Genomic DNA, 54,824 nt, shown 5'->3' with positions numbered 1-54,824 from the left:
GCAGCCCGGGGCGGCTGTCCTCCAGCGTGCACCAGAAGTCGTCGGCGCCCTTGTCGACGGCTGCCTCCCACGCGGCGGTGAGGTTCACGCGCCCACCTCGCCGGCGAAGGCGCGCCGCACGCGGGCGACCCGGTCGTCCGGCAGGCCGAGCGCCCACAGGACGCCCGCCAGGTAGTCGACGATCCGCCGGTGCTGCGCCTCCGACAGGCCGAGCCCGCGCCACGGGTCCGGGGCCGGCTGGCCGTCGAGGGCCGCGGCGAGGCTCGCCGCCAGGTGCGCGCCGAGCCGGTCCAGGTCGACCCCGATGAGATACGGCGACAGCTCAACGTCCGCCACCACCAGCCGCAGCCACTGCCCGACCGCCTCCTGCCCGGTCATGCCCAGCCACCCTGCTCGGCCTGGGCTTCGGTGAGGCCGGCGGCTTCCAAGGTGGCCCGGCCCCAACGGGCGAGGCGGCAGGGGTACGGGACGCGCTCGCTGCGGCACAGCTCGCCCTCCGGCCAGCTCTCGGGCGCGTAGGTGCGCACCGCTCGTACGGCGATGGCGAGATCCTCGTCGGTGACGGGGGTGAGGACCGGGAAGTCGTCGAGCAGGGTGGGCATGCCGGCTCCGAACGTGTAAGGAGGGTGCCCTTGTTAACGGATCCGGTAGAGGAAGGGCCCCCTATTAACGGGTGGAGTGGCGCCGGGGCGGGCGGGAGCGGAGCTGTGTCGTTCGGGTCGACGCAGTTCCGGAGCCAGCACCCGCCCCGGGCCATGCGTCGACCTTCACCGTCGGCCGCGGCACTCGGTATGCGGCGATGATCGTGGTGGCGATACACGGTGCGCATACGGCTGCTCACTCATCGGCCCACGCCTGGCACTCCAGGTGCCGGGCGGGTCTCATGCGTGCGAACCGGCTGACCCAATGCAGGACGTAGAGCGCCCTGTGCCGTTGCGGTCATCGGCCTGGCCGGCGCGTTTGCAGCGCCTGCCCTCTACGCTGCCGACGCTGTCGGGCTGCCCCGTCCATGCGGGCATGACCGGTGGGCGGCCCAGCGGCGGGCGGCGTCGAGAAGCGGACCGTGGTGGGGTGCCGGAGCCGCCTGCTGCTTGCGCTGCCAGAGCACGACCAGGGCGTCGGCGAAGGCCGTCACCGCAGGCTCGGGAGCCTCGGCGAAGGCCGGCACCTGCCGGCCCCACTCCTCGGCGGCGGCCGGGTCGTGGCCGGCGCGGATCAGACGCAGTAGCAGGAGTGCGGTGTCGATCCAGGCGGCACCGCAAGCGGGCCCGGACCAGTCGACGAGCCGGACGGTCCGTATCTCCCTCACATCACCATCTGATCCGGTCTCGATCAGGAAGTTCCGGGGCGTCATGTCGGTGTGCAGGAGGGTGTCGCCGTCGACCAGCTCGGGGGCTATGAGAGTGCGCCAGCGGTCGGCGAAGGGTGGCACGGCGACGGGAGGGCACGGCGTGAGCTGCCGTCCCAGGCCACCGAGAAGGACCGCCAGCGGGGTCAGATCTGGTGAACCCGGGGCCAGGTCGGGATGACGGCCGGCGGCGTGTTCGAACCCCAGGAGCAGCCAGCCGTCGCGCTCGACGGTCCAGAGCAGACGGGGTGCCACCGTGGGCAGCCACGGATTGACTCGGGCCTCGTTGCGGTAGAGCCAGCCGAACCGTCCGTCGACCTCACCGCCTTTGCAGAAGACGGGACCAACGGCGGTGTCGAGGGTGACGGCAACGTCGCTGGCGGCGCCGGTCGGGATCGTGCTCACGGAGCGGATCGGGCCGGTGTGCTGCTCGACGTCACGCCGTACCCCGTCGGGAAGCTCCTCCCAGTGACGGCGTGGCATGTGGTGGGCCTTCCGGCGGCGTGCGGTCCCGGGCAGTCTATGCCCGGGACCGCTGGTCAACCGGCCTATCCTCGGGGGCTGTCGTGGCAGCCGGCGTGGCACTGGTTGCACTTCGAATTGCAGTCGGCAGCCTGCGCGGCCCAGAGCGGCGCGTCGAGAGCGAAGCCGGCGGCGGTGATCGCGGCGACCGTCCGGGAGATCGGGGTGCCGATCGGCTCAGGGGCGGACGGGCGGTTGTCGTCCGGAACGGGCTCGGGCTGGTGGTGGATGAAACGGCCGGCGACGCGGTCGCAGAACTCGGCGTAGTCGTGGGTGTGGAGGATGAACGTGTGCCAACCGATGTCCACCAGATCGGTCGGCCCGATCGGTTCGGCGGTGACGGCACACGCGCCGAGGAACGCCAGCGCCTGGTCCATGATCCTGGCCGGCAGGTCCGGGGCCAGCTCAGGGTGGTCGTGGGCGATGCGGGTGGTCAGCCGGTCGAACAGCTCGTCCGGTACGAGGCTTCGGCCAGTGCGGGTCTTGTCGACGGTGAGCAGCATGGCGCTCCTTCCGTAGCGGGTCTGCGCCCAGACTGCGGATCGGCTGCCCGGCGGCGGATGACGGCGCGAGCATCATCGATATACGTGCTGCGTATATCGGACCTCCACGGAGTGGCTTCAATGGATAGGCTCGACGAGGCGAGACGGACGGAGCCACCTGCGCATGGCGAGGTTGCCGGTGACACACGCGAACTGCCCCCGGTGTGGCGCGCGACTGGCCCGCGACAACGACAGCGGGCGCTGCGCACCGTGCCAGGCCGCCGAACGGGACAGGCTCAGCACGCCGCCGGTGGTGCCGGCGAGCTTCTGGGAACACGAGCCGGTGCGACGGGCGCTGGCGTCGCGGCATCTCGGGCGGGTCATCCGGGCGTACCGGTGCCATCCCTACCACGGGCGACAGCCGCTGCCGCAGACTGTGGTGGCGGGGTGGCTGGGCATCACGCAGGCACAGCTGAGCCGTGTGGAGAACGGACCACCGATCATGCACATGGATCGGCTGGCCCACTGGGCACAGGTGCTTCGGGTCCCGCCCCGCTTCCTGTGGTTCAGCCTTCCCGGTCGGCCGATCAAGATGGCACGGCACGATGCCGTATCGGTGGAACGGGCCGCACTTACGGCCCTGCCGGCGCTGACCGATGCTGCCGCTTCGGCACCGAACCAAGGAGGTGGCACCACGGACCGCCGACAGTTCCATGCCCTCGCCGCACTCGCGGGCATCGCCGCGACCGGTTCCCTCGGCATGCTCGCCGCGCCTGGCGAGGCGGCCCGGAACATCGGCATGGAACATGTGCGCGCGGTCAGCTCGCTGGTGGACGAGTTCCGTCGCGCCGACGCGGCAGTGGGCGCCAACCAGCTCTGCGACATCGCCATCCGGGTACACGCCCAGCTGTCGGAATGGGCTGCGAAGGCCACCTACAGTCGGGGCGTCGGCGAAGCCCTCCAGGCCACCCTTGCCGACCTGGCCATAGAAACCGCCTGGCTCACCGTCGACGCGAACCGCCGCGCGGAAGCCAGGGCCTACCTCAATGACGCCATCACCAGGGCCCGCTTCTGCGACGACCCACGGATGGAGGTACGCGCATTCGCGTACCTCGCGCTGCTGACCTGTCAGACCCGGCCGGGTGAGGCGCTGCACGCCGTCGAAGCGGCACTCCGGTCCTCCGCCGGGTGGGGCACCCCACGACTGGTCACACTGCTGCACCTGCGCGCTGCGAGCACGTACGCCACCCTGCGCGAAATGAGCGGTTTCCACCGGGCCATGAGCAGGGCTCAACGCGAGTTCGAACGTGGTACCCGTGAGGACGACATGCCGTTTCTTCACTTCGTCACCGCGCAGGAGGTCAAGGGCATCGAGGGCCTCGCCTACCTTGCACTGGGCAGGCCCCAGCACGCCGCCGACGCCTTCCGGGCCGTTACGGAGAACCCCTCATCCGTTCTGCGCCGCAATCAGATCTACTACTCGGTCCAGCTCGCCAGCGCCGCCTACAGGCAGGGCAACCTCGACGAGGCTGCGCACACGGCGATGAGCCTGCTGCCTGAACTTGGTCAGGTGAGTTCGGGGCGGGTGACTCTCCATCTCGCGCAAATCCGGTCCGACCTGGGGCAGCCCCAGCGGTCTACCGCTGCAACTCGGAAGTTCGTTGAGGCGTACGACCAGGCGGTGCGCGGATGACCGAAGGTTTGGAGCTGCGGCACCACACGGCTGAAGAGGCAGGCGGACTCATCGACCGGCTCGTTGGGCTCTACCTGACCGTGTACGCGGACGGCGGCGAGTTCCACAGCGAGGCCCGGTACCGCCACCAGCTTGCCGGCCACATGCAGCGCGACGGCTGGGACCTCGTCACGGCCACGGTCGACGGGGAGTTGGTCGGTTACATCTACGGCTTCCCGCTACCCGCCGAAACCCGCTGGTGGGATGGCATCCACAAGCCCGTCCCGGCCGGATTCACAGACGAGGACGGAAAGCGGACGTTCGCCATCAGCGAGCTGATGGTGGCCCCTGACTGGCGTCGCCGAGGGATCGCCAAGTCGCTGCACGACGAGCTACTCGCTGGGCGTGCCGAGGAACGGGCCACTCTCCTGGCTGACCCGGACAACACCCCAGCCCAAACCGCCTATCGGAGCTGGGGTTGGCGAAAAGTCACCAAGCTCCGGCCCGGCTGGGAGCACGCGCCCACGTTTGACGTTTTGGCGAAGGAGATCTCGCCGAGCCGCCGACGTCCCACCTACGCATGAGGAATTGCCGGTTACCCACACGAACTGTCTGCGGCCTGGCGGAAGGTTGGCCTGCGGCTTCGAGCACGTCAACCTCCAGCCAGTCCGTCCGATTCCGTACCAAGGCTCGCCCGAGTCAGCAATGCCGCGAGCCGGTGGCCGATGGTCTCGGCGACAGTCACGGCGACCGCGTTCCCGACGACTCGCATGGCGACACTGCGCTTCTCGGGAAGTTCGTAGGTGTCTGGGAAAGATTGGACGCGAGCCGCTTCTCGTACCGTAAGGTAGCGAACCTCGCCGTCGAGAAATCGGATCATGGCTTCTCCGCCGCAGACGCCATGAACTCCGGCTTTGATGGTCTTCGCCGGCCAGTCGATCCATCCTCCAGTGTGGCCCCGGTAAGTGCGGGCACCCGGAATTCCTACGTGGTTTAAAAAGCCCTTGGCGGGCTCGCGGTCAATCGGCTCAGGAAGGCCTGCGATGGCGTCGCGGGTAGTCCGCCATGGGGCTCCTGTGGGCACGTCGCCTTTACGGCGGAGCTCCTTGATCTGATTGGTCAGCCGCAGCGGCATATCCGGCTTGAGCAGGTTACGCTTTTCCCAGTAGCTGCCGGTTATCCATTGGGCATGAAGCAGCGCGGCCCGACTATGGGTGAATTCGAGTGGCTTCCATTCATCACTACCGGAAATGTCGGCCCGGATGCCAATAAGGAAGACCCGCTTGCGCGTCTGCGGAACACCCAGATCCGCAGCATCGATAATCTCTCGGTGGACATGATACTCGATGGGTCTCCGCGCACGCTTTATCCGCTCGTGATGATCGACCCATTCTTCGCCATCCTTCGGCCTAATAGACGGCCGCTTTAGTCGGTCCACGGTGTAGTTGTAGTACGGCAAAAAGCTTTCGCGCAGAAGCCCGGGCACGTTTTCGAAGACGAAGAGCTTCGGTTGCAGCAAGTCGATGGCGGAGGCTGCAGCGGGGAACATGTTACGGCTATCGGCATGATCGGCGCGTTCACCGGCCCCAATGGAGAAGGGCTGGCAGGGAGGGCCGCCCGCGACCAGGTCAACACCAGAAAATGCAAGTGTTTCCTTTTCCTTAAGCCAGTCGCGTACATCCATTTCGCGAACCCCTTCCCTCTTCCAAAGAGAAGGGGTTTTCTCCGCATTCATACGTAGAACTTCACAGGCGGGCCCGTAAAATTCCACGAGTTGATCGTGCTCGAAGCCTGCGTTAAGCATACCCAGGGCCATCCCGCCCCCGCCGGCGAAAAGTTCAACAGACCGTGGCATACGCTCCCCCGTTATTGTTTTCTTGGCCTTTTCCCACCGTCCGCTGTTGCGCCTCGGGTCGGACAAGTGACTCGATTTCCAGGACGACCATTTCGATTTCCTGGGCGAGTCTTGATTCGAAGACTCGATAGACGGTCCAACCGTCGGCGGCCAGGCGTTCGTTGACCTCCTCATCTCGGCGCATGTTCGCAAGAATCTTCGCACGCCAGAACTCCGAATTTCTCATTCGTTCAAATTGTGCGTCGAAGCTAGCCATTCCGCGGGCTCGCCACGCGTTTCCGTGCCAGAAGTCCCCGTCTACGAATATCGCGACGCGCTGGGCCGAGAAGACGATGTCTGGTTTGCCGAGGAGTTTGGTACGTAGTCGGTATCGCAGGCCCCTCCGCCAGAGCGCCGAACGCAAAACCAGTTCCGGCTTGGTGTCGCGGTTGGGTATAGCCGCCATGATGCGGCTCGTGACCTCTGGGGTTCGCGTCATGACCGCGCCGCACCATCGCCTGGCACCACACTGACAGACACATGATGAACGACGACACCCACGCGTTGGCCAAGGACTCGGTGACGCTCGATTTGGCCGGCGGTCAGCCGCTCGCCCTGCTTGGTGACGACAACAATGTTGGGGTCTGGCGCGTTGTCGATGAGGCCGTTCAGCCCAGCCCAAATGAGGGCTGGGAAGGTTCGCGGTGGACCCCAAATCATGTCGATTTCCGAGGCACCGCGTCGAAGCAGGCACCGGTTAGGCTTTTCCCTAAGTGTGCGGTCATCGGGGATCCATGCGGGACCAAACGCGAGCCGCGCCAGCGCTTCGGCGCCGGGCAATTTACTCGCTGCGAGGCTGGCGTATGGTCCGATACCGCTTCGCGCCCGGGTGTAGTGCTTCATGGGGGTGTCTTTAATCCAGATGCGGGCTCGGTCGCGGGTCATGTATGTATCAAGGATACCTCCGATCTCAGGGGCGCCGAGCCAGCGGGCGTACGCTGCGGACCGGTCGGCCGGACTGAGGCCATCCCAATCTAGCTCGTCAGCTTGTCGATAGAGTTCCGCGATCACCTGTCGGCGGAGTTCTTCGGGCATGCGAGCCAATGTCATCCCCCGACCAGGTCGGGATCAGGGAACTGCAGCCGAGCTTCGTCGAGTGCCGTCTCTAGACTGGCGGCGTCCTTAATCCACTCCTGCATAAGGCTCTCTACTCGCCGGTCGGTGAACTCGAAAGCTGTTCCTTGATGAGCCAGTCGTAATGTCTCGACTTCGTCAGCTCCGACGCGATCGCGGAGGTTCATGACAGCGGCGACACGCCTGATGTCGCTAATGAAATCGAGTGCCTCGACGTGGCTTTTTCCTTCTCGGAGCCGCAGGCCTCGGCCGAGCTGTTGAACGAAGATTCGTCGACTGTGGGTGACGCGCGCAAAACAGATGATGTTGACATCGGGAACGTCAACACCCTCGTTGAGGATGTCAACGGCGGTTATGATGGGCGTTTCGCCGGACCGGAACCGCATGAGCCGAAGTTGCCGGTCGCGGCGGTGCAGGGCGGCGTGCACAGCCTCCGCGCTTGTCCATTGCGGGACCTGGCTAAGCAGGCTGGCCATCCGCTCGGCGTGCTCGACAGTGCGGCAGAAAACGATGGCACGAGGTTGGCGCGTCTTCGCCCACACGGCGATCAATTCGTCACGAATCGCCTCGTCTCGTTCGGGCAGGAACAGCTTGGCGTTAAGGTCCTTGATCGAGTACTTGTAACGGCTAGCCTCCCGCACAAAGTCCCAATCGATGTTGTCGGTGAAAAGCCGGTAGCGAACCTCGGCTAGGTACCCGAGTCGCATGCCGTCCTCGATTCCCAGCGTGTAGCTTGGTTCGCCGAACCGGTTGCGAATGTCGAACCGGTCTCCGCGCCATGGCGTTGCCGTGACTCCGAAGTGCGGCACCTCGGCGAGAGCGTCAAGTAGCTCGGCGAAGTGGCCAGACTCAGCAACGTGGTGCGCCTCATCGACCATTACTAGGCCCGGCCGATATCCACCGCGAACGTAGTTCAGGGCACTGGCCACCGTGGCGCAGGTAATGCCGCGCAGGTCGTCTGGTCTATGCTCGCCGGTGAGCAATTGTGTGCGGATGTCCTTACCGATATGGAACCACAGCGCGCGTTCGAGTTGCTCGACCAGTTCCTTGGTGTGAGCGACGACGAGGACACGTTGCCCAGGTCGGTGGCTCAGAAAACGTGCGATGACCTCGCCACCGATAACCGTCTTTCCTAAGCCCGTGGCTAAGATCAGTAACGCTTTGCCGCGTTCCTCCAAGTCTTCGGCGACATGTTCGAATGCCGCCGACTGATAGGGACGAAGAATTCGTTCGGGCAAGCGGAGCCGCGTTACGCTGTCATCGGCGAACAACTCGACTAGTTCTTTGCCCGACCACAGGTCCACTCTAATACCAACGCGCGCCAATTCGTCACGCCGGCGCAGCACTGATGGCCCGAACCGGGAATTGGTCACAACCGCAGCCCGGTCTGTGGCGTAGAACGCCTTCGCCTGGATGACTTCGTCGATTGCGCTGGAGGACACCGCCGCGCTTGCCTTCCACTTAGACTGGAAAACCCACCGCTGTCCGCCTAGCGTCGCGAGGATGTCGCCGCCCTGATCGTATGGGCCGTCGATGTTCGTGACATCGGCGAAACCGATGTGCAGCAGTAGGCGCTCCACCTGGTGGGTAAAGGCGGCCGGCCCGATGTCGCGCAGGAACGCTGGATCGACGAAGGACGTGCCTGGCTCCACGAATGACGTGTTCATGTGGGGGTCTCCCAGCGGATGTCTTCGTCGAGCTTGTCGACGGTCAGCCGAGTGATCGCAAGGTCTAGTCGACTCTTCGGCTCTGTGGTAGCGACGAATTCGCCGAGTGTCTCCAGCCGGCGGGCCAAACGCTCAACCTGCCGGTCCCGCGCCTCTGGGCTTGACCAGCTCGACCATGTCGTGAGGAAGACGGTCCCGTCCAGGACGAGTTCCGGCCGAGTGCGCACGACTGCGGCGACGGCGTCGATGCCGAGGTAGTCGACAAATCCGCCATTGGTGGTCAGGTCTGGCCAGAGGGTACGGGGATCGGTGGCCAGTGCGTTACGCTCGGCGGCGCTTTTTGCCTCAATCGGCAAGCACGCCCACAACGCCCCTGGGTGGGCCGTCGCGACCGGCGCCAACGCCTCCCGTATCCGCTGGAGAAGCGCGTCAATCCGCTGCCGCAGCGCCGCGTCGGTGAACCGCTGATCCGGCATCCGGGCGGTAATGTCCGCCGCCACTCCAGCGATCTTTTCGTTGCCTCTGGCCTGCGTCCGGAGAACTTCGGCAAGCTCAATGATCGCGTAGTCGCGAGGATCTCGTCCGCAGTCGCGGAACACCTCGTGCTCGATGTTGACAAACAACTCAATGCGGTTGCCGCGTGGACTACGCGAGGCACACGGGACGTCGCGGCCCTCGCTGTCGATGAGCCGCTGGGCGGTGGCATACGCCACGACTTCACGACGGGGTAGGTTGGCGACGCTGACCCCACCGCACAGGTCATGCATCGGCCGCGCGTTCGACCGGTACCGCGCGAACCGCTCCTCCTCGGTCTCCGGGGGAGGCTGGGGAGTAGGTGGTTGAGGTGCATCCGGGCCACCGAATAGCCCGGCGAGCCCGGTTCGATCAAGCACATCACCACCGCCGGGCTGTGCCTCGCTTCCGTCCGTGCCAGGGCCGCCCGCAGGCCCTGGCGTAACACCACCCGGGCCAGGAGATGGCGACCCGCCGCGAGGTCTGGGCGGCGTCGGGCGGGGACGAGATTGGCCGGACCTGATTCGGTCGTGCTCGACGGCTTGTTCCCACCACTTGTCATCGGACAGATACTCTGCCTGCCCCTTGCGAAACTGCGTAGCCCACTCGCGTGCCCGCTCGTGCAGCGGCTTGGTCCCATCACCTGGGATCAGGCACTTGGTACCCGCGTCGTTGCGTCGAAAGCCGTGGAAGATCCTCCCGAGCGGGGACATGTTCTGGTCCGGGTAACCAACTTCCCGCGCCTTCTTGGGCTGAAGCGGGCCTTCCCCACGGATGTAGTTAATTGCGGTGACCCAGTCGATCGATCCACGCTCGAAGTCATTCTTCTGGTACACGACGGGCACGTGGTCCAAGTGGATTTCCCCGACGATACGGCCACCGGTAGTGGCGCCGAACTCAACCGGGTACTCTGTCCAAACCTGGCCGGTGTCGGGGTGTTCCCAGCCGAAAAGGCTCTTGTCGGAGATCAGGACCTTGCGTCCGTTACGGAGCAGGTCAATGCCGAAGTCGGTCACGTCCAGGTACCGCTGGACGCCGACCCAGCCCACTATTCGGCGCTCGCGTAGTTGCAGGTTCTCCCCGCCGCATTCCCGGCACCTGTCGGGCGCCGCTGGGTGCCAGCGTCCACAGTCCATGCATGCCCAGGCTGGCTCCAAGCGACGGTCGATCTCGACAACGGCGGGAATCTCCTGGCCTCGGTAGTCGACCTTCCGACTGGGCGACCACACGCACGGCAGGCGCGGGGAGACACGGATGTTGTTGACGTAAAGCGCGAAGCCTCGGCCGGCGAGCATCGGTCCCGGCAGTTCTGGTACTGCCGTGCTTGACCGCAGCATGTAGGAGTACACGTTGCCCAGACGTTCGCGAATCTGGGACGCTGTCGACTGCCGCTTGAACCGGTCGCGGGTCTCACGCCGAAGCCTGCTGACCGTCACCTCAGTCCCGTGCACGGAAGGATCCGGCTTTGGCTCCCGGCGCAGGGGCACCGCGAAGCTCTGCTCCTCCCGCATCCGCTTGAAGTCAATTTCAGCCACGAGCCAGGTCTCATCCCCGGCGCGGGTGGTCCGGACCTCCGTGACGCCGCCAAGCTTGGCCGTCGCGATATTGAACCCCATGCCGAACAAGCCCAGGCTGCCGTAGCGGAAGTTGCTGCTGTACCCGGCTCGGAGAGATCGTTCCAAGATCTCCCTCGTCATGCCGCGGCCGTTGTCCGCCACGCAGACGATCTCGTCACCCTCCGAAGTCCGAGGGCCCGGCAAGGTAACCCGAACCGTCGGAGCCTCGCCCGGGCTTCGATCGGTGTCGGCGATGAAGTCATCGAACGCGTTGTCGATCAACTCCGCGAGGCACTGCCACGGCTGGTACGGAATGTCTCCCAGGATCTCCAGCAATCGCGGAGACGGCGTGAGGTCAAGTTCCTCGATCGACCTCTCGGACGTCCCGTGCGTCATAGATCCTCCCAATCGCGAACGACGCTGGCGCGACTGCTCAGGGCCGTCGCCATTACACGCCGAAGGTCTGACAAGATTACGAAACGCAGCGGGGGCTCGTCGCCCCGTAGTCGGCGCAGCGTACACAAACCTCGCTGCTGGCCGCCACGGCAGAGGCCGACGACAGGCGGCGGTCGCCTCGACGCGAACGGCGGATGGCGGTAGCGGACGGCACAGACGAAGATCCGGGTACCCAAGGTACGGCGACTGGAGGCCAACAGGCTGGCTGGCAGAGGCAATGGTCTGCCGAGCTGGGCGCCGAAATCAAGGTGTCCTACGAGACCAGGACCACCCGCCTGCACGCCAAGGCCTGGCTGTTCCGCCGGGGCAACGGCATGACCACCACCGCGTACGTCGGATCGTCGAACCTGTCGAAGGCCGCGCTGGTCGACGGCGTGGAGTGGAACGTGCGGATCTCCAACGTCGAGCAGCCGCACGTCATCGATTCCGAGCTGGTGCGGCGGGTCGCCCGTGCCCTGGTGGAGCAGCACTTCCCGCCCACCATCGCGCCCGACGTGCTGACCGCGGCGGGCCTGGACCCCGACGACATCCTCCAGGCGCCGGGCGTCACGCCGATCCCCGCGCGGCGGCGTGACGCGGCCTGGCGGGTGGCGGTGCTCCAGGCATGGGACCGGCAGTGCGCGTTCTGCGGGTACGACGGCCAGCTCGGCCACGCCTCGGTCGGCGTGGAGGCGGTGCACGTGCGCTGGTGGGCCTTCGACGGCCCGGACAGCCCCGACAACGGGCTGGCGCTCTGCGTGCTGCACCACAAGCTGTTCGACTTCGGCGCGCTGGGGCTCGACGCCGACCTGCGCATCGAGGTGTCGGCCGCCTTCACGGCTCCGTACGCCGGCCGGCCGGTCGACCTATGACCTGCACGGCAGGATGCTGCGGCCGCGCCCCGGGACCCCGGTCCCCGCAGTCGAACACGTCGCCTGGCACCGCCGTGAGGTGTTCAAGGGCGAATCCCTCGCTGCCTAGTGATGTCCACTTACGGGCGCGTCGAGCGGTTACCGTGTACCGGATGATCACTCCCGCGCAGACGACGAGCCGGCTGAACAAGGACATCGGCGCCGTTGTGCGGCCGCTGGGCTTCCAGGGCACTCGCGGGACCTGGTCGGTCGTCACGACCGACGGCGTCGCACAGGTCAATGTCGGACGGAGTGTGATGCGCAGCGTCGGCGGCGGCACGATCTTCGTCAGCGTGGGCATCGGTGTGGTGCCGGTTGCCTGGTGGGAGTACGTGAACTGGCGCGCCGCCCGCTGGGGCCAGCCTCCGATCCCGTTGGACAAGGACGCCACGTCCTACCGGATCGGGTTCGTCGAGACCCGCCAATGCCCGGAGGGCAGCTACTACCACCTGCGCATGGACCCTGCCAGGTACCCGGCGACCGTGACGACGACCGAGGAGCTCGACCACGCCGCGGCGCTGCTGGTCGGTGCGGCCGACAAGCTCGCCCGCACCGCGCTCGACTTGCTCCGGCCGGGCCGCTACCTCGAGGCGCTGCGCGGCATACGCGATCTCGGCGGCGCGATGTGGGAGCCGCTGGTGGTGCTGCTCGCCGAGGGCGGCCCGTCGGCCGAACTCGATGCCGCGATCGAGGACATGCGTGCCGACTACGCCAACTACGGCTTCGGCCCACCCGACATGGAGGTCGAGTACGCCCGCATGCGGGCCGCGGCGGCGGTGTGAACGGCAAGGTGCCCCTGGCTCCGCCATCGACGGTCGCTTGAATCGCCCTGCAATGCTCTCCACGGCGGCCTGACGAGATCGAGGTATGGGCATGGAGCTGCGCAAGAGCCGGCGCTTGCTGGTGGCTGGCATTGTGTTCCTGGCGTTCGGCGTACTCGTGCTGCTGTGTGCAGCGGGCAGTTCGTCCCCTTCCGTCGGCGCATGGCTCTTCGGTGGAATCGTGGCGCTGATGGGTGGCGCGTTCGCCGTCAGCGAGCTCAAGCCGTTCAGGTTCCACATCGGGGCCGACGGCCTGACCCTGCGGCTGGCCGGGCTCGACCGGCTCGTGCCGTGGGCGGAGATCGACTCCATCATCCTCGACGAGCCGGTACCGACGCCCGGTGGCAAGAAGTCGACTTCCCCGTCGCTGATGCTGGTGCCGGCCACCGGATCGACCATCGATCGCCCGCGCACCGGCCGGAGCCCGGTCGATGGCCGAACTGCCCTCGTCCTCCTCGACCTCGATGACGTTCGGCAGTCGGCAGACGAGGTGGCAGCCGCCTTGGCCCGCTTCGGAGGTAGCCGTTTCACGGATGTCCGGAAACTACGCCGGGAGCGGTTCGACTCGCCCGACTTCACCATCAGCCTGCGCGGTTACGACCCGGCGCGGGTGGACGAGCTGATCCGGCGGGGGCAGGACGCGCTGATCTCGGGCGTGACGTCGCAGCGCTACGCGGCCAAGGCCGAGCTCGACAAGGCGCGCGCCGCCCTGCCTGTTGCCATGCGCGGCTATTACACCGGACAGGTCGACGCGTTTCTGGAGGAGCTGTCGGCCACGCTGGCCCAGTGGGATGACGAGGGCGCCAAGCCTGACTGAGTGGTCCCCAGGCGTCCGACCGGACAGGCGCGTCACGCCGGAGCGGCCGCGCCCCCGAGCGCCTGCTTCAGGCAGGCGTCGACGTCCGTCGCGTGGTACACCCGCTCGCTGGCCTCGATCCCGTCGAGGAACATCGCGTACACGGCGGCCATCCGCAGCGCCGCGACCGGACGCAGCAGCTCGGCGGCCCGCTCCGGCTCGCATCCCGGCACGTCGGCCCGCCACCGCGCGCACCACTCCTCGTAGACCGACCGCGCAGCGGCCGCGTCGAGCCCCTCGGCCAGCCGCAGCACGTCGAACGCGGGGTGCCCCACGAAAGCGTCGCCCCAGTCGATGACGACATGCTGTCCGGCACAGGCCCGGACGTTGCCGGGGTGCAGGTCCCCGTGCACCAGCGTGTCCGGCAGCCCGCACCGGGCCGCCTCGTCCAGCCGCGCCTCCAGCCCCGTTAGCAAGGACTCCACCGAGGAGGTGTCGTGACCGGAAAGCCGGTCACGGATCCAGCCAGCGAGATGAGGGGCACGCAGGTCCGGCACGCCCGCCGCCACCAGCTCCGCCACGTCCAGAATCGACCGTACCTGCACCGGGTGGAAGTCAGCGGCCATCGCCAGCCGCTCCTCGATGGGCGCCCCGTAGCGGTCCTCGCCCGGCACGTGGTCGAGCAGCATCCGGCCGTCGCCGTCGTCGGCGAGCAGCGTCGACGTCCTGCCCGGCACGGCCCGGCCGAGCCAACGCAGCACGGCGGCCTCGTGCCGGAAGAACACCGGCACCTGCTTCAGCCAGGCCGTCCCGCCCGGCCCGTCGAGCCGCCACACCGCCGACAGGTTCCAGGTGCGCTGCTGGGCGACGGTCTCCGCCGGCCGGCCGAGCCGCCGCAACTCCCCCGTCGCCCAGGCGACGCTGCGCGCCGGACCGCCCGGCTCGGCGTAGGGGGCGCGCAGCCGGTCCGCCGACAGGTCCACCTTGGCCGGGACGAGCGGCGTGGCGGGCGGGTCGCTGACCTGTCCGAGGTACGTCACCGCGCCGCCCACCGCTCGCGGCGCGTCGCCGGTCAGTAGCCGCAGGACGGCCACCTCGACGCCGTACCGCCGGCGGGCCTCGGCCACGACGGGGGCGACGTCCTGCCACCACGGCGACGGCACGTCGAACGGCGGTAGTGCGCCCAGCGGCGCGCCGGCGGCGTCGAGCAGGGCGAGGGTCACGGTGCGGGACACGTCGGCACGCTACCGCCGGCCGCCGAACCTCCGCGACCGGTTAAGCCGGCACCGTGGGGGGCGGCCGACAAGCCCAGACGCCCGGTCGGGAGCACGCCGTCTCAGCGCGACAGGATGGCGAGGATCTCGGCGTATCCGCGCTGGCGGGCGTGTTCCCGCGCGTCGACGCCGTCCCGGTCGGGGACGTCCACGCGCGCCCCGGCGCCCACCAGGATCTCCGCGATCTGCTGGTACGGCCGGCTGCCGTCGCCGAGGATCACGCACTCCAGCAGCGCGGTCCAGCCGAGGTTGTTGACGTGGTTGACGTCGATGCCGGTGCGGACCACGCGCCGGACGTAGTCGACGTGGCCGCGTTCGCTGGCCGGGATGACGGAGATGCCGCCGTAGCGGTTCACGATCGTCAGGTCGGGGTCGGCGGGCAGCAGCACCTCCAGCATCGCCACGCTGCCGGTCACCCCGGTCACCAGCCACGGGGTGTCGTGCTGGTCGTCGAGCGCGTCCGGGTCCGCTCCCGCCTCGACGAGGATCCGGGCGGCCTCGACGTGGTCGTTCGCGGCGGCCAGCAGCAGCGGCGTACGCCGTCGGGCGTCGCGGGTCTCGATGTCGGCGCCGGCGGCCAGCGCGGCGCGTACCACCGTGGGGTCCCCGGCGTCGGCGGCGGTGAGCAGGTCCTGGTCGGCGGGGCGGGACATGGGTTCCTCCGGGGGTGGTGTCGGGGCGGGCCGGGCGCAGCCGGCGGCCGTGGCGAGGGTGAGGGCGAGCAGGGCGCGGCGCTTCACCGGCGGATCAGCTTCCGCTCGACGGCGGCGTGCACGGCCGCGGTCCGCGAGTCGACGCCGAGCTTGGCGTAGATGCGGACCAGGTGGGTCTTGACGGTGGCCTCGCTGATGAAGAGTTGACGGCTGATCTCCTTGTTGGCGAGGCCCCGGGCGAGCAGCGTGAGGATCTCCACCTCGCGGGCGCTGAGCGTGGGCTGCGGGCCGCGCATCCGGCCCATCAACCGGGCGGCGACCGGCGGCGACAGCACGGTCTGCCCGGCTGCGGCGGCGTGCACGGCGCGGAACAGTTCGTCGGGCGGGCAGTCCTTGAGCAGGTAGCCGGTCGCGCCGGCCTCGACGGCGCGCATGATGTCCTCGTCGCTGTCGTACGTGGTCAGGATCAGCACGCGCGGCGGCTCCGGCAGGGCGAGCAGGTTGGCGGTGGCCGCCGCGCCGTCGACGCCGTCGCCGAGTTGCAGGTCCATCAGCACCACGTCGGGACGCAGCGCGGCGGCCTGCCGGAGCGCCTCCCCGGCGGTCGCCGCCTCGGCGACCACGGTCATGTCGGGCCGGCCGCCGAGCAGCGCCCGCAGTCCGGCGCGGACCACCGGGTGGTCGTCGACCAGGATCAGCCGCAGCGGCGTGCTCATCGGGCCTCCCGCAGCGGCAGGCTGACCGCGATCGCGGTGCCCTCGCCGGGTGCGCTCTCGACGGCGACGGTGCCGCCGAGCTGGGTGATCCGCTCCCGGATGCCGGTCAGCCCGAACCCGGTGACGGCTGCGGGGTCGAAGCCGGTCCCGTCGTCGTACACGTCGAGCGTCACCTCCTGGTCGCCGAAGGTCAGTGTCACGGCGGTCCGCCGCGCGCGGGCGTGCTGGCGCACGTTGGCCAGGGCGCCCTGGGCGACTCGCAGCAGGGCCACCTCGTCGTCGACGCCGAGCGGCGCGACGGTCCCCACGACGGCGAACCGGACCGGGATGCCGGTGTCGCGCTCGGTCGCCGCGCACAGCCGCCGCAGGGCGTCGGTCAGCGTGGCGCCGTCGAGCGCCGGGGAGGCCAGGCCACGGACGAAGCGGCGCGCCTCGGCCAGGTTCTCCCGCGCGGTCGCCGCGGCCTGCCGCACGTGCGCGCGGGCCTGCGCGGGCCCGGTGTCCCACTCCTGGTCGGCCGCCTGGAGCAGCAGGTTCATGCTGGACAGGCCCTGGGCGAGGGTGTCGTGGATCTCCCGGGACAGCCGGGCCCGTTCCGCCAGCGCCCCGGCCTCGCGCTGGCTGCGGTCCAGCTCGTCGCGCGCGGCCAGGAGGTCGTCGAGCGCGCGCTGCCGGGCCCGGTTCTGCCGGTCGAGTTCGAGGAAGACGACGGTGGTGATGGCGGCGACGCCCACCGGGCCGAGCACCAGGCTGGGGTCGAGCCGGTCGGCCAGCCGGATCTGCGCGACGACGACCGCGCCGGTCAGCAGCCCGACCAGCGGCCAGACCGCGCGGCGCGGGAGCTGGCGCAGGCCGACGAAGAACAGCGGGATCGCCACCAGGGCGAAGCTCGGCGCGGCGAGCACCAGCGCGAGGAAGGCGACGAGCACCGCCGCGAAGCGCGCGCCGGGCGCGCGCCGCCCCAGCTCGTTGATCGCGTACGCGGCCAGCAGCACCCCGGCCAGCGCCAGCACCGCGCCGGTGTCGGCGCCCCAGCCGTGGCGTACGCCGTAGCGGGAGGCGGCGGCGGCGAGCAGGAGCAGGAACCCCCACCGCATCGCCGGGCGCAGCCGGTCCTGCCGTCCCACCGCCCACCTCCGATCAATTGATCTTGACAACTGTCCAGCGTACGGCAGGAACGGGGTGGCCGGTTCAACCATTCGAGGTATCCCGGTTGCATCCGGCGTGCCATGACCGCGCCGCGCGCGGCGGCCAGGCTGGGGCTGTCACCTCGATCCGAAGACCTCAGGGAGCATCGTGATGATCCACAACTTCCGTCGCCGGATGGCGCTCGGCCTGGGCGCCGGCGCCGTGGCCGTGGCCGCCGTCACCGGCGTCGCCGTCACCGCCTCCGCCGCCGAGCCGGTGGCGAAGCCACAGGCCGCGACCGTCGCGAAGAGCAACGTCGTGGCGAACCCGTCGCTCGACCTCGACGCGGCGCTGCGCGCGGCCGAGGCGACCGTGAAGGCCGCCGAGAAGGGCGGCCACCGGGTCACCGTGGTCGTCCTCGACCGGTCGGGCACCGTGCAGGTGCAGCTCAAGGGCGACGGCGCCGGCCCGCAGACGGCCGAGTCCGCGCACCGCAAGGCGTTCACCGCCGTCTCCTTCGGCCAGCCCACCTCCGCGCTGGCCGGCCGGGTGACCGGGGCGGGCGCCACCCTGCGCGACATCCCGGGGACGCTGTTCCTCGGCGGCGGCGTGCCGGTGAGCGTCGACGGGCAGGTGGTCGGTGCCATCGGTGTCGGCGGCGCGCCCTCCGGCGACCTCGACGAGCAGTACGCCGACGCTGGCGCGGCCACCCTGCGCTGAGCACGGCAACCCTGCGCCGAGCGCGGCCACCCTGCGCTGAGCGCCATGACCCGCCAGGGGTGGGCCTCCGGGACTGTTGACCGGAGGCCCGCCCCTGCGGCGTCGGATCCACGGTGCCCGGTCGGACGCCGGCTGCGGCAGCATCATCCGTCCGCGTGCCGCCGCCCCGGCCTGTCGTGAGCCCGCGTTACGGTGGCCGCGATGCCGGTCGTCCCCTGGAGGTTCCCGCGATGATCGATGACGTCCACGACCCGGGCGACGACCCTCGGGGCCGGGCGATGGAGCAGCGGATCAGCCTGGTCACCCTCGGCGTCGCCGACGTGGCCCGCGCCCGCGCCTTCTACGAGCGGCTCGGCTGGCGCGGCCAGGAGGTCGAGGAGACCGTCTTCTTCCAGGCCGGCGGCCTGGCGCTGGTGCTGTGGAGCCGCGACAAGCTGGCCGCCGACGCCGGCGTGGCCGACGGGAGCGGGTTCGGCGGGATGACGCTGGCGCAGAACGTCCGGTCCCGGGGCGAGGTCGACGAGCTGCTGGCGGTGGCGGCCGACGCCGGGGCGGAGGTGACCCGGCCGGCGCGGGAAACCTTCTACGGCGGCTACGCCGGCTGCTTCGCCGACCCCGACGGCCACGTCTGGGAGATCGCCTGCAACCCGGGCTTCCCCCTCGCCGACGACGGCTCGCTGACCGTCCCCGACTTCGGCCGGGGCGCCGACGACGTAGAAGCCGGCAGCGGCCCGGAGTGACTCAGGTGCCACGGGCTGCTTCGTGGCCCCAGCCTCCCGGACCTTGACCGCCTTCGATCGGGGGCACCGGCCACATGTCGCACACCGAGAAGCTCAACGCGGAACTGAGGGAGTGACTGCGAGGATGGCTGTTGAGTTCCGGTTGACGCTGGCAGGCGAGATCCCTTCGACGAGGTGGCTGAACTCGCCGCACCGAACGCCGTCGAGACGCGCACCTTGTCCGGCAACCGCATGCTCACCTCCGCACTCAACGAGGAATGCGGCTTCGTCGTCGACATCACGGCGGGCAGCCACGGCTACTACGACGCCGAAGACGACGACGGCTCGCTGTGGGTGTGGGAGCCGGAAACGTACGTCGACATCGACTTCTACATGCGCAAGGACGTGCTGGCCGACAAGGGGATCCCCAACGTGCTGGCGACCACTGCGCGGGTCCTGAACGAACGCAGCGAGGACGCGGCCCTCGTGTTCAACCACAACCTGCTGTTGCTGACCCGCGTCGCGGGGAGGTTGAGCAAACACCGGCCGACGTGGTGGAGCCACCATGAGGCGGACGATGATCGTCCGGCCGTAGCCGCCGCAACCGGGCGGAGGGAGTGGGCCCACACCACCGCCGGCAGCACGGCGCACGGTCGCGGCCGGGTCGGCGGCAGTCAGCAGGCGACCCGGCGGGGGTACGCCTCGACTTCCCGCGCCCACTGCTCCGCCGCCACCGCGAGGGCCCCGGCGGAGACCGTGAGCGTCAGCGGGTAGACCGCGCTGAGCGGCCGCCGCGGCATCCACGGGGGCAGCGACTCGTACGAGAACTCGACCGTCAGCGCCAGCCGGCGACGGCGCAGCACCCGGGCGCGGAAGGCCAGGTTCGGCTCGATGAAGCGCACCACCGCCAAGGGTTCCGCCGGGTCCCCGGTCGTCTCGGCCTGCTGCCGCAGCCAGCCCGCCAGCGCGTACGCCTCGGACACCGTCAGGCAGGGCGTGTAGTGCGACCACGACTGCCCGTCGGCGGTGCGGGCGTCGGTCTCGACGAGCAGCCAGTCGTCCCAGTCCGCCGCCTCGTCCGGGTCGTCCGGCGGCTCGACCCCCGGCTGGTAGCCCACCGGCCGGATCCTGACCCGGGCGCCGTCGTCGGAGCGGATCTCCATGGCCCCATCATGGCCGAACCGGGAGCGCGGGCGGGCGGGATATTCCGCAGGTCAGGGGCATCCCCGGGTCAGCGCACCGGGTCGTGGGTGCCGCGCGGCACGTCGGGACGGCAGCGGCGCACCCGGTCGGCGGCCATCCGCCCGCCGACGGCCAGCCCGTACCGCTCCACGGCGGCCAGCCCGTACGCGCTGCACGTGGGGGTGTAGCGGCACTGCCCCGGCCAGCGGTGCGACAGCCAGCGCCGGTAGCCGAGGATCGCGGCCCGGCCGGCCCGATCCACCAGCGGCGCCCGCCTGGCCGGAACTGCCGTGGGTGCCGACGCCCGACCGGGCGCGACGAGCCGGGCGAGCAGCGCGCCGAGGGTGAGCAGCGTGGAGAAGAGCCCGAAGTTGCAGTTGGGCACGTCGCAGTTGGGCACGTCGCAACTGCACCCGCCGCAGTAGTCGCGCTTCTTCTTCTTGCGGTGCTGGTCGTGCTTGTCGTTGATCACGGGGAACATCATGCGAAGGGCGCGCCACCCTCGCATCCCCGGGCGGTGCTCGGGGTGGTCGGTCGGGGGCCGATGCGGGAAGTCCCGGATGGAGCGCGGCCGGTCGGGCGTCGACGCTGGGTGGATGACTGACACCGATGCGCGGACGTCGACGAGGCTCGTGCGGGCGGCCGCCGTCGGCGGCCCGGCGCTCCTGCTGCTCTACGGCCTGCTCCGCCTGGTCGACGGCCTCGACGGCGACCGGGGCGACGGCTTGGCCTGGGACGTCGGCCACACCTTCTTCCTCGTCGGGATCCTGCTGTTCGGCGCGCTGGTCGTCGGGCTGCGCCGGCTGTTGCTGGCCGTCGCGCCCCGGCGACGGGTCCTCACCGAGGCGGCGACCGTGCTGGGGCTGGTCGGGGTGGCCGCCTTCGTGTGGGTGATCCTCGGCGACCTGTTCCCCGGGCTGGCCGATGCCGCCGCGCTGCCCGATCCGGCCATGATGCTGGGGCCGCTGCTGTTCCAGGTCGGCATCCTCACCCTGCTGGTGCAGGCGGGGACCACGCGACCCCGGCTGCTGCCGGCGTGGGTGCCGGTGCCGGTACTGCTCGGGTTCGTGGGGATCGCCGCGGACCTGGACCTGCTGCCCCTCGCCGCCGCGGCGATCCTCGCCGGCCTGCTCCCCCTGCAACGGCTGCGCTGAGGCGGTCGTCGCGGACCCGCCCGACGCGGAGCGCGCTGAGCAGCGAGGCCGCACCGCGCGCCCGGGACACACCCGCCGAGGGTCAGCTCCAGACGGTGCGGCGCATCCCGTCGTGCTCGGCGCAGGCGTCGCGCCGCCCGCCGGTGAGGCTGACCGAGCCGTCGCGGCACTGCACCAGGTAGCCCCGCCCGGCCCAGAACTCGGGGACGCAGTCGAACCAGTCGCAGATCTCCGCCGCCGGCTTGCGGATGCGGTTGCCGCCGCAGAAGTCGTACCCCATCGGGTTGGCGGGGGCGCCGCACCGCCGCTCCCGGGCGGGCGTCGGCGAGGGCGACGTGGTGTCGCGGCGCGGCGCGGACGCGGTCGCCGCCTTCGGCGGGACGACGGGCGTCGCGGCCTTCGGGGCGGGGGTGCCGCTGGGCGCGGGGGTGCCGCTGGGCGCGGGGGTGGCGGCGACGGCGACCTCGGAGCCGGTCGGGTCGGAGGGGTCGGTGTCGAGCAGCGCGGCGGGCACCAGCAGGGCGATGCCGGCGGCGACGGCCACGGTGCGCCGGCCGCCGGGCACGAACGCGAAGGGCCGGGCCTGCCCGGGGGTCGCGATCTGTGGCCGGAACGGCTTGAGCTGTGCGTGCTCGGCGATCGCCTCGTCGAGCTGGTCGAGCACCGCGCCGCGCTGCTCGATGGCGTCGGCGAAGGCCAGCGCCAGCTTGAACCGGAAGTCGGCGGCGACGTCGGCGGGGAGCATCAGCCCGGAGGTGCGCCGCCGGTCCAGCACCTGTATCAGCGTGACCGGCGCGTGCGGGTCGTGGGACAGGCCGGTCATCTTCCCGTACGCCCAGTCGCGCCGGCCGCGCCCGCCGAGCAGCACGAGCCGGCGGTTGGTGATCACCGCCATCCCGGCGTCGGCGACGCGGACGCCGTCGGGCCTGCGGGCGCGCAGTGGGGCGGCCTCCGGGGCGATTGTCAGGTCCGGCGCGGGCAGCACGGCGGTGTGCCGGACCTCCACCAGTTGCGCGGCCGGCAGCACCCAGAAGACCACCTCGTCGGGGGCCAGTTCCAGGGGCAGCCCCGCGCCCGCGGCGGTCGAGCCGTGGAACGCCTCGGCGAGGGTACGCAGGCGGCGCAGTTCGTCGTCGCGTCGTCGCCATTCCTGCTCGGCGCCACGGAACTCGCGCCGCCGTCGTTCGTTCTGCCGGTGCGCCCACCGGTACCGCCACGTGGAACCCGTCGAATCAGTCTTTGCCACGCCGACTCCTTCGCCGCGCAGGCCACCAATCGGGGTGTCACCGGTGTCAACGGTGTCAACGGCCGGCAGGGACACGACGCATCCGGGCAAAATAGCCGAACGGCGGACCAAATCGGACGATAAGGGGGTTCTGCCGCCTCGACTCACATTGTGGCGACGCAAGGGTTGCCACGGGGACCAGCACGTCACACGCTGCCCGCCTACCGGGAGCCACCCTCCTGTCGTCTGGTCGGCGCCACGGCGCCACGGTACGTTCTGACATGCGAACATCCTCACCATCGTCGATCGGGGAGGGTCAGCCGTGTCGCACATCGAGAGGATTGTCGGCCAACTCCGTGTGCTGATGAACGGCGTCGACAGAGCTCAGGGGCTGGCAGCCGCCGCCGACGATCAGGCGCGGGAAGTAGCGCTGCGAGCTGCCGGCGCCGGTTTCGCCGCTGTGGCCGCCGGTACGGCCCGGGTGCGGCAAGAGATCACCGGAATCCGCGAAAGCCTGACCGGCCTCGCCACCTCGGTCGGCGAGGCGACGACGGCAGCCATGGCCGTCCCCCAGGAGGCCACTCCGCAACAGACGATCACCGTACTGACACCCGTGCGGAACACCGTCGACGGCGCCCGTGACGCGGCGGCCGGAGCCATCGCCCGGGCCGACGAGGCGCGGCGGCTCACCGCCGTGGTCCTGCAGGGTGGCCAGCCGGGCCCGCTCCTGTCAGCGCTAAGCAGCATCAAGCAGTTCCTGGTGCTGGTAGTCCAGCGCGCCGGGAGCGCCCGACAATTCGTCGAAGCGGCGATCGTCGACGCACGTCGCCTGGGGGCATCGGGAAATTGACCGGGGCTGGCGGTCCTGCACCGACCAGCCCCACCCCCACCACCGCCGGCGATCCGACCTCCACGGGCGATGCCGCCGCCGCTGGCGAAGACGCAGGGGTGTCCTGGAACCGGCGCGCCACCGGCAGGCCTGGAGGTACGCCGACCGGACCACGCACCAGGATCAGACCGAAGGAACAGACCCAACGCGTGGTGCTGAACCTCCAGGACTGGCGTGGTGATCTCTCGGCCCTGCGGAATCAGTTCGACACCTGGCCTGTCGACAAGCTGAGGGAACTGGTGGCGGTGACACGAGGAGGCGCGATCGTGCAAATCGTGTGGCGAGATTGACGAGAGGCTGGAGAGATGACTGTCGAGTTCCGATTGACGCTGGCGGGCAGTGCCCCGTTGGAGGAGGTGGCCGAACTGGCGGCCGCGGATGTCACCGAGATGCCGACTCCGACGGACAACCCCCGGCTGTTCAGCGCCCGGCTCTACGAGGAACGCGGGTACGCCTTGACCATCTACGCGGGCCGTCACGGTTACTACGACGCCGAGGACGACGACGGAACCCGCTGGGAGTGGGAGCCTGAAACGTACGTTGACCTCGACTTTTCCATGCACGCGGACGACCTGGTCGACAAGGGGATTCCGAACATGGCGGCGGCGGTCGCACGAGTGCTGGCCGGGCGGTCGGAGGACGCGGCACTGGTGCAGAACGGCAACTGGCTGCTGTTGACCCGCGTCGCAGGGCGCGTCCGCAAGCACCGACAGTCCTGGTGGGACCACTACGGTGTGGATCGCCTCGTCGCTCCGTGAGCTTTCGGGCCGACTGTCAGCGGGGTGGATGATCTGGCTGGGTCGGTCGCGGCGAGACATGGCGCGCCGGCCGGGCCGAGTGACCCGACCGGCGCGGCGAACGGAGCGGGTCAGTGGCGGTGGCCCTCCCCCACCCGGTAGGTGCGCAGGTTGGGGTCGGCCTTGATCTGCGCCTCCGTGTACTTGATGGTGTCCCAACCCTTGCCCGAGTAGAGCCGCGTCTGGTCGCCGTACCAGGGGGAGTTCGGGTTGCTCGACTGCGAGTAGGTGAGGATCTGCCGTCCCGACGGGCCGTTCCGGCCCAGCTCGACGGCCATCACGAACGACGAGCCGTGCACCACCTTCGGGTAGCCGACGCCGGGTGCCAGCGGGCTGATGATCATGTTGAAGACGCCGGCCTCGGCGCGCCCGCCGTGGATCGGGATGCGCCGGTCGCCGCGCGGCTCGGTCTGGACGTCGCCGAGGCGCGCGTCGAGCGGGATGCCGGCGAGCCTGCGGACCGCGTCGGCGAGCGCGGTGAGCACGCGCGGGTCGGCGGTGTTCAGCCGGCTCGGGGTGCGCACCGGGTCGGCGGCGTCGAACGCGTCGGCGAAGCGGATGCCGCCGGACAGGGCGAACTCGGTGAACAGGTGCGCACCCCGGCTGTCCAGGTCGACGCGCAGGTCCCAGCCCTTCAGCGCCGCGCAGGCGTCGCGCAGGTCGACCGTGCTCCCGTTCGAGGCGGTCGCGGTGGGGTGCGCGGTGCACAGCGCCACCAGGTCGTCGCGGACGAGTTCGCCGCCGTACGCGCGGTTGCCGAAGACGGTCTGCCAGAGCCGGGACGTGGTGTAGCCCCGCCCCGGCAGCCCGTCGGTGCCGGCGAGCCGCCCCCGCACCTGCTCCACGCCGAGCCGGGTACGCAGGCTGCGCTCGGTGCGCTCGTTGCCGATGATGCGCGGGTAGCCCTCCAGCGGCGCCTCCGGGTTGGCCAGCCAGTGGCTGTCGTTGGAGTTGGTCACGTAGTCGGCGCGGATGCGGACCGGCAGGTTGGCCGGGCCGAGGATGCCGGGCACGGCCGCGTCGGGGTCCCGGCCGAGCGCGCAGGCCGACCGGGAGCCGTCGAGGACGGCCTGGCCGCTGGCGGCGTAGAGCGGCTGGAACGGCGCGGGGATGCAGGCGGCGGCCAGCTCGTGGGTGACCCGGGGCACCACCGAGTGGTCGGCGTAGAGCGCCTCGCCGCGGGCGTCGGCGGCGATCACGTTCACCCAGGGCAGGAACTGGTGCCGGTCGAGCACCTGCTTCAGCTCCCGCACCGTCTTCGCCCGGCCCATCTGGAGCCAGCCGTCGAACGCGCGGTTGTTGGTCGCGTTGGCGTCGGTGATCGCGTACGCGCTGGTGGCGGTCCAGTCGAACGTGCCGGGGACCACGACCACCGGGCCGAGGTGGGTGTCGTGGAAGGTGCGGCTGACCGGCACCGTCCCGCCGCCCGGGCCGGGCACCTGCACGGTGACGGTGCGGGTGGTCATCTTCCGGGGCCGACCGTCCACGTAGTACGAGGTGGGGTCGCCGGGGACCAGCGCGAGCCGGTGCCAGACGAAGCGGCGGGCGGTGGAGACGGTGTGGCTCCAGGCGAGGGTGCGGTTGTGCCCTATCTCGACGATCGGGTCGCCGACCAGCGCCGCGCCCTCCACGTCGTAGCGGCCGGGGACCTTGAGGTGCATCCGGTAGAAGCGCTCGGCGCCTTCCCACGGGAAGTGCGGGTTGGCCAGCACCATCCCGCCGCCGTGCGTGGTGGCCTGCGCGCCCAGCCCGTACGCGTTGCTGCCCACCCCGGCGGGCGCGCCGTCGGCGGAGGCGACCACCGCCGCCGCGCCCGGTGCGTCCAGCGCGGCGGCCGGGCCGGTCGCCGTCGGCGGGGCGGCGGCGACGATCCCGTCGAGCACCGCCCGCGAGCTGGCCCGGACCATGCTGGCCCAACTCGCGCGCCAGACGTCCAGCTCGGTCAGCGGGCGCACCCACGGCTTCGCCCGGCACGCCGGGTCGGTGAGGTTCGCCGCGCCGGTGCGGCGCAGGTAGTGGTTGTAGCCGGCGACGAAGCCGCGGATCTGGTCGCGGACCTCGTCCGACGGGGAGTGCACGCCGTCGCGCGGCCCCTGGAGCAGCCGCTCGGCGGTGCGCTCGTCGATGGCCTTGCGGAAGAACAGGTCGCTGCGCACGTTCGCGTCCGTCGGGCCGGCCGCGCCGAAGAAGCGGGACCGTTCGGCGTTGACCGTGACCATCTTCTCGGCGATGACGCAGATGTTGTCCTCGGCCTGGGCGTGGCCGACGCCGAAGCCGAGGGAGGCGAAGTCGCGGGCGGTGATGTGCGGGACGCCGTACGACGCCCGGCGGATCTCCGCCGAGTATCCGCTGTCGCGGTGCTGCGCGGCGGCCGGCGGGACGCCGGTGACCACCGTGGTGAGGACCGTGGCGAGTGCGGTGAGCACCGCGCCGGCCGGCTTCAGCCTCATCCTGTTTCCTGCTTCCTACTCGTTGCTCATAGCCGAGCAGTTCGGATAGTTCGCTCTCCGCCCAGCGGTAGCCGCGGGCTGGAGTCCTGGACCGGCAGTCTGGTCCGGTGGCGATCGGTCCGGTCCTGCAGGATCTGCTTCACCCGCTGGTGTGGGGTGTGCAAGGCGATGTCGGGGTCGCCGGCTCGGTGCAGGATGTTGATCGCGGCGTTCACGTCGGCTTGCCACACCACCCCGCAGCGGGTGCAGTGAAACCGGTCGCCACTACGGCGGCCGAAGGCGCCGCATTGGTGACAGGTTTGTGAGGTGTAGGCGGCGTTGACGGGAACGAGCGCAGAACCTCTACGCTCCGACACGCTTTTCAGGGCCTCGGCGGTGACTCCTTTGGTCCACGCGGCGAGACGCCGGTTCATGTTCTTAGGAAGCTTTCTGCGGCTGGTGAAGCGTTTGGTGAGGTCTTCGGAGACCACCGTGGCGGCCTTGTCCACGACCTCGTGCACGGCGGTGAAAATCTCCGTGCGCACCCGCGCCCGATGCCGGGCGGCCTGCCGGTCCCGCTTCACGGTGCCGAGATTGTTGACCTTGACCCGGTGCGCTTTCGCGTGGTCCCCACGCCGGGCGGCGGTGTTCGCGATCGAGCGCAGCTTCGCCCGCCGCCGGTTCCGTTCCTTCAACCGGTCCGACTCACTGGACAGCAGCACACCAAGCTGTTCACCGTGGGGCTGGCCGTCGGAGTCGGTCAGGGCTTCGGTGTAGCCCTTGTCCACACCGACCGTCGCCTCGCCGCACGGCCGCTGCGACGACCGCATCTGCGCCGCGTCGATCTGGTAGTGCACCTCGACCCGGCCGCTGCGCAGGATCAGCCGCAAGGTACCCGTCGGCGTGACCGTCGTGGACAGCGGGATCCTGACCATCTTGCGGGGCTCCAGGCCCGGGACCGCCAGCCACAACCGGCCCCACCCATCGACGGCGGTGTGGTACTTGTCGGCGCGCACCACGATCTGATCATGCGTGCGGTTGCGGCCCCGCTTCCAATGCTTGCGCATCTGCCGGGCCAGGAACGGGTCACTGGCCCACTGGTCGGCCCGCAGCGCGGTGAACATCCGCTGACGCTCGCCCGGATCGTTGGTGCGTTGGCTGACCGCCCGCCGGACGTCGACCTTGGCCGCCTCCATGTTCGCTGCGATGTCGGCGACGGCGTCGCGGACCGTTTCCTTCCACGCGTTCGCCAACACACCAAACTGCACGTGGATGCCGTCGGCCAACCAGCGGTCCCGCACCTGCCGGTCTCTCAACCCGGACCCGACACCGTTGATCGCGCCGTAACGCTGCCACACCTCACTACGCACCCGACCCAACCGGCGGGCCTGCTCCACCAGAGCGGCGTACTTGCCAGGATTCAGACGGGCCGAGTAGGCGATCCGGGTGACCTTCACCGGTCACCCTCCACGGTCAAGTCCGCCCGTTTCAACTCCTCCTCAAAGCGGCGCAAACCGTACAGCCGACACGAGAAGGAGTTGATGATGGCCAGGAAATCCTCGACCAGCTCCTGCCGCGGGGACAGGGACTCCTGGTTGGCCACGACGATCTCGCAGCCGCCGCGCGCCGCCACATGCTCCAGCAAGTCGAACCCGAACCGGGCCAACCGGTCCTTGTGCGCCACCACCAGCGTGGCGACCTCACCCCGGTCGACGGCGTCCATCAACGCCAGGAATTCCTTACGGCGAAGGTCCATCCCACCGCCGACCTCACTGATCCACTCGTCCACGGCCAGACCGCGAGCGAGGCAGAACTGCTGCATCGCCGCCACCTGCGAAGCCAAATCGGACTTCTGACCCGGCGACGAGACCCGGCAATACACCACAACCCTCCGCCGGTCGACGGCGAAGCCCGGCTGCAAAACCCTGCGCACATCCGAATCGTCGAAATACCGCTGCCCCGACGGCAGACGACGAGCCGCGATCCGGCCCTCCGCCTCCCACCGGCGCACCGTGCTCACCGAACGGCCCACCCGCTTGGCAAACTCGCCGATCCGATAAACACTCCCCACAACAGTCAATTATGGACAGCTCTAGAAAGGAAAACAACCACTAGTAGCTGCTGCCCGTCTGGGTGAACATGCAGAACATTCACACTGATCGGCATTCTGGTGCCGCGAGGGCGGCCCGGGGAAGGGCTGATCGTGACTCCTTGTTCCCCCTGCGGGGCGTCGGGACGCTCGGTAACGTCAGCGGCGGCCGGTGTCACCGTGCGTACGGCGAGGGGGTGGAGTCGGTGAGCGAGCCGCTCCGCGCCGTCGTGGTCGGCGTCGACATCGGCACCACCAGCACCAAGGCGGTCGCGTACGGCGTCGACGGCACGCAACTCCTGCACCGCTCGGTCGGCTACCCGCTCGACGAGCCGCACCCCGGCTGGGCCGAGCAGGATCCGCGCCGCATCCACACGGCGGTCCTCGAGTCGATCCGCGCGGTCGTGGCGGAGCTGGGCCGGCCGATCGCCGGCTTGGCGTTCAGCACCGCGATGCACAGCCTGATCGGGCTGGACGCCGACGGCAACCCGCTCACCCCGTCGCTCACCTGGGCCGACTCGCGGGCCAGCCGGCAGGCCGAACGGCTGCGGGCGGTCCCGTCCGGGCTGGCGCTGCACCGCCGCACCGGCACCCCGGTCCACCCGATGGCGCCGCTGCCCAAGCTGCTCTGGTACGCCGAGCAGGATCCGCAGCTGTTCGGGCGGGTCGCCTACTGGGTGGGCATCAAGGACTGGGTCCTGCTGCGGCTGTGCGACGCGCTGGTGACCGACCACTCGGTCGCCTCCGCGACCGGCCTGATGGACATCCACCAGCTCTCGTGGGACTCCGAGGCGCTCGGCATCGCCGGGATCACCGAGGAGCAACTGCCCGAGCTGGTGCCCACCACCGCCGTGCTGCCGGGGCTCACCGCCGAGGCGGCCGCCGCGACCGGGCTGCCGCCCGACACGAAGGTGGTCGTCGGCGCGGGCGACGGCCCGCTGGCCAACCTCGGGCTCGGCGCGGTGGCCCCGGGCGTGATGGCCTGCTCGATCGGCACCAGCGGCGCGATGCGGGTGATGGTGGAACGCCCCGGCGTGGACCCGCTCGGCGGGGTGTTCTGCTACGCGCTGACCGAGCAGCGCTGGGTGGTCGGTGGCGCGATCAACAACGGCGGTCTCGTGCTCGACTGGGCCGGCGACGCGCTCGCCCCGGAGCTGGGCGAGCACGCCGAGCGGGAGCTGCTGGCGGTGGCCGCCGAGGCCCCGGTCGGCTCCGGCGGGTTGATCATGCTGCCGTACCTGCTGAGCGAGCGGGCGCCGCACTGGAGCGCGCTGCCGCGCGGCGCGTACGTGGGGCTGACCCACGGGCACCGCCGCGCGCACCTGGTGCGGGCCGGGCTGGAGGGGGTCTGCCAGCAGTTGGCGCTGGTGCTGGCCTCGGTACGGGCCGCCGGCAACGAGGTGCGGGAGATCCGGGCCAGCGGCGGGTTCGCCCGCAGCCCGCTGTGGCGGCAGATGCTCGCCGACGTGCTCGGCATGCCGGTGCGCTTCCCCGTCGAGCGCGAGGGCTCCAGCTTCGGGGCGGCGCTGCTCGGCATGGAGGCGCTGGGGCTGGTCGCCTCCGTCGACCTGGCCGCCGACCTGGTGCACCTCGAGGAGACCGTCCGCCCCGACCCGGCCGCCGCCGCCACGTACGCCGCCCTGCTGCCGCTGTTCTCCCAGCTGTACGACGCGCTGGTCCCCACGTTCGCCTCGCTGCGCCGGCTCGCCCCGGGCCTGCCGCCGGAGCGGTCGCCGCGATAGCCGCCGCCCGCGCCCCGGACGGGTGACACCGCTGGGGCGCGATGCCGGGCGACCCGCCGGCCTTCATATCGTACAAACGTGAGGAAAACGGACAAGAAGCGCTCATCTTCCTGGCGGGGCGCGGTGCGCGTACCGCTGGCGGTCGTCACCCTGCTGGCGCTGGCGGCAGGGCCGGCGGCGGCGGACGGCGGCGGGCCGGAGCCCGGGCCCGGGCGCCCGACGGCCAGCACGGCGGCCTGGCTGCCCTTCCCCGGCGGGGTGTTCTCGGTGGACACCGGCACGCGCACCGTGCGCTACCGGGCCTGCAACGGCGACACCGGCCGCGCCGCCGACCCGGGCATGCGGGTCGTCGGCCGGTCCGCGCGCGGCACGCTGACCCTCGACGGTACGACCTACGCCTACGACGTCCCGCTCGTCGGCCGCCGGTGGGGCACCCTGGAGGTGGCCCGCCCCGGCGCCCGGCCGCAGCGGCTGGCCGGCCCGGTGGTCACCGACCCCCCGCCGCCCACCGATCCGGCCGCCGGCCGCCGGCTGCTGCCGCTGACCGACCGGCTCCGGCAGGTGGTCGACGCCACGGCCGGCACCAACCCGGCCGGCGTCACGGTCCGCGACCTCTCAGGTCGGTACGGCGACCAGCAGGTCGCGGTGAACGGCACGTTCCGGCCGAAGGCGGCCAGCGTGATCAAGCTGTGGATCCTCGTGGAGCTGCTGCGCCGGGTCGACTGCGGCCAGGTGTCGCTGGACGAGGGCGTGCTGGTCACCCCGGCCGACGTGGTCGACGGCACGGGCGAGCTCCAGCACGAGACGTTCCCGCAGGTGGTGAGCCTGCGTCGGCTCGCCGAGTACACGATCGTCTACAGCGACAACACCGCCGCGAACGTGCTGATCGGCTACCTGCACGGGTTCGGGCCGGTCAACGCCCTGGCGGACTCGATGAACCAGTGGCAGACCATCCTGGCCCGCAAGTTCCTCGACGAGGACGCCGCCCGGCGGGGCGAGGAGAACTACACCAGCCCGGACGACGTCGTCTCGCTGCTCGGCGCGATCTGGGACGCGCAGATCCTCACGCCCGGCTCCCGCGACCTGCTGATCGACTTCATGCGGCGGCAGACCCTGAACACCAAGATCCCCGCCGCGCTGCCGCCCGGCGTCCCGGTCGCCCACAAGACCGGCGACCTGCCGGACGCCTCCCACGACGTGGGCTACTACCTCATCCCCGGCTCCGAGGTCGCGGTCGCGTTCCTCACCTCCGGCCCGATCGCCACCGGCGACGAGGTGGTCCGCCGCCTCGCCCGCACCGTCTACGACCACGTCGCCGATGGACGGTGAGCCCCGCTCCGGCCGGCCGGCCGCACGGCCAGCCGGGCTCGGCCGGCCGAGCCCGAGCGGATCCGGGGCCGGCCGGACGCGGCAGCGTCCGGCCGACCCCGGTCAGGGAGCCTCGACGCCGGAGATGAGGTACCTGTGCACCTCGGCGCCACGGATCGCCACCGCCTGCTCCTCGGCCGGCCCCGCACCCCGGAAGGCCAGCAGTTGCGCGTCGGACTCCCAGCGCTCGTAGACGTTGATCCGGCCCGGCTCGACCAGGTCGGCGCTGATCGCGAAGTCGACGCAGCCCGGCGCGGACCGCGCCTGCCGGACGACCTCGACGCAGTCGGCGAGGTAGGCGTCCCGCTCGTCAGGGTCGACGTAGAGACTGCCGGCGACGATGAGCACTGGTGACCTCCAGGGTGCGGACGGACCGCACGATCAGGCGCGGCTGATCGCGTTGGCGTGGATGGCCTCGCTCAGGTACGCCGCCATCCCCGTCCTGATCCTCTCGAAGTACGCGGTGAACCGCTCGTCCGCCACGTACATGTCGGCCAGCCCCGTGTGGACCTCGTACGGGCACTCGTAGAACCAGCGGCTGATGAGCTGCCGGTGCTCCTCGGCCAACTCCATCGCCGCCGGGCTGTCCGCCGGCGCGCCGGAGGACATCACCTCGACGAACCGCCGCCCCCAGTCCTCGTTCTCGGCCTTGTTCCGCAGCCAGTCGTCCTTGGTGTAGCGGGACACGTGCCGGTTCGACTCCCGGTACGCCTCGGTGCCGCCCCACCGTTGCTCGGCCTCCTCGGCGTGCGCTTCCGGGTCGAAGTCGCCGAAGACCTCGAACCGCTCCTGCGGGGTCAGTGCAATGTTCAACTTGCTCGCCTCCATCGCGAACTCGATCGCCGTGACCATCTCCTGGAGCCTCTTGATCCGTACGGTCAGCAGCTCGTGCTGGCGGCGCAGGTGCGCCGCCGGGTCACTCGCCGGGTCGTCGAGGATCGCGGCGATCTCCTCCAGCGGGAACCCCAGCTCCCGGTAGTAGCGGATGTGCTGCAACCGCTCCAGGTCGGCGTCGTCGTAGCGCCGGTAGCCCGTGCCGCTGCGGCCACTGGGCGAGAGCAACCCGATCTCGTCGTAGTGGTGCAGCGTCCGCACGGTCACCCCGGCGAACTTCGCCACCTGTCCCACCGTGTACGCCATGGTTTCCCTCCCTTCCGCCAACGAGGCTCCCGCCTGCCGTTACGTGAGGGTCAAGCCCGATTCTGGACCGGCGGGCGGCGGCCCGTCGGCGGGACCGGTCAGGCCGGTGGCGGCGGGGTCTGCCGGTAGAGGCTGACCAGCACGCCGTAGCGGTCCTCGCCCTCGCCGGCGTCCTCGGCGGTGTCGAGCAGCTCGCTGAGCGCGGCGCCGAGCCGTTCGGCCTGGGCCGCGGTGAGGCGCAGGTGGCGCAGGTGCAGCAGCGGCTCGCCGGGCGCCGCGGAGACCTCCTCGGCGACCGCCCCGAGCATCGCGGCGGTCGCGGCGGCGTGGCCGGGCGCCACGCGCATCCGTCGGGCGCTGCGCTGGTAGTACTGCTCGGTGCCGCCGCGGACCTGACGGGTGTGGGCGACGCGGATCATGTCGGCGTCGCGCAGCACCTTGAGGTGGTGGGCCACGTTGCCCTTGGCCGCGCCGAGCGCCGCAGCGAGTTGGCTGATGGTGGCGGGGCGTTGCCCGAGCGCGAAGAGCAGCCGCTGCCGCAGTGGATGCCCGAGCGCCTTGAACTGCGCCGGGGTGGTGACCTCCAGCAGGTCGTCGAGCGGCTGCTCCGTGGGCGTCGGCGTCATACCTAAAGTGTCTACGTCTCTTGACGCTTTGTCAAAGCGCTGATCTACTGCGGGCATGACAACCCTCGACACACGGGAACAACCGGCATCGCAGATCGAGATCGCCGAGGTCGTCGAGCGCACGGCCCGGCTGGTCGGCGAGCACTACGTCTTCGCCGACGTCGCGGCCCGGCTCGCCGGGCTGCTGCGGGCGGAGACGGACCAGCACCGGCAGGCAGCATCCTGGTCGGCGCTCGCCGACTCGCTCACCCGGACACTCCGGTCGGTCAACGGCGACCGCCACCTGCGGGTGAAGTTCCACGACCGGCCGCTGCCGGAGGACGGCGGGGATCCGCTCGCCGACGCGCTGCCCGGGATGGCCCGGGCCAGCCTGGGCGGCATCCACCGGGTGGAGCGGCTGCCCGACAACGTCGGCCTGGTGCGGATCGAGCCCGCACTGTTCTCCCCCACGCTGGCCGGGGAGGCGATGACCGCCGCGCTGCGCCTGGTCGCCGACGCCGACGCCCTGATCCTCGACCTGCGCGAGACGATCGGCGGCGACCCGGAGATGGAGGCACTGGTCTGCGGGCACCTCTTCGACCGCCCGACGCACATCTACACCATGCGCCAGCGCCACCTGCCCGACCGCCAGTTCTGGAGCCCCGCACCGCTGGCCGGAGCCCGCTTCGGCGGCGACCGGCCGCTGGCCGTCCTGACCAGCGCGACGACCTTCTCCGGCGGCGAGTCGCTTGCCTACGCGCTCCAGCAGCACGGCCGGGCCACGGTCGTCGGCGAGCGGACCGGGGGCGGCGCCCACCCCCGGACGGGGTTCCCCGTCCACCCGCACCTGCACCTCTCGGTGCCGATCGCCAGCCCGGTCAACCCGGTCTCCGGCACCAACTGGGAGGGCACGGGCGTCGTTCCGGACGTCGAGGTGCCAGCGGCCGAGGCGCTCGACGCCGCCCACCGGACCGTCCTGCGCACCACCCCGCCATCACTCATCGTGACCTAGCACTCCTCGTCACGCAGTGTCACGCTGCGGCGGAGGGCCGCACCGCCCCGTCACCCCTTTGCTCTGCACCCATGACCGCACCATGGGTGTTGACCTGGACATGTCCATTCAGCGGGCAGTTCGCGGGGTTCACGCAGCGTGCCTGGTGCGTCGGCGGGTGCAGAGCAAAGCGCGCGGAGGGGGTAGGCCCCGGCGGCGCACGAAGGTAACGGAGAGTGGCGACGAATTCCGGCCAGCTGGCGCTGGACCGGTGGCGGGAGTCCAGCCCGGGTCCGGGCGGGTGGGAGACCGACGCGTCGGGCCGGTCAGGCCCACTCCTCGTCGGGGTCGCCGTACGCGTCGGCCGAAGAGACCGCCGCGACCGCGCGGTCGGTGGAGCCCGAGGCAGGGCCGTGCGACTCAGGCGCACGGGCCGGCCCGTGGCCAGGCGGCACAGCAGCCGGCCCGTGGCCAGGCGGCACAGCGGCCGGGCCGGGGTCCGGGGCGGGGTCGGACGGCACAGGCGCGGGGACCGGTGGGCCCCCGTGGGTCCACGGGGTCTTGTCGACGGCAGGGAAGGTCCCCGCCGGCATGAAGGAGTCCGACAGGGTGGTGTAGCAGAGCCGCTCCCCCACCTCGGGCACCGTGCCCGGCGGGGCCGTCAGCCCCCGGCCCATCCCGCCGGAGAGTTCCAGCACCACCTCGGTCTTGCCGTCCGCCGCCGGGGTCACGAAGACCACTTTGGCCTTCTGCGCCGGCCGGGCCGGCGAGTACAGCGTGGCGCCGACCGGCATCGGCACCGGCTCGGTGGTGACGACCTGGACGCGGGGGCGCAGCACCGGCCGCTTCCCGGTGTCGTCCACCCGCTTCGGGTCGGCCAGGGTCACCTCGCCCACGAACGCCTCGCCGGTCAGCCGGTGCTCCGCCATCACCAGCGGGTCGTCGTAGGCGCGCTGGACGGCGTACGAGGTCAGGGCCCGTTCCAGCCGGTGCAGCCGCTGGGCGGCGGCCACCGCCCCGTCGCGGCGGGGCTGCGGCGGGCCGCCCGCGTCGACGTGCTCGGCGTACCCGGTGAACGCGTCCTTGTCGCCGTCCCACCGGCCGGCCACCCGGGCCCCCGGCGGCAGGCCGCGCAGCAACCCCACGCCGCGCCACATCAGTTCCCAGGTGGGCGCGAGCTGGTCGCGCAGCAGTCGCTCCAGCTCCGCGTACGCCCCGGCGCGCGCCTCCGGATCGTCCTCGGCGGCGGCGTACGCGGCGATGGCCGGGGCGAGGCGGTGGTTGTCGAAGTCGGGGTCGGTGGCCGGCCCGGCGGGCGGGCACAGCGCCGGGTCCTCGGCCCGGGCCGCCGCCTCGGGGCCGGTGAGCCCGGCCGGCGGGTCGATCCAGCCGAGCAGCGCCGGCAGGTGCAGGTCCTCCACCACGCTCTGGCCGGTGGCCCAGTGCAGGGTCAGCGCGTCGGTCATCGCCACCAGCGCCGACGAGCCTGGGTGCTCGGCCCGCTCGGCGAGGAAGGTCAGCCAGCGCCCGAGCACCGGCACCGACGGGTGCACTGGATACTCCCCGTCGGGGCGACGGAAGCGGGTGGAGCGGCCGAGCAGCCGCAGGAAGGTCACCCCGGCCGGGTTCGGCACCAGCAGCTGCGGGGCGTCGACGTACCGGTACCGCACGTCCCTGCCCCGGTCGATCGGCACCGCCTCGGCGACCCCCCGGAACCCGTCCAGGTACGGCAGCACGATCGCGGCCAGCTCGGCGGCGAACCGGAATCGCTGGTCGCGGTTGCGGGGCTGCGGCACGATCAGCAGCCGCGCCGCGTCGGGCGCGTCGCCGACCAGCGCCGCCAACGGGGCGTTCGCCTCGCCGGCCATCGCCAGCGGCACCAGCACCAGCGGGCGCTCGGCCAGGTGCAGGTGCCGGACGGTCGCCACCGGCTGGGCCACCCCGGCGGCGAGCGCCTGCGCCCTGGCGAGCGCGCGGAGCGTACTCATGCCGGGGTCCCGGCGAGGGCGTCGGCGCGCAGCCGGGCGGCGGCCCGCAGCAGCGCGGCGGCCTCCTCCTGCCCCGGGTCCGGCGTGCGCTCGCCGGCGGCCAGCGCCAGCACCTCGTCGACGTCCGCGATCCCGCCCAGCGCCTCCCGGACCGGCCGGCCCAACGCCCCGCTGTGGCCGCGCGCCTCGTGCCGGCAGAAGTACGCCAGCTCGCAGGCCGCCAGGCACTCCGGCGCGTAGCGGGCCTCCACCCGGGACAGTGCGGCGAGCAGCGCCGCGGGCTCGGCGGCCAGGTCGGCGGTGAAGTCCTCGGGCACGGCGGCCAGCAGCGCGTCGAGCCGGGCCATCCGGTCGAGCTGCCGGCGCAGCACCAGCAACTGCTTGCGCACGTCGACCAGGCTGGCCACCGGCTGGTTGGCGAAGTCCCGCGGGCAGACCAGCACCACGTCGTGCGACACCAACTCGGGGTCGTGGCCGGCGGAAGCGAGCAGCTCGCGCAGGGCCAGCACGTAGACGGCGGCCTGGGTCGCGGCGGCGGACACCTTGGCCGCGTCGGCCTGGCCGTCGACCACCGGGAACGACTTGATCTCGACCACGTGGAACCGACCGGCGAGCCGGGCGGCGACCAGGTCCGGCTCCAGGTGCACCCGGCGGCCGGCGACGTCCAGGCCGAGCAGGGGATGGTCGAACAGCGCGGCGGCGTCGCCCGTCCCGTCGCCGGGCGTGGCCCCGGTCAGCAGCTCGGCGGAGCGCCGGTGCCGGGCTGCCGTGTCGTCCTCGACGCCGTCGTCGAGGTCCGTCCAGGTCGCCGCCGCCGGCACCGGTACGCCCAACCGCTCGGCGACCAGCCGCAGCAGCTCGGCCCCGCCGTCGGCCTTGACCTGCGCCTCGAAGGCGTTGCCGCGGGTGATGGCGAACCGGGACTGCCCGAACCGGGCGGGGAAACCGATCCGCTCGGCCAGCTTCGGCTTGTCCACCCCGGCGCCGTCCAGCACGGCCCGCCGGGTGCAGCCCGGGTTGCCGGTCAACGCGGCGATGGTGCGGGCGTTGTGCCGCCTGGGTGGCACGCCGCCGCGGATCGCCGCCAGTCGCTCCTCGCTGCTCGTCACGATCCGCCACGATAGGCGGTCCCCGCCGGTCGCGCCGGGCGACGCCCCGGCGCGAAGAGCGCGGGACGCCGCCCGGTGCGCGCGTGCCCGGCCAAACCGCGCCGGAGCCCGGTCAGGCCGAGCCGGAGAGACCGGCCAGGAGCGCGGAGCCGCCGCAGCAGACCACGCCGAGCACGAGGAAGGTGACCAGCAGGATGCTGTAGTTCGACCACATCCCGAACTTCGTCACGTCGGTGCCCTGCCCGTCGTGGACGCGGTTGCGCCACCCGCCGAAGCGGAACGACAGGTGGTGCACCGCGCCGGGATGGGCGACGAGCGCGGTGGTCATCACGGGAATGCCCATGAAGTCTGTGTAGCGGACGTCGTGCGGGCCCGCCGGGACGGCCACGTGCCAGGTGCCCTCGCCGGGAATCGGCACGACCTGGCGGTCGACCTTGAATTTGCTGGTCGAGGGGGCGGGGACGAGGTACGGCCCGCGGTTGACCGAGACGGCCAGCACGGCGTGGCCCGGGGGTGGCGGGATCGGGTGGGGGTAGGCGACCAGCGGGGTGACCGCGCCGGGCCCCGGCGGGTACGACGGATGAGGGGGATACGACATCGCCACATCCTGGCACGCCCCGGCACGCGGGCCGGGGCGCGCGCTGTCGGGCCGGCTGACACCGGCACCCACGGGTCACGCGGCGGTCAACGGCCGGAGGAGCGGTTCCAGGGCGAACGGGGCAGGGCGGTGCTGGCCGTCGGGCGGCGGTCTCGGCGACGCCGGCGGCGCCCCGGGGTGCAGGGCGGCCGGGAGACGGTGTGCACGGGCGCCGGGGCGGGCGCGGCGGGCTGCCGGCCGATCAGCCAGCAGAGGAAGCGGGCCATCGGTGGGCTCAGCCGACCGCGAGGCGCTCGGCCTCGGACGTGGGGATGTCGTACTGGGCGCCGCAGAAGGTGCACTGCTGCACGTAGCGGGTGCGGATCGGGATGATCGGGACGAAGAACAGGCTGAACTTCGTCGACCGGCGGGTGATCACCTGCGCGGCGTGGTTGCCGCAGTTGCGGCAGACCTGCCGCACCACGCCCGACTGGCTGACCTTGGTGCGGAGCCCGAAGATGAAGAACATCGCCCGGCAGTACCCACTGCCGGGCCCGCAATCACCCCGCGACCGGGGTCAGGAGCGGGAATTCTCGGCGGACGGCACGGCCGACAGCCCGCGCAGGAAGGCCAACCCCTCGACGGCGAGCGCGTCGGGGCCGGTGGCGAGCGGTCGCCACACGGACATCGGCACGGCCAGGGCCGGCGCCGTGAACGACTCGATGCTCAACTGGCCGGCGTAGTCGATGTCCGCGAGGGCGGCCAGCATCGCCCGCCAGTCGAGGTGGTCCCCGCCGGGCACGCCGCGGTCGTTGCCGCACACCTGCACGTGGGCGAGCCGGTCACCGGCCGTCCGGATGGCCGCCGGCAGGTCGCGTTCCTCGATGTTCAGGTGGAAGGTGTCCAGCGCGAGCCCCAGGCCGTCGATCCCGTCGACCACCTCCAACGCCTGCTCGACGGTGTTGAGCAGACTGGTCTCGAACCGGTTGAGCGGTTCCAGGGCGATCGTCACGCCCCGCTCGGCGGCCTCGGCGGCCAGCGGCCGGAGCCGGTCCACGAGGCGCGCCGTGGTGGCGCGCCGCGCGTCCGCGTCGAGCAGCCAGGTCCGACCGGCCGGCGCGTAGAGCGGGCCGGCCACGACGTCGGCCCCCACCTGGCTCGCGGCCCGCAGGCAGTGCCGGACGAAGTCCTCGGTGAGCCGCACGACCTGCTCGTCGTCGGCGAGCAGGTCGTGCTCGGGCAGCAGGCCGGCGCAGACGGCGGGGGCCAGGTCCAGCCCGGCGAGCAGCTCCGCGGCCACCGTGGAATCCCAGTCGCCCGGGGCCTGGATGGGCAGCTCGACGGCGTCGAAGCCCCACGCCTTGATCCGTGGGGCGAGTCGGGCGAGCTCCTCGTCGGTCAGCGGCGCGACCCACGCCCACGTGTTGATGCCGATCTTCATGGCTGCCCTCTCGCCCTCCACCGTCGACGGAGTCCGTCCACTGTAGAGGATCGTGAGGGCGCCACGGCCGGCCGACACAGAGGCAATCCGCTCGTCGGGAACGAGCGGATGCCCCTGCCGGGCCCGTGGCCCGCCCGCCGCGACGGCAGGCTCGCACAGGCACCAGGCCGACGATGAGTACGTCGCTGTCAGTCGTCGCTCATCTGCCTGTCCCAGTCGTCGTGCTTCTGCTCGCCGGAGTCGCCGCGCTTGTCCTGGCTCCGATCGTCACCCTTGTCCTGGCCCCACTCGCCACCCTTGCCCTGGCCCGAGTCGTCACCCTTGCCCTGGCCCCACTCGTCGCCCTTGTCCTGGCCCCACTCGTCGCCCTTGTCCTGGCCCCACTCGCCACCCTTGCCCTGGCCCCACTCGTCGCCCTTGTCCTGGCCCCAGTCGTCACCCTTGTCCTGGCCCCACTCGTCGCGCTCCTCGTCACGGCCCGAGTCGTCACGCTTGTCGTGGTCCCGCTCGTCGCTCTTGATCTGGCCCCGGATCTCGCCCTTCGGGTACTTCTTGGTGTGCACGTTGGCGTACGTGACGCCGGCCTCGATCGCGTCGACCAGCTCGTCGAACTCCCCGGGCTCGATGCCCTGGTCGGCGGGGCCCACCACGTCAGCGGGCCTGATGGTCCCCTCGATCTTGGCAGGGGCGGGAGGGCAGGCCTGGGTGCCCTGTGGCGCGCCGCCCTTCGCGTCCTTGAGGTTCGAGCAGAGGAAGGCGGCGATGCCGCCGCTCTGGTGTCTTCCTCCGAAGTGGATGTGCGCCTGCTCGACGTCCTTCAGGTCGTCGTAGCTCAGTCGCCACTTGATCTCCTTGTTCCGTTCGTCGATGTGCGCCTCGAACCGGCCCGAACCGGGCGTGGAGATCGTGAGCGGGTCCTCCTGGTAGCCGCTGAGCTTCGCCCGCACGGTGTCCTCACCGCGCCGCGAGTCGTCCCAGTCCCACGAGTTCTGCGACTCTCGCGACTCGTGCTTGTCGCGCGAGTCGTCCCGTCCGTCGCCCATGGCGGCGTTTCCGACGGCGACCGCCGCCACCGCCGCGCCGGCCGCCACCGCAACTGCCCACAGTCGAGTACGTCCCACCATCACTGCTGCTCCTTCCTAGGCGAGGCCTGGCCCAAGCTCACGGACGGCCGTCGACCGATCCGTCGGAGGCGCAGGCGGAAGGCGCCGTTCAGCCGAGAACGGAGTCACGATGCCGACGGCTCAGGCTGAGCAGGCGCCCCTATGATGAAATTGTCCCATATTTCCCATATGCCGTCGCGGCTTCCCCGATCCGACCGTGAGAGACTTTCGCGACCTGTGGACCGCCTGCACCGGCTCTGCGGCGCTTGGACAGGCAAGAGCCCCCTGTACCCCGATGGGGTGACAGGGGGCTCCCGCTCCCGAGGTCAGCTCGTCGCCTGAGCGACCTCCGGCTCCAGGCCCGGCACCTCGGCCGGTAGCCAGATGGGCTGCCAGTCCTTCATCTCGTGGAAGCGGCGCAGCTCGAACAGCCCCGAGAGCGACCCGGCCCAGCCCGCGTACGGGGGGTTCTGCTCGTCGAAGCCGGACTGCACGAAGGTCAGCCTCGTCTTCCCCTGCGACTCGGCCAGCTCCCAGGTGCTGACGCCGATCGGGCCCCAGTCGACCGAGAGCTTCCGGCCGGGCTCCAGGTCGACGACCTTGGCGGCGTGACCGGATTCGAAGCCACCCATGGCGTAGCGGCCGCCGACCCAGGGCTCGATGCCGATCGGATAGCCGAACCAGGCGCTGGCCTGCGCGGAATCGGTCAGCGACTCGAACACCTTGGCCGCCGGCGCGTCGATCAGCACCTCGCCGCGCATCTCGGCGGAGGTGAAGTCGACCTTCGGCAGCAGCGGGTCGCCCTCCAGGTGGGCGGCCAGGTTGGCGAGCGACAGGCTCCAGAAGGTCTGCAGCACGCCGCGGATGCTGCTGCCGCTCATCATCTCGGCGAAGTCGAAGTGGCTCTGGGTCAGCGTCAGGACCGTGCTGTCGGGCCCCTCGGCGCGCAGGGCGAACTCGGTGGTCGTCTCGACCCCGTCCAGCAGCCAGGCGAAGCGCAGCGTGTCGTCGTCGACGTGCAGCAGCCGCTGGTGCGGCGCGTCGCCCTCGGGGGTGTGCCGGCCCCAGAACTCGTACCGGTGCGGCAGCTCGACCTCGGCGTGCTCGGCGAGCCAGACGCGCAGCTCGGCCGGGTCGGTCAGGGCGCGGCGGACGGTCGCGACCGGCGCGGCGAGGCGGACGGGCACCTTCATCGGTTCACTCACTGTCTTTCCCCTTCGGATAACAGGCCACGGCGAGCTTGAAGGCGTCGCCCTCGGCGCCCCCGTAACGCGTGAAAAGGTCCTGCAGGGTCGTCCGCAGGTCGTGCAGAAACTGCTGGCGTTGCTCCGCCGGCACCCGGATCTCGCCGGCCACCCCCACCGAGGGGAGCTCGGGGGCGGCGCGGTCCAGCCCGGCGATGTCGGCCTGGACCTCCTCCATCAGGTCCAGCAGGTAGCCGAGGCTCAGCTCGTCGCGGGCCCGGCGCAGGCCGATCCGGCCGACGAGCCGGGGCGACAGCCAGTAGGACCGGGCGACGGCCTGGTAGATGCCCTCCGTGATGCCCCGGACCTTGCGCTCGCTGACCTGCTCGGCCAGCCCGGCGGCGACGAGCTGCTTGACGTGGTAGTAGACGCGCTGCGGCGTCTGCTCCAGCCGGGCGGCGACCTCGGTGCAGGTGCGCGGCTCGGCCAGTTGCCGCAGCACCTCGACGCGCTGCGGCTTGAGCAGGGCCTCGGCCTGCTCCATCTGCTCCAGGTACAGGACATCTCTCATGGCAAAATCAGTTTGTACGTACAAAAATTGTTTGTCAATGGGTTCGACGTAAGCCGCGCCGGCCGGCCGGCGCGGCTTACGTCAGGATCAGGGCAGCCAGTCGGGGCGCAGCGGATAGCCGCTCGCCCCCTCCGGGCCGTTGCGGGTGGCCAGCACCTGGTGCAGCTGGATGCCGTTGCGCTCGAACGCCAGCCGGGAGCCGGCCATGTAGAGGCCCCACACCCGGGCCGTGCCCGGCCCCACCTCGGAGACGCAGAAGTCCCAGTGCTCCACGAGGTTGCGGCACCAGCCGGCCAGCGTCAGCGCGTAGTGCCGGCGCAGGTTCTCCTCGTGCTGCACCTCCAGCCCGACGTCGTGGATCTCGCTGACCACCCGCCCCGGGCCGGCCAACTCACCGTCGGGGAAGACGTACCGGTCGATGAACGCGCCCGAGCGGTGCGGCGCGTGGTTGTCGGCCCGCGTGATGCAGTGGTTGAGCAGCCGACCGTCCGGCCGCAGCCGGTCCCGCAACGCGGCGAAGTAGGCCGGGTAGTTGCGCACCCCGATGTGCTCGGTCAGCCCGATCGAGGAGACCGCGTCGAACTGCTCGCGCGGCGCGTCCCGGTAGTCGAGGTGGCGCACCTCCGCCAGACCGGTCAGCCCCTCCCGCTCGATCGCCGCCCGGGCCCACTCGGCCTGCGCCCGGGACAGGGTCACCCCGAGCGCCCTGACGCCGTACTCGCGGGCCGCGTGCCGGACCATGCCGCCCCACCCGCAGCCCACGTCGAGCAGGCGCATCCCGGCCCTGAGCGCGAGTTTCTGCGCCACCAGGTCGTACTTGGCCGCCTGGGCCTGCTCCAGCGTGTCGTCGGGCGAGCGGAAGACCGCGCAGGTGTACGTCATCGACGGGCCGAGCACCTTCTCGTAGAAGGCGTTGGAGACGTCGTAGTGGTGGGAGATCGCCGTGCTGTCCCTGATCCGGGAGTGCCGCAGCCCGTTCACCAGCCGCTTCCAGCGCGGCTGCGCCTCCTGCGGCGGGGGCGGCGGCGGCATCAGCCGCTCCCAGCCCAGCCCGCGCACCAGGGCCAGCGCCTCGGCCAGCGGGGGCGTACGCAGCCGCAACTCGTCCTTGAGCACCCGCAGCGCCTCGTACGGGTCGCCCGGGTGCACGCCCTGCAACGCCAGGTCACCGCTGACGTACGCCCGGGCCATGCCCAGGTCGCCAGGGGCGGTGAGCAGATAGGTCAGGCCCCGCTCGGAACGGATCGACAGGGTGATCCCGGCGTCGGCCGGGCCCACCGCGCTGCCGTCGTACCCGGTGACCCGCACCGGAAGGCCCCCGGTGGTCAACGCGCGGACGACGTCCGCCACGCGCGGGCCCGGGCGCCGGCCCCCCGCTGGCGGGGAGGCGGGAGCGCTCGCCGCTCCCTGGTCTCGATCGGTCAGGCTCATTTTCGTGCTACCGCCTTCTCGTACAGTCCCGTGAGCCGGTGGTCCGGGTCGTAGCGGTCCTTCACCGCGCGCCACGTCGCGCCGCCGTAGAGCCGGTCGAAGGATTCCCGGTCGTAGTACGCGTCGGAGTAGAGCGACTTGTGCCCGCCCAGCTCCGACACCATTCGCTCGATCACCCGGTTGACGTCGCCGTCGGCGGCGCCGCCCTCGATCGGCACGCTCCCCCAGAAGCCGATGTTCACATAGTCCTGCCCCGGCCGGAGGGGATACAGCGGCCAGGCGCGGGCCGATTCCGGGCCGGCCGGCTCGCGCAGCCGCAGCGGGCACAGCCAGACCGGGGTCATCCCCACGGCCCGGGCGAACCAGCGCAGGAACTCCGCCGTCCGGTCCAGCGGGATCTCCACGTCCTGCACCACCCGCTCGCGCGCCGGCTGGCCCCGCAGCCGGTCGATCCGGGCGGCCACGCCGTGCCGGTGCTCCAACCGGACCAGCCGGTGGTAGACGTCGCTGCGCCGCCACCGCGCCGGCCAGATCCGCCGGACCATGGGGTGCTGCACGCCGAACGCCGCCGAGCACCAGAACCAGTCGGTGTCCCAGCGCCAGAGATAGTCGTACGTGGTCAGGGCGTCGCTGGTGCGCCGGCGCAGCGACCGGTAGTAGATGTCCTGACCCGTGTAGTCGCTGGCGTGCGGGACGTCGTCGGTGAAGGTGCCGAGCACCAGGTACGCCTCGCCGGGGCTGAACATCACCCCGTCCATCGCGTCCACGGCCTCGCCCGCCCAGGAGCGGGTCGCGGTGACCTCGGCGACCGCGTCGGTGAGGGCCTCCAGCCGGGTGAACCGGACGTTGCGCAGGGCCACGAAGCGGCGTACCGGCTGCAACTCGATGCGTAGCCGGGTGGCGTAGCCGAGGCTGCCGAGCGAGTTGGGGAAGGCCGCGAAGAGGTCGGCGTGCTCGCCTCCCGGGCGGGCCGTGACGACGTCGCCGGCCCCGGTGAGCACGTCCAGCTCCACCACCGACTCGTGCGGCAGCCCGTTGCGGAACGAGGTCGACTCGATGCCGAGCCCGGTGACCGCCCCGCCGAGGGTGATGGTGCGCAACTGCGGCACCACCAGCGGCATCAGCCCGTGCGGCAGGGTCGCGTCGACCAGGTCCTCGTAGGTGCACATGCCCTGCACGTCTGCGGTGCGGGCCGACGGGTCCACATCGAGCACGCCGGTGAGCCCGCTGACGTCCAGCCCCGGCACGCGGGGGGCGGACCGGGGGCGGAACAGGTTGGAGGTGCGTTTGGCGAGCCGGACCGGTTCGCCCGCGGGCACCGCCGCGTACGACCGTCGCAGCTGGGCCACCGCGCCGTCGTGGTCGACCGGGTGATGATCCACACGCACCGCGCACATGAGATCACTGTACGCTCCCGCCGCTCTTCCCCGTGGGATGTCCACGGTGGCCGTTTCGCGCCGCGACCGCCGCCCGTCGCCCGGTGGGGCGGTGGATCCGGCGGTTCCGGAACCGACGACCGCGTGGCCGCGCGGGTCCCGTCGGCATAGCGTGGGAGCCATGCCGAAAGCTGTGTGGAACGACGTGGTCGTGGCCGAGAGCGACGACACCGTGCTGGTGGAGGGGAACCACTACTTCCCGCGTACCGTCCTGCGCGACGACCTGATCCGGGAATCCGACACGCACACCGTCTGCCCATGGAAGGGCACCGCCTCCTACTACACGCTCGTCCACGACGGGCGGACCAGCCCCGACGCCGTCTGGTACTACCCCGACCCGAAGGCGGAGGCGGAGATGGTCCGCGACCGGGTCGCGTTCTGGAAGGACGTCCGGGTCGTCGACTGAGCCACCCGCCCGCACCGACGGTCGGAGCGGCAGTGGACGGCCCGCCGACCGTCAGCCCCGGTAGCTCCACGCCCGCCGGCCCCCGGCGGCGACCGCCGGGGGCGGCGCGGGCGGCGCCTCGCGGCGACGGCGCAGCAGCAGCGACAGCACGGCCGCGCCGATCGACAGCGCCCCCGCCACGTACCAGGCCGGCGCGTAGTCGCCGAGCCGGTCCCGGACCAGCCCCGCCCCGGTGGCGGCGACGGCTGCGCCGACCTGGTGCGCGGCGAAGACCCAGCCGAAGACCACCGCGCCGGACGCGCCGAAGTACTCCCGGCACAGCGCCACCGTGGGTGGCACCGTGGCGACCCAGTCCAGCCCGTAGAAGACGATGAAGACCAGCATGCTCGGCTCGGCCGTGGCCGCGAAGAGCCCCGGCAGCACCAGCAGCGAACCGCCGCGCAGCGCGTAGTAGGCGCCCAGCAGCAGCCGGCTGTCCACCCGGTCGGTCAGCCAACCCGAGGCGACCGTGCCGACGATGTCGAAGAGCCCGACCAGCGCCAGCAGCCCGGCGGCGGTGGTCTGCGGCATCCCGTGGTCGTGCGCGGCCGGCACGAAGTGCGTGCCGACCAGTCCGTTGGTGGTCGCGCCGCAGATCGCGAAGCCGCCGGCCAGCAGCCAGAACGGCCGCGTCCGGGCCGCCTGCGCCAGCGCGCCGACGGCCCGCGACGCCGCCCCGCCCGCCGGCGGCGTCGGGGGCACGACCTCGGCCGCGCCGTAGGCGGGCAGGCCGAGATCCGCCGGGTACTCGCGCAGCAGCCACACCACCAGCGGTACGACCGCCAGCGCCGCCCCGGCGACCACGAGCGCCGCCGCCCGCCAGCCGTGCGCGTCGACGAGCATGGCGACCAGCGGGAGGAAGACGAGCTGGCCGGTCGCGCCGCCGGCGGTGAGCACGCCGGTGACCAGGCCACGGCGGTGCACGAACCAGCGCCCGGTGACGGTCGCCACGAAGGCCAGCGCCATCGACCCGGTGCCGAGCCCGACGAGCACGCCCCAGCACAGGACGAGTTGCCAGCTCGCGGACATGAAGACGGTCAGCCCGCTGCCCGCCGCGACCATCAGGAGCGCGCCGGTGACCACCCGCCGGATGCCGAACCGGTCCATCAGCGCGGCGGCGAACGGCGCGGTGAGCCCGAAGAGCAGCAGGTTGACCGAGACCGCGGCGGAGATGGTGGCCAGCGGCCAGCGGAACTCGGCGTGCAGCGGATGCAGCAGCACCGAGGGGGTGGCGCGGAAACCCGCCGCGCCGACCAGCGCGACGAACGCGACGGCGGCGACGGTCCAGGCCGGGTGCAGGCGACGAGGTCGGTTCACGGCTCGAGTCTGCGGATCGGGCCGGCCGACGACGAGTGGCCGGAAAGCCATCATGCGCAATAATCGGGCCATGACCGTCCGCCCGCACCGGATCGCCGTGCTCGCCACCGACCAGGTCGTCGGCCTCGACCTCGGCACCCCCGCCCAGGTCTTCGGCACCGCGCGCGACGCCGAGGACGTACCGCTCTACCTGGTCGACACCTGCACCGCGGGCGCCCTCCCGGTGCGCAGCACCGCCGGCTACCAGGTGCTCCCCGACCACGGGCTGGAACTGCTGGAGGCCGCCGACACGGTGGTCGTCCCCGGCATCCACGGCGGGCCACCGATGCGCGACGGGACGCTCGACCCGGCGGTGGCGGACGCGCTGCGCGGGGCGTACGCACGGGGCGCCCGGATCATGTCCATCTGCACCGGGGCGTTCGTGCTGGCCGCCGCCGGGCTGCTCGACGACCGGCGGGCCACCACCCACTGGGCGTACGCCGACCGCTTCCGGCGGCTCCACCCGACTGTGGACCTCGACCCGGACGTGCTCTTCATTGCCGACGACCGGGTGCTCACCTCGGCCGGGGTGGCCGCCGGGATCGACCTCTGCCTGCACGTCATCCGCACCGACCACGGCAGCGAGGTGGCCAACCGGGCGGCCCGGCGTTGCGTGGTCCCGCCGTGGCGCGACGGCGGCCAGGCCCAGTACATCGAGCGCCCCGTGCCGAAGACGGCGGACGCGGGCACCGCCGGGGCGCGGGAGTGGGCCCGCCATCGGCTGCACGAGCCGGTCAGCCTGCGCGACCTGGCCGGGCAGGCCCGGATGAGCGTGCGGACCTTCACCCGGCGCTTCCGCTCCGAGACCGGGATGAGCCCGGCGCAGTGGCTGCTCCAGCAGCGCACCGACCACGCCCGGCTACTGCTGGAGACGACCGACCTCACCGTCGACCAGGTCGCCCGCCGCTCGGGCTTCGGCACCGCCGCGGCGCTCCGGCAACAGTTGCACCAGCGCATCGGCGTGACCCCGTCGACCTACCGCCGCACCTTCCACCACCCCTGACCACCTCCCCTCGCCCCGCCCTCCTCGCGCCCCGCCATCCCCCCGCGATCTTGCGCTTTCGGCCCGGCATTCGCCCTCTTTCATCGCGGTTCGTCGGGGCGGCATGTGCAAGATCGCGGAGTAGGGACGGGGTCAGGTCAGGGGGTGCGGAGCATGCGGAGTTGGGCCAGGTGTTTCGGGAGGTGGACGCGGGTGTGCAGGTCGAGGGTGCGACCCCAGGGCAGGGTGTCGTCGACGACCAGGTCGAAGCCCTCGCGCAGGTGCGTCTCGACCGGGGTCTCCGCCGCCGGGCCGAGCCGCTCGGTCAACACGCAGAGCTTCTGGCTGGTGGCCCGCAGCAGGGTGGCCAGCCCGTCCAGCCCGCCGCACTCGACGACCAGCGCGTCCACCTGCGGACGGTGGATGGTCTCCAGGTCGTAGTACGCGAACGGCGAACCGGCGATGACCGCCTCCGTCGCCTCGGTCATCAGCTCGTCGTTGGCGACGAGGTGGGCGACGATCTGTTCGGCGCTGAGCTGCCCGGCCGGCGGTGGCCCGAACCCGCCCGCGTCGACCTCGGCGAGCACCTCCTCGTACGCCCCTCGCAACGCCCCGCTGTCCATGCCCTCAGTGAATCCCGCCCAGCGCCGTCCGCCCCAGCGTTCCCGCACGTGGTTCACCCGGACGGGGCCCACCGGGAACGCGGCCCGGACCTGAACCTGGAGCCAGCGGACGGCGAACGCGGCCAGCGGACGGCGAACTCGGCCGGGCGCTGAGTGAACGGCCGCCAGCCACCCTCGCCGCCTGCCTGTGGTCTGCGGGCGCTGTCGAGCTGCCCCACGAATGAGACCAGGAGCCGCCATCCTGCCGAGCCGTCCCACGCACTGACGCCGCACTCCGGCTGGCGGCAGCAACCGCCGGAACGATCCACGAGCGGCGAGATTGTCCGTACAGCCCCGCCGCCGGTGCGGCCGGCCGTCCGAGCAACCAGCCGTCGCGGCGGCCCAGCGGGCCAGCCCGTCCAGGAGCCGAGCCGTCCGAGGGATCCAGCCGTCGCTGCGGCCCGGTGGTCTCATGGACGGGGCAGCTCGACAGCGACGGTGTCCCCTGACGACGGCGGTGCCGCACAGGTGGGAGGCGGGCGCCGGGGGCCGGGGCCGGGGCGCTGCTGGTCGAGCCCGCGCAGCCTGAGCCGCAGGACAGAATCAGGCCGGCCGGTCCGGTTTCGCTGCGCCCGCGCCAGCCCGGCCAACGGACCAGCCGACCAGTCGACCAGCGGGGTCAGCGGACCAAGGGGCAGTGGGGTCAGCGGGCCAGCCGGGGTCAGCGGGCCGCCAGGGGAGCGGGCCAAAAGGGGCAGCGGGGTCAGCGGCGACGGGGCTGGCGGGCGCGGAGGTAGTCGGAGACGACGTACTCGCCGAGGTCTTCGAGGTCGGGGGTGAACATGCGGCCCTTCGAACGGCGGGCGACGGCGTCGACGAAGCGGCGCAGGCCGGGGTCGTCGCCGAGCATGAACAGGTTGAGCGTGGCGCCGTAGCGGGTCAGCCGGTCCACCTCGCGGACGGTCGCCTCGATCGTCTCCCGCAGGGGCGGCCAGTGGAACAGCGCCTCCCCGTCGTCCGGGTCCAGGTGGGCGGTCGGCTCCCCGTCGGTGACCACCAGCACCACGGGCTCGGCGCCCGGGTGCCGGCGCAGGTGCCGGCCGGCCAGCCGCAGCGCGTGCTGGAGGTTCGTACCCTGCTGCGTGTCCGGCTCGACGGCGGCCAACTCCTGTTGCGTCAGTGGCAGCGCCTCCCGGCCGAACCCGACGATCTGCAGCGCGTCCTGCGGGAACCGGGTGGCCATCAGGTGCGCCAGCGCCAGCGCGGTCTGCTTCATCGGGCCCCACCGGCCCTGCGAGATCATCGAGTAGGAAAGGTCGACGCAGAGGGCCACCGCCGCCGACGCCCGCCGCTCGGTCTCCACCACCTCGAAGTCCTCGACGGCCAGCTGCACCGGCACGCCCGTCCCGGCGCGACGGACGGCCCGGGTCAGCGTCCGCACCACGTCCAGGGGCTGCTCGTCGCCGTACTCCCACGGGCGGGAGCCCCCGCTGACCTCACCGGCGGCGCCCGCCGAGCGCAGGTCATGCTGGCCGCGCGGCCCGGCCGTCAGGTCGGCGAAGACCCGCCGCAGCGCGGTGCCGCCGAGCCGGCGCAGCGCCTTCGGGCTCAGGGTCAACCCGTCGGCGTCCCGGCTCACCCATCCCTGCCGGCGCAGTTCCCGCTCCAGCTCCCGCAGCCGGCGTACGTCCTCGGCGGCGTCCCGGCCCAGCGTCCGGGCCACCGCGTCGACGTCGACGTCGTCCAGGGTGGCGCCCGGGTGCTCCTGGTCGAGCTGGTCGAGCAGCTCGTCCAGTTCGGCGATCTCGCCGAGCGCGCCGGCGGCCTCGCCGTAGCCGAGCGGCCGGTCGCCGCGCACCCGCTCGCCCCGACCCCCGTGCAGGTCGGGCCGGAGCGCACGGAGGTTGGCGTCCAACGCGGCCAGCTCCCCGGCGAGCCGGTCGCCGAGCGACTGCCGCATCAGGCCCGCCAGCTCCTCCCGCTGCCGGTCGGACAGCGAACGCAGCAGCCGCTCCCCGGCGGCCGACCGGCGGGCCAGCACGTCGACCAGCTCGTCGACGTCGGCCGGCTGCTCCGGGAAGAACTCGCCGTGCCGGCGCATGAACTCGGCGAACGCGTCGGTGGTGTCCTCGGACCGGGCGTGCCGGGCCAGCAGGTCGTTCAGGTCGCGCATCATCTCGGCCAGCCGCCGCTGGGCGGCCGGGTCCGCCGAGGCGCGTACGGCGTCCCGCAGCCCGGCGAAGCGCTGGCCCAGCACGTCGTCGCGGAGCCCGTCCAGGATCCGCTGGTACGTCCGGTGCGCCTCGTCGCTGGCCCACCCGTAGCCCGCCAGTTCCGCCACCGCCCGGGCGGTCGAGCGGGGCAGGTTGTCCAGCACCGCCTCGGCGAACCGCGCGGCGTCGCCGTCGCGCCCGCGCAGCTCGTCCCGTTCGGCGGCGAGCGCCTGGTCGAGCAGGGCCCGGGCCCGGGTGACCGCACCGTCCAGGTCGCCCCGACGCAGCGCCTCCCGGCGCAGCCGCCTCGCCCGGGCGGCCAGGTCGTCGAGGCCGCCGCGCCCGTGCGGGCCCCGACGCAGCAGGTCGCGCAGCGCCTCCCGGAGACTGCCGCCGGCCAGCACCTCCGCGCCGACGGCGTCCACCGCGCCCCGCACGTCGTACGGGGGCGCGAGCGGGTCGGGGCCGCCGCGCCACTGCCCGTACCGGAACCGGTTGCCGGCCATGCTCAGGCCCGGCCGCCGTAGCGGGTCCGGCCGGAGTCCGTGACGTCCTTGCCGAGCCGGCGGGTCAGGTGCAGCCCCTCCAGGACGAACTCGACGCCGGCGGCGGCCTGCTCGGGGGTGGGCGCGTCGCCCAGCCCGAGCCGGTCCAGCGCCTTGGCGAGCCCGGGGACGGTGCCCACCTGGCGCAGCAGCTCCGCCGAGCTGACCAGCTCACCGGTCTCGATCACCGCGTCCTCGTCGACCAGGGCGGTGAAGCCGGACAGGTCCAGCCCGGCCAGCCGGGCCCGGAACGTCTCGGCCGTCGCGGTCCGCAGCAGGTGGCCGAGGATCTCGACCTCCCGCCCCTCCTCGCCGCTCTCGAACTCCACCTTCCCGCGCAGTGTCGACGTCACCGACACCGCGTCGCCCACCCGCGCAACCGGCACCTCCGATGGAAGGAAGGGCACCTTGCTATCGCCTGCGGTTGTATAGGGGGCCCTTCCTAACACCTCGGGCGGGTGGGGGGCGGCGGCGAGCAGGCCGGCGCGGCGCAGCGCGGCGGCGGCGACCGTCTCGGCGGCGGCGATCGCGAACCGGGCGGAGACGCCGGAGCGCGGGTCCACCGACGGCGACTCGCGTACCGCGCGGGCGAACCGCGCGAGGACCTCCAGCACGTGCTCCGGCACCTCGGCGACCGGGTCGGCCTCCTGCCGGATCAGGGCCAGCTCCAGGTCGAGGTCGGCCGGATAGTGGGTGCGTACCTCCGCGCCGAAGCGGTCCTTCAGCGGGGTGATGATCCGGCCCCGGTTGGTGTAGTCCTCCGGGTTGGCGCTGGCCACCAGGAACAGGTCCAGCGGCAGCCGCAGCTGGTAGCCGCGGACCTGGATGTCCCGCTCCTCCAGCACGTTGAGCAGCGCCACCTGGATTCGCTCGGCCAGGTCGGGCAGCTCGTTGACCGCGAAGATGCCCCGGTTGGTGCGCGGCACGAGACCGAAGTGGATGGTCTCCGGGTCGCCGAGGGTGCGCCCCTGGGCGACCCGGATCGGGTCGACGTCGCCGATCAGGTCGCCGACGCTGGTGTCCGGGGTGGCCAGCTTCTCGCCGTAGCGCATCGAGCGGTGCAGCCAGGCGACCGGCAGGTCGTCGCCGGCCTCGGCGACCAGCGCCCGGGAGGCCGGGGTGAGCGGGTGCAGCGGGTGCTCGTTGAGCACCGAGCCGGCGATCACCGGGGTCCACTCGTCGAGCAGCCCGACCAGCGAGCGGATGAGACGGGTCTTGCCCTGGCCCCGTTCGCCGAGCAGCACCATGTCGTGGCCGGCGAGCAGCGCCCGCTCGACCTCGGGCAGCACGGTGTCGTCGTAGCCGACGATGCCGGGGAAGCGGTCGGCGCCGGAGCGCATCCGGGCCAGGAGGTTGTCGCGGAGTTCCTGCTTGACCGTGCGGTACGCGTGGCCGGCCGCCCGCAGCGCGCCGAGCGTGCCGGGTAGGTCGGCCGGTGGGACCGGGGTAACCGGGGAAGGCGCAGTCACCCGACCCACGCTAGCTCACGGAGGCGGGGGCGCCCGGTCCGTCGACCGGGCGCCCCCGCCGTCGGTACGGCTCAGCCTCGGCCGCAGTCCCCGCAGGCGCCCCGGCGGCGCAGGTGGTACGCGTACGTGGCCGCGCCGAGGGCGACGCCCCAGAACGGCCACAGCAGCATCGGCGCGGTGGCCAGGCTGACCTCGCCGAAGTCCCAGAAGTCGGGGGTGGCGAGCAGGCCGAGGGTCGCCGCGGTGACCGCCACCGCGACGAGGGTGGCCGGGACCACGGCGAGTTTCACCGGCACCGGCCGCCCGGCCAGGCCGACCATCCAGCGCGGGAACCGCTCGCCCCAACGCTGCACCAGGCCCACTGTGAGGATCGCGCCCACCAGCGCGAACCCGCCCAGCCCGGCGCCCGCCCACACCAGCCCGCTCGCCCGCATCTCGTCGAGGAACGACTGCTCGATGCCGAGCGGGATGCCGGCCGCCCAGGCGAGCCGGGTGACGGCGTACAGGGCCGGGATGGTGGCCGCGACCCAGGCCGCCCAGCGCCCCCAGCGGGTGGCCGAGGCGGGCGAGGTCCAGCCGTGGTCGGTGCCGTCGCGCCCGCACTCCGGGCAGGCGCCGGCGGTGCGCCGCTGCCAACCCAGCACGGCCCCGGCGAGCAGCACCCCGCTGACGACGGCCGCGAACCGGGCGAACAGCGCCCAGGTGAAGACGTCGGCGTAGTCCACCGGCGGCCAGCCGAACGGCGCACCGATGACCAGGATAGGGGCGTATCCGAGGATGGTCAGCACTCCCACGTCCGGCACGACGACGGCCAGCAGGAACGCGACCGTCCAGGCGTACGCCGACAGCAGCGCCCGCAGCGACCGGCCCGGACGCTGCGGGCCGGTCATGGCGAGCGCGGCGACGGCGGCACCGAGCAGCAGCGCGGCGAACAGCGGTGGCCCGACGGTGGTCGGGACCAGCCGCAGCAGGTTCGTGTCCCCGCCGGGGTCGTTCGCGCCGAACGGGTAGCCGGCGCCGGTGACGGTGGAGACGAGGGCGAGCACGCCCCACAGGCCGAACCAGGCGGCGGCGAGCGGGGCGAGCCGGGCCGACCGGTGCACGGCCGGCCGGCGGGTGGGCGGAAGGGTCGTCGTCATGCCTTCAGCCTCGGCCGGCGGGCCCCGCGTTCCCTCCCGTGCGGCGGTGAACCCACTCCCCCTCCGGAGGGAACCACCTGCTGAACCAGGAAGGGCCCTCAGCCCGACGGGGTGACGAACCCCGACTCGTACGCCGCGATCACCGCCTGGGTGCGGTCGCGCACGCCGAGCTTGGCCAGCACGTTGCCGACGTGGGTCTTCACCGTCTCCACGCCCACCACGAGGTGCGCGGCGATCTCGGGGTTGGACAGGCCGGTGGTCATCAGCCGCAGCACCTCGGCCTCCCGGTCGGTGAGCCGGGCGGCCTCCAGCCGGTCGGCGCCCCGCCCCCCGTACGCCCCGGCGAGGCGGCGGATGGCGGCGGGGAAGAGCAGGGACTCGCCCCGCGCGACCACCCGGACCGCCTCCACCACCTCCGCCGGCCGGGCCCGCTTGAGCAGGAACCCGCTGGCCCCGGCGCGGAGCGCGTCGTAGACGTACTCGTCGTTGGCGAACGTGGTCACCACCAGCACCCGGGGCGGGTCGGCCGAGGTGGCGAGCAGCCGCCGGGTGGCCTGGATGCCGTCGATGCCGGGCATCCGCACGTCCATCAGCACCACCTGGGGGCGCAGCCGGGCGACCAGCGGCGGCACCTCCGCGCCGTCGGTGGCCTCGCCGAGCACCCGCAGGTCGGGCTGGGCGTCGAGGATGGCCCGCAGCCCGACCCGGATCAGCTCGTCGT

At 71.9% G+C, this 54,824-nt stretch carries 54 protein-coding genes and 3 pseudogenes (2 of these 57 cut by a window edge); 18 read left to right on the top strand and 39 right to left on the bottom strand.

Annotated features, from left to right (window positions below; genetic code table 11):
* The 5 genes from ACGF5G_RS04745 to ACGF5G_RS04725 all read right to left on the bottom strand — a co-directional run.
* Window positions 1-88: the beginning of an FAD-binding oxidoreductase gene (locus tag ACGF5G_RS04745; RefSeq protein ID WP_393258991.1), read on the bottom strand. It extends 983 nt beyond the left edge of the window; 88 of the gene's 1,071 nt are visible here — the first part of the coding sequence; it begins with the start codon at window positions 86-88; the stop codon falls past the left edge of the window.
* Entirely contained in the window at window positions 85-378 is a 294-nt protein-coding gene (locus tag ACGF5G_RS04740) for a hypothetical protein (RefSeq protein WP_393258990.1), read from the bottom strand. The genes ACGF5G_RS04745 and ACGF5G_RS04740 overlap by 4 nt, the downstream gene beginning before the upstream one ends.
* Complete coding sequence (locus ACGF5G_RS04735) at window positions 375-602, bottom strand: hypothetical protein (protein ID WP_393258989.1); 228 nt, start codon at window positions 600-602, stop codon at window positions 375-377. Before ACGF5G_RS04735 ends, ACGF5G_RS04740 begins: the two co-directional genes overlap by 4 nt.
* A gap of 374 nt (window positions 603-976) precedes the next feature.
* Window positions 977-1,831: a hypothetical protein gene (locus ACGF5G_RS04730; protein ID WP_393258987.1), complete on the bottom strand. Its 855-nt coding sequence runs from the start codon at window positions 1,829-1,831 to the stop codon at window positions 977-979.
* Between the two features lie 65 nt (window positions 1,832-1,896).
* Complete coding sequence (locus ACGF5G_RS04725) at window positions 1,897-2,373, bottom strand: glycine-rich domain-containing protein (protein ID WP_393258986.1); 477 nt, start codon at window positions 2,371-2,373, stop codon at window positions 1,897-1,899.
* A 178-nt stretch (window positions 2,374-2,551) separates the two neighbouring features.
* Between ACGF5G_RS04725 and ACGF5G_RS04720 the strand changes: the two genes are divergently transcribed.
* Entirely contained in the window at window positions 2,552-4,045 is a 1,494-nt protein-coding gene (locus ACGF5G_RS04720) for a hypothetical protein (protein WP_393258984.1), read from the top strand.
* Window positions 4,042-4,608, top strand: a complete 567-nt coding sequence (locus ACGF5G_RS04715; RefSeq protein WP_393258982.1) for a GNAT family N-acetyltransferase — start codon at window positions 4,042-4,044, stop codon at window positions 4,606-4,608. The genes ACGF5G_RS04720 and ACGF5G_RS04715 overlap by 4 nt, the downstream gene beginning before the upstream one ends.
* Window positions 4,609-4,676: 68 nt before the next feature.
* On the opposite strand, the gene ACGF5G_RS04710 is transcribed toward ACGF5G_RS04715, so the two are convergent.
* The 5 genes from ACGF5G_RS04710 to ACGF5G_RS04690 are packed head-to-tail and all read right to left on the bottom strand — an operon-like array spanning window position 4,677 to window position 11,124.
* Entirely contained in the window at window positions 4,677-5,828 is a 1,152-nt protein-coding gene (locus ACGF5G_RS04710; protein WP_393259224.1) for a DNA cytosine methyltransferase, read from the bottom strand.
* 34 nt (window positions 5,829-5,862) lie between these two features.
* Window positions 5,863-6,357: a very short patch repair endonuclease gene (locus tag ACGF5G_RS04705; RefSeq protein ID WP_393258980.1), complete on the bottom strand. Its 495-nt coding sequence runs from the start codon at window positions 6,355-6,357 to the stop codon at window positions 5,863-5,865.
* A complete protein-coding gene (locus ACGF5G_RS04700; RefSeq protein WP_393258979.1) occupies window positions 6,354-6,953 on the bottom strand; it encodes a hypothetical protein in 600 nt (199 codons plus the stop codon). Before ACGF5G_RS04700 ends, ACGF5G_RS04705 begins: the two co-directional genes overlap by 4 nt.
* A gap of 11 nt (window positions 6,954-6,964) precedes the next feature.
* The gene (locus ACGF5G_RS04695) at window positions 6,965-8,659 is read right to left on the bottom strand and encodes a DEAD/DEAH box helicase family protein (RefSeq protein WP_393258978.1); all 1,695 of its coding nucleotides are present in this window, start codon (window positions 8,657-8,659) and stop codon (window positions 6,965-6,967) included.
* Window positions 8,656-11,124 carry an ATP-binding protein gene (locus ACGF5G_RS04690; RefSeq protein ID WP_393258976.1) on the bottom strand — a complete coding sequence of 823 codons (2,469 nt, stop codon included), beginning with the start codon at window positions 11,122-11,124 and terminating at the stop codon, window positions 8,656-8,658. Before ACGF5G_RS04690 ends, ACGF5G_RS04695 begins: the two co-directional genes overlap by 4 nt.
* A 284-nt stretch (window positions 11,125-11,408) precedes the next feature.
* On the opposite strand from ACGF5G_RS04690, the pseudogene ACGF5G_RS04685 reads away from it, so the two are divergent.
* The 4 genes and pseudogenes from ACGF5G_RS04685 to ACGF5G_RS04670 all read left to right on the top strand — a co-directional run.
* Window positions 11,409-11,612 (top strand): annotated as a pseudogene (locus ACGF5G_RS04685) (phospholipase D-like domain-containing protein); the annotation flags it as partial.
* Window positions 11,607-12,144 (top strand): annotated as a pseudogene (locus tag ACGF5G_RS04680) (HNH endonuclease); the annotation flags it as partial. The pseudogenes ACGF5G_RS04685 and ACGF5G_RS04680, both read left to right, overlap by 6 nt.
* 43 nt (window positions 12,145-12,187) lie before the next feature.
* On the top strand, window positions 12,188-12,856 hold the full coding sequence (locus ACGF5G_RS04675; protein WP_393258974.1) for a hypothetical protein: 669 nt from the start codon (window positions 12,188-12,190) through the stop codon (window positions 12,854-12,856).
* 91 nt (window positions 12,857-12,947) lie between these two features.
* On the top strand, window positions 12,948-13,712 hold the full coding sequence (locus tag ACGF5G_RS04670; RefSeq protein WP_393258973.1) for a hypothetical protein: 765 nt from the start codon (window positions 12,948-12,950) through the stop codon (window positions 13,710-13,712).
* Window positions 13,713-13,744: 32 nt separating this feature from the next.
* On the opposite strand, the gene ACGF5G_RS04665 is transcribed toward ACGF5G_RS04670, so the two are convergent.
* The 4 genes from ACGF5G_RS04665 to ACGF5G_RS04650 all read right to left on the bottom strand — a co-directional run bounded on the left by ACGF5G_RS04665 (window position 13,745) and on the right by ACGF5G_RS04650 (window position 17,461).
* Window positions 13,745-14,926 carry an aminoglycoside phosphotransferase family protein gene (locus tag ACGF5G_RS04665; protein ID WP_393258971.1) on the bottom strand — a complete coding sequence of 394 codons (1,182 nt, stop codon included), beginning with the start codon at window positions 14,924-14,926 and terminating at the stop codon, window positions 13,745-13,747.
* A gap of 101 nt (window positions 14,927-15,027) precedes the next feature.
* Window positions 15,028-15,705: an ankyrin repeat domain-containing protein gene (locus ACGF5G_RS04660; RefSeq protein ID WP_393258970.1), complete on the bottom strand. Its 678-nt coding sequence runs from the start codon at window positions 15,703-15,705 to the stop codon at window positions 15,028-15,030.
* The gene (locus tag ACGF5G_RS04655; RefSeq protein WP_357454977.1) at window positions 15,702-16,334 is read right to left on the bottom strand and encodes a response regulator transcription factor; all 633 of its coding nucleotides are present in this window, start codon (window positions 16,332-16,334) and stop codon (window positions 15,702-15,704) included. The genes ACGF5G_RS04660 and ACGF5G_RS04655 overlap by 4 nt, the downstream gene beginning before the upstream one ends.
* Window positions 16,331-17,461, bottom strand: coding sequence for a sensor histidine kinase (locus tag ACGF5G_RS04650; RefSeq protein ID WP_393258967.1), 1,131 nt, complete (start codon window positions 17,459-17,461; stop codon window positions 16,331-16,333). The genes ACGF5G_RS04655 and ACGF5G_RS04650 overlap by 4 nt, the downstream gene beginning before the upstream one ends.
* 172 nt (window positions 17,462-17,633) lie before the next feature.
* Here ACGF5G_RS04650 and ACGF5G_RS04645 point away from each other — a divergent pair, with 172 nt between their 5' ends.
* From ACGF5G_RS04645 to ACGF5G_RS04635, 3 genes and pseudogenes are all read left to right on the top strand, one after another.
* Window positions 17,634-18,182: a heme-binding protein gene (locus tag ACGF5G_RS04645; protein ID WP_393258966.1), complete on the top strand. Its 549-nt coding sequence runs from the start codon at window positions 17,634-17,636 to the stop codon at window positions 18,180-18,182.
* Window positions 18,183-18,412: 230 nt separating this feature from the next.
* Window positions 18,413-18,922, top strand: coding sequence for a VOC family protein (locus ACGF5G_RS04640; RefSeq protein ID WP_393258964.1), 510 nt, complete (start codon window positions 18,413-18,415; stop codon window positions 18,920-18,922).
* Between the two features lie 124 nt (window positions 18,923-19,046).
* Window positions 19,047-19,486 (top strand): annotated as a pseudogene (locus ACGF5G_RS04635) (SitI3 family protein); the annotation flags it as partial.
* Window positions 19,487-19,575: 89 nt separating this feature from the next.
* On the opposite strand, the gene ACGF5G_RS04630 reads toward ACGF5G_RS04635, so the two are convergent.
* Window positions 19,576-20,064 carry a hypothetical protein gene (locus tag ACGF5G_RS04630; RefSeq protein ID WP_393258963.1) on the bottom strand — a complete coding sequence of 163 codons (489 nt, stop codon included), beginning with the start codon at window positions 20,062-20,064 and terminating at the stop codon, window positions 19,576-19,578.
* A 68-nt stretch (window positions 20,065-20,132) separates the two neighbouring features.
* Complete coding sequence (gene yidD, locus ACGF5G_RS04625; protein ID WP_393259223.1) at window positions 20,133-20,564, bottom strand: membrane protein insertion efficiency factor YidD; 432 nt, start codon at window positions 20,562-20,564, stop codon at window positions 20,133-20,135.
* A 115-nt stretch (window positions 20,565-20,679) separates the two neighbouring features.
* Between yidD and ACGF5G_RS04620 the strand changes: the two genes are divergently transcribed.
* A complete protein-coding gene (locus tag ACGF5G_RS04620) occupies window positions 20,680-21,237 on the top strand; it encodes a hypothetical protein (RefSeq protein WP_393258962.1) in 558 nt (185 codons plus the stop codon).
* An 82-nt stretch (window positions 21,238-21,319) separates the two neighbouring features.
* Here ACGF5G_RS04620 and ACGF5G_RS04615 read toward each other — a convergent pair whose 3' ends face one another.
* The gene (locus ACGF5G_RS04615; RefSeq protein WP_393258960.1) at window positions 21,320-22,483 is read right to left on the bottom strand and encodes a hypothetical protein; all 1,164 of its coding nucleotides are present in this window, start codon (window positions 22,481-22,483) and stop codon (window positions 21,320-21,322) included.
* Between the two features lie 301 nt (window positions 22,484-22,784).
* Here ACGF5G_RS04615 and ACGF5G_RS04610 point away from each other — a divergent pair, with 301 nt between their 5' ends.
* From ACGF5G_RS04610 to ACGF5G_RS04600, 3 genes are all read left to right on the top strand, one after another.
* Window positions 22,785-23,312, top strand: coding sequence for a DUF6244 family protein (locus tag ACGF5G_RS04610; RefSeq protein ID WP_393258958.1), 528 nt, complete (start codon window positions 22,785-22,787; stop codon window positions 23,310-23,312).
* A 188-nt stretch (window positions 23,313-23,500) separates the two neighbouring features.
* Window positions 23,501-23,641: a hypothetical protein gene (locus ACGF5G_RS04605; RefSeq protein WP_393259240.1), complete on the top strand. Its 141-nt coding sequence runs from the start codon at window positions 23,501-23,503 to the stop codon at window positions 23,639-23,641.
* 15 nt (window positions 23,642-23,656) lie between these two features.
* Window positions 23,657-24,109 carry a SitI3 family protein gene (locus ACGF5G_RS04600; protein WP_393258956.1) on the top strand — a complete coding sequence of 151 codons (453 nt, stop codon included), beginning with the start codon at window positions 23,657-23,659 and terminating at the stop codon, window positions 24,107-24,109.
* A 110-nt stretch (window positions 24,110-24,219) separates the two neighbouring features.
* Here the strand turns inward: ACGF5G_RS04600 and ACGF5G_RS04595 are convergent, their stop codons facing one another.
* From ACGF5G_RS04595 to ACGF5G_RS04585, 3 genes are read right to left on the bottom strand one after another with little or no spacing between them, the layout of a single operon-like run.
* Window positions 24,220-26,598 (bottom strand): acylase, encoded by a 2,379-nt coding sequence (locus tag ACGF5G_RS04595; RefSeq protein ID WP_393258955.1) that lies wholly within the window; start codon window positions 26,596-26,598, stop codon window positions 24,220-24,222.
* A 26-nt stretch (window positions 26,599-26,624) separates the two neighbouring features.
* A complete protein-coding gene (locus ACGF5G_RS04590) occupies window positions 26,625-28,034 on the bottom strand; it encodes an RNA-guided endonuclease TnpB family protein (RefSeq protein ID WP_393258953.1) in 1,410 nt (469 codons plus the stop codon).
* On the bottom strand, window positions 28,031-28,648 hold the full coding sequence (locus ACGF5G_RS04585) for an IS607 family transposase (protein ID WP_393258952.1): 618 nt from the start codon (window positions 28,646-28,648) through the stop codon (window positions 28,031-28,033). The genes ACGF5G_RS04590 and ACGF5G_RS04585 overlap by 4 nt, the downstream gene beginning before the upstream one ends.
* Before the next feature lie 224 nt (window positions 28,649-28,872).
* Here ACGF5G_RS04585 and ACGF5G_RS04580 point away from each other — a divergent pair, with 224 nt between their 5' ends.
* Window positions 28,873-30,408 carry a gluconokinase gene (locus tag ACGF5G_RS04580; protein ID WP_393258950.1) on the top strand — a complete coding sequence of 512 codons (1,536 nt, stop codon included), beginning with the start codon at window positions 28,873-28,875 and terminating at the stop codon, window positions 30,406-30,408.
* 78 nt (window positions 30,409-30,486) lie between these two features.
* Window positions 30,487-31,737, top strand: coding sequence for a serine hydrolase (locus tag ACGF5G_RS04575; RefSeq protein ID WP_393258949.1), 1,251 nt, complete (start codon window positions 30,487-30,489; stop codon window positions 31,735-31,737).
* Window positions 31,738-31,839: 102 nt separating this feature from the next.
* On the opposite strand, the gene ACGF5G_RS04570 is transcribed toward ACGF5G_RS04575, so the two are convergent.
* The 3 genes from ACGF5G_RS04570 to ACGF5G_RS04560 form a co-directional block, all read right to left on the bottom strand.
* Window positions 31,840-32,124, bottom strand: coding sequence for a putative quinol monooxygenase (locus ACGF5G_RS04570; protein ID WP_393258947.1), 285 nt, complete (start codon window positions 32,122-32,124; stop codon window positions 31,840-31,842).
* Window positions 32,125-32,157: 33 nt separating this feature from the next.
* The gene (locus ACGF5G_RS04565; protein WP_393258945.1) at window positions 32,158-32,916 is read right to left on the bottom strand and encodes a MerR family transcriptional regulator; all 759 of its coding nucleotides are present in this window, start codon (window positions 32,914-32,916) and stop codon (window positions 32,158-32,160) included.
* Between the two features lie 98 nt (window positions 32,917-33,014).
* Window positions 33,015-33,542, bottom strand: a complete 528-nt coding sequence (locus ACGF5G_RS04560; protein ID WP_393258944.1) for an ArsR/SmtB family transcription factor — start codon at window positions 33,540-33,542, stop codon at window positions 33,015-33,017.
* Window positions 33,543-33,597: 55 nt separating this feature from the next.
* Between ACGF5G_RS04560 and ACGF5G_RS04555 the strand changes: the two genes are divergently transcribed.
* Window positions 33,598-34,533, top strand: a complete 936-nt coding sequence (locus ACGF5G_RS04555) for a S41 family peptidase (protein ID WP_393258942.1) — start codon at window positions 33,598-33,600, stop codon at window positions 34,531-34,533.
* A 305-nt stretch (window positions 34,534-34,838) separates the two neighbouring features.
* Here ACGF5G_RS04555 and ACGF5G_RS04550 read toward each other — a convergent pair whose 3' ends face one another.
* The 10 genes from ACGF5G_RS04550 to ACGF5G_RS04505 all read right to left on the bottom strand — a co-directional run bounded on the left by ACGF5G_RS04550 (window position 34,839) and on the right by ACGF5G_RS04505 (window position 45,313).
* Window positions 34,839-36,500: a hypothetical protein gene (locus ACGF5G_RS04550; RefSeq protein ID WP_393258941.1), complete on the bottom strand. Its 1,662-nt coding sequence runs from the start codon at window positions 36,498-36,500 to the stop codon at window positions 34,839-34,841.
* A complete protein-coding gene (locus tag ACGF5G_RS04545) occupies window positions 36,497-37,609 on the bottom strand; it encodes a hypothetical protein (RefSeq protein ID WP_393258940.1) in 1,113 nt (370 codons plus the stop codon). Before ACGF5G_RS04545 ends, ACGF5G_RS04550 begins: the two co-directional genes overlap by 4 nt.
* Window positions 37,610-37,721: 112 nt before the next feature.
* Window positions 37,722-38,207 carry a hypothetical protein gene (locus ACGF5G_RS04540; RefSeq protein ID WP_393258938.1) on the bottom strand — a complete coding sequence of 162 codons (486 nt, stop codon included), beginning with the start codon at window positions 38,205-38,207 and terminating at the stop codon, window positions 37,722-37,724.
* Between the two features lie 274 nt (window positions 38,208-38,481).
* The gene (locus ACGF5G_RS04535; RefSeq protein ID WP_393258936.1) at window positions 38,482-38,715 is read right to left on the bottom strand and encodes a zinc-ribbon domain-containing protein; all 234 of its coding nucleotides are present in this window, start codon (window positions 38,713-38,715) and stop codon (window positions 38,482-38,484) included.
* Between the two features lie 48 nt (window positions 38,716-38,763).
* Window positions 38,764-39,627, bottom strand: coding sequence for a sugar phosphate isomerase/epimerase family protein (locus ACGF5G_RS04530; RefSeq protein ID WP_393258935.1), 864 nt, complete (start codon window positions 39,625-39,627; stop codon window positions 38,764-38,766).
* A 188-nt stretch (window positions 39,628-39,815) separates the two neighbouring features.
* Complete coding sequence (locus ACGF5G_RS04525; RefSeq protein ID WP_393258934.1) at window positions 39,816-40,751, bottom strand: CHRD domain-containing protein; 936 nt, start codon at window positions 40,749-40,751, stop codon at window positions 39,816-39,818.
* A 305-nt stretch (window positions 40,752-41,056) separates the two neighbouring features.
* Window positions 41,057-41,935 carry an SRPBCC domain-containing protein gene (locus ACGF5G_RS04520; protein ID WP_393258933.1) on the bottom strand — a complete coding sequence of 293 codons (879 nt, stop codon included), beginning with the start codon at window positions 41,933-41,935 and terminating at the stop codon, window positions 41,057-41,059.
* The gene (locus ACGF5G_RS04515) at window positions 41,928-42,485 is read right to left on the bottom strand and encodes a helix-turn-helix domain-containing protein (protein WP_393258931.1); all 558 of its coding nucleotides are present in this window, start codon (window positions 42,483-42,485) and stop codon (window positions 41,928-41,930) included. Before ACGF5G_RS04515 ends, ACGF5G_RS04520 begins: the two co-directional genes overlap by 8 nt.
* Before the next feature lie 87 nt (window positions 42,486-42,572).
* Window positions 42,573-43,916: a class I SAM-dependent methyltransferase gene (locus tag ACGF5G_RS04510; RefSeq protein ID WP_393258930.1), complete on the bottom strand. Its 1,344-nt coding sequence runs from the start codon at window positions 43,914-43,916 to the stop codon at window positions 42,573-42,575.
* A complete protein-coding gene (locus ACGF5G_RS04505) occupies window positions 43,913-45,313 on the bottom strand; it encodes an FAD-binding oxidoreductase (RefSeq protein ID WP_393258929.1) in 1,401 nt (466 codons plus the stop codon). The genes ACGF5G_RS04510 and ACGF5G_RS04505 overlap by 4 nt, the downstream gene beginning before the upstream one ends.
* Before the next feature lie 160 nt (window positions 45,314-45,473).
* On the opposite strand from ACGF5G_RS04505, the gene ACGF5G_RS04500 reads away from it, so the two are divergent.
* A complete protein-coding gene (locus ACGF5G_RS04500; protein WP_393258928.1) occupies window positions 45,474-45,758 on the top strand; it encodes a DUF427 domain-containing protein in 285 nt (94 codons plus the stop codon).
* A 51-nt stretch (window positions 45,759-45,809) separates the two neighbouring features.
* Here the strand turns inward: ACGF5G_RS04500 and ACGF5G_RS04495 are convergent, their stop codons facing one another.
* On the bottom strand, window positions 45,810-47,165 hold the full coding sequence (locus ACGF5G_RS04495) for an MFS transporter (protein WP_393258926.1): 1,356 nt from the start codon (window positions 47,163-47,165) through the stop codon (window positions 45,810-45,812).
* A gap of 19 nt (window positions 47,166-47,184) precedes the next feature.
* Here ACGF5G_RS04495 and ACGF5G_RS04490 point away from each other — a divergent pair, with 19 nt between their 5' ends.
* Window positions 47,185-48,156, top strand: a complete 972-nt coding sequence (locus ACGF5G_RS04490) for a GlxA family transcriptional regulator (protein WP_393258925.1) — start codon at window positions 47,185-47,187, stop codon at window positions 48,154-48,156.
* A 137-nt stretch (window positions 48,157-48,293) separates the two neighbouring features.
* Here the strand turns inward: ACGF5G_RS04490 and ACGF5G_RS04485 are convergent, their stop codons facing one another.
* The 5 genes from ACGF5G_RS04485 to ACGF5G_RS04465 all read right to left on the bottom strand — a co-directional run.
* Window positions 48,294-48,758: a hypothetical protein gene (locus ACGF5G_RS04485; RefSeq protein WP_393259222.1), complete on the bottom strand. Its 465-nt coding sequence runs from the start codon at window positions 48,756-48,758 to the stop codon at window positions 48,294-48,296.
* Window positions 48,759-49,500: 742 nt separating this feature from the next.
* Entirely contained in the window at window positions 49,501-51,456 is a 1,956-nt protein-coding gene (locus tag ACGF5G_RS04480; protein ID WP_393258924.1) for a VWA domain-containing protein, read from the bottom strand.
* Between the two features lie 2 nt (window positions 51,457-51,458).
* Window positions 51,459-52,973: a magnesium chelatase gene (locus tag ACGF5G_RS04475; RefSeq protein WP_393258923.1), complete on the bottom strand. Its 1,515-nt coding sequence runs from the start codon at window positions 52,971-52,973 to the stop codon at window positions 51,459-51,461.
* 62 nt (window positions 52,974-53,035) lie between these two features.
* A complete protein-coding gene (locus tag ACGF5G_RS04470; protein WP_393258921.1) occupies window positions 53,036-54,103 on the bottom strand; it encodes a hypothetical protein in 1,068 nt (355 codons plus the stop codon).
* Window positions 54,104-54,201: 98 nt separating this feature from the next.
* Window positions 54,202-54,824, bottom strand: the 3' portion of a protein-coding gene (locus ACGF5G_RS04465; RefSeq protein WP_350703124.1) for a response regulator transcription factor. Its footprint extends 46 nt past the window's final position; the window shows 623 of its 669 coding nt (coding positions 47-669); its start codon lies off the right edge, out of view; its stop codon occupies window positions 54,202-54,204.

The organism is Micromonospora sp. NPDC047730 (assembly GCF_043204765.1).
Classification (GTDB): Bacteria; Actinomycetota; Actinomycetes; order Mycobacteriales; family Micromonosporaceae; genus Micromonospora.
This window is presented reverse-complemented; position numbering and strand designations above follow the sequence as displayed.

Bases quoted from the DNA above. Each gene is read 5' to 3' on its own strand.
- ACGF5G_RS04740 (WP_393258990.1), bottom strand. From the start codon at position 378: ATGACCGGGCAGGAGGCGGTCGGGCAGTGGCTGCGGCTGGTGGTGGCG.
- ACGF5G_RS04735 (WP_393258989.1), bottom strand. From the start codon at position 602: ATGCCCACCCTGCTCGACGACTTCCCGGTCCTCACCCCCGTCACCGAC.
- ACGF5G_RS04730 (WP_393258987.1), bottom strand. From the start codon at position 1,831: ATGCCACGCCGTCACTGGGAGGAGCTTCCCGACGGGGTACGGCGTGAC.
- ACGF5G_RS04725 (WP_393258986.1), bottom strand. From the start codon at position 2,373: ATGCTGCTCACCGTCGACAAGACCCGCACTGGCCGAAGCCTCGTACCG.
- ACGF5G_RS04715 (WP_393258982.1), top strand. From the start codon at position 4,042: ATGACCGAAGGTTTGGAGCTGCGGCACCACACGGCTGAAGAGGCAGGC.
- ACGF5G_RS04710 (WP_393259224.1), bottom strand. From the start codon at position 5,828: ATGCTTAACGCAGGCTTCGAGCACGATCAACTCGTGGAATTTTACGGG.
- ACGF5G_RS04705 (WP_393258980.1), bottom strand. From the start codon at position 6,357: ATGACGCGAACCCCAGAGGTCACGAGCCGCATCATGGCGGCTATACCC.
- ACGF5G_RS04700 (WP_393258979.1), bottom strand. From the start codon at position 6,953: ATGCCCGAAGAACTCCGCCGACAGGTGATCGCGGAACTCTATCGACAA.
- ACGF5G_RS04695 (WP_393258978.1), bottom strand. From the start codon at position 8,659: ATGAACACGTCATTCGTGGAGCCAGGCACGTCCTTCGTCGATCCAGCG.
- ACGF5G_RS04690 (WP_393258976.1), bottom strand. From the start codon at position 11,124: ATGACGCACGGGACGTCCGAGAGGTCGATCGAGGAACTTGACCTCACG.
- ACGF5G_RS04675 (WP_393258974.1), top strand. From the start codon at position 12,188: ATGATCACTCCCGCGCAGACGACGAGCCGGCTGAACAAGGACATCGGC.
- ACGF5G_RS04670 (WP_393258973.1), top strand. From the start codon at position 12,948: ATGGAGCTGCGCAAGAGCCGGCGCTTGCTGGTGGCTGGCATTGTGTTC.
- ACGF5G_RS04655 (WP_357454977.1), bottom strand. From the start codon at position 16,334: ATGAGCACGCCGCTGCGGCTGATCCTGGTCGACGACCACCCGGTGGTC.
- ACGF5G_RS04645 (WP_393258966.1), top strand. From the start codon at position 17,634: ATGATCCACAACTTCCGTCGCCGGATGGCGCTCGGCCTGGGCGCCGGC.
- ACGF5G_RS04640 (WP_393258964.1), top strand. From the start codon at position 18,413: ATGATCGATGACGTCCACGACCCGGGCGACGACCCTCGGGGCCGGGCG.
- ACGF5G_RS04630 (WP_393258963.1), bottom strand. From the start codon at position 20,064: ATGGAGATCCGCTCCGACGACGGCGCCCGGGTCAGGATCCGGCCGGTG.
- yidD (WP_393259223.1), bottom strand. From the start codon at position 20,564: ATGTTCCCCGTGATCAACGACAAGCACGACCAGCACCGCAAGAAGAAG.
- ACGF5G_RS04620 (WP_393258962.1), top strand. From the start codon at position 20,680: ATGACTGACACCGATGCGCGGACGTCGACGAGGCTCGTGCGGGCGGCC.
- ACGF5G_RS04600 (WP_393258956.1), top strand. From the start codon at position 23,657: ATGACTGTCGAGTTCCGATTGACGCTGGCGGGCAGTGCCCCGTTGGAG.
- ACGF5G_RS04595 (WP_393258955.1), bottom strand. From the start codon at position 26,598: ATGAGGCTGAAGCCGGCCGGCGCGGTGCTCACCGCACTCGCCACGGTC.
- ACGF5G_RS04565 (WP_393258945.1), bottom strand. From the start codon at position 32,916: ATGGCGTACACGGTGGGACAGGTGGCGAAGTTCGCCGGGGTGACCGTG.
- ACGF5G_RS04560 (WP_393258944.1), bottom strand. From the start codon at position 33,542: ATGACGCCGACGCCCACGGAGCAGCCGCTCGACGACCTGCTGGAGGTC.
- ACGF5G_RS04555 (WP_393258942.1), top strand. From the start codon at position 33,598: ATGACAACCCTCGACACACGGGAACAACCGGCATCGCAGATCGAGATC.
- ACGF5G_RS04550 (WP_393258941.1), bottom strand. From the start codon at position 36,500: ATGAGTACGCTCCGCGCGCTCGCCAGGGCGCAGGCGCTCGCCGCCGGG.
- ACGF5G_RS04540 (WP_393258938.1), bottom strand. From the start codon at position 38,207: ATGTCGTATCCCCCTCATCCGTCGTACCCGCCGGGGCCCGGCGCGGTC.
- ACGF5G_RS04535 (WP_393258936.1), bottom strand. From the start codon at position 38,715: ATGTTCTTCATCTTCGGGCTCCGCACCAAGGTCAGCCAGTCGGGCGTG.
- ACGF5G_RS04530 (WP_393258935.1), bottom strand. From the start codon at position 39,627: ATGAAGATCGGCATCAACACGTGGGCGTGGGTCGCGCCGCTGACCGAC.
- ACGF5G_RS04525 (WP_393258934.1), bottom strand. From the start codon at position 40,751: ATGGTGGGACGTACTCGACTGTGGGCAGTTGCGGTGGCGGCCGGCGCG.
- ACGF5G_RS04515 (WP_393258931.1), bottom strand. From the start codon at position 42,485: ATGAGAGATGTCCTGTACCTGGAGCAGATGGAGCAGGCCGAGGCCCTG.
- ACGF5G_RS04510 (WP_393258930.1), bottom strand. From the start codon at position 43,916: ATGAGCCTGACCGATCGAGACCAGGGAGCGGCGAGCGCTCCCGCCTCC.
- ACGF5G_RS04505 (WP_393258929.1), bottom strand. From the start codon at position 45,313: ATGTGCGCGGTGCGTGTGGATCATCACCCGGTCGACCACGACGGCGCG.
- ACGF5G_RS04500 (WP_393258928.1), top strand. From the start codon at position 45,474: ATGCCGAAAGCTGTGTGGAACGACGTGGTCGTGGCCGAGAGCGACGAC.
- ACGF5G_RS04495 (WP_393258926.1), bottom strand. From the start codon at position 47,165: ATGGCTTTCCGGCCACTCGTCGTCGGCCGGCCCGATCCGCAGACTCGA.
- ACGF5G_RS04490 (WP_393258925.1), top strand. From the start codon at position 47,185: ATGACCGTCCGCCCGCACCGGATCGCCGTGCTCGCCACCGACCAGGTC.
- ACGF5G_RS04485 (WP_393259222.1), bottom strand. From the start codon at position 48,758: ATGGACAGCGGGGCGTTGCGAGGGGCGTACGAGGAGGTGCTCGCCGAG.
- ACGF5G_RS04480 (WP_393258924.1), bottom strand. From the start codon at position 51,456: ATGGCCGGCAACCGGTTCCGGTACGGGCAGTGGCGCGGCGGCCCCGAC.
- ACGF5G_RS04470 (WP_393258921.1), bottom strand. From the start codon at position 54,103: ATGACGACGACCCTTCCGCCCACCCGCCGGCCGGCCGTGCACCGGTCG.